The sequence below is a fragment of the Pseudomonas sp. genome, from assembly GCF_030150285.1.
Lineage (GTDB): Bacteria > Pseudomonadota > Gammaproteobacteria > Pseudomonadales > Pseudomonadaceae > Aquipseudomonas.
In genome coordinates this window covers 1-53,011 of the sequence record NZ_JASLGE010000090.1, presented here as the reverse complement: position 1 = coordinate 53,011, position 53,011 = coordinate 1, and the positions used below count along the sequence as shown (strand labels likewise).

Annotated in this window: 51 protein-coding genes and 1 pseudogene; 25 read left to right on the top strand and 27 right to left on the bottom strand. The window is 56.8% G+C overall.

The annotated features are described in order from the left end of the window. The 3 genes from Q1W15_RS24575 to rpsU form a co-directional block, all read right to left on the bottom strand. A partial coding sequence (locus tag Q1W15_RS24575) for an RNA polymerase sigma factor region1.1 domain-containing protein (protein WP_367280647.1) occupies positions 1-80 on the bottom strand: 80 nt, incomplete at its 3' end. A 67-nt stretch (positions 81-147) separates the two neighbouring features. Then, positions 148-2,103, bottom strand: a complete 1,956-nt coding sequence (dnaG, locus tag Q1W15_RS21300; protein WP_300732022.1) for a DNA primase — start codon at positions 2,101-2,103, stop codon at positions 148-150. Positions 2,104-2,575: 472 nt separating this feature from the next. Further along, positions 2,576-2,791: a 30S ribosomal protein S21 gene (gene rpsU / locus Q1W15_RS21295; RefSeq protein ID WP_002551877.1), complete on the bottom strand. Its 216-nt coding sequence runs from the start codon at positions 2,789-2,791 to the stop codon at positions 2,576-2,578. A 198-nt stretch (positions 2,792-2,989) separates the two neighbouring features. Here rpsU and tsaD point away from each other — a divergent pair, with 198 nt between their 5' ends. Next, positions 2,990-4,015, top strand: coding sequence for a tRNA (adenosine(37)-N6)-threonylcarbamoyltransferase complex transferase subunit TsaD (gene tsaD / locus Q1W15_RS21290; protein ID WP_300732020.1), 1,026 nt, complete (start codon positions 2,990-2,992; stop codon positions 4,013-4,015). 53 nt (positions 4,016-4,068) lie between these two features. Here the strand turns inward: tsaD and plsY are convergent, their stop codons facing one another. Then, positions 4,069-4,638, bottom strand: coding sequence for a glycerol-3-phosphate 1-O-acyltransferase PlsY (gene plsY, locus Q1W15_RS21285; RefSeq protein ID WP_300732018.1), 570 nt, complete (start codon positions 4,636-4,638; stop codon positions 4,069-4,071). Positions 4,639-4,712: 74 nt separating this feature from the next. Between plsY and folB the strand changes: the two genes are divergently transcribed. Both folB and folK read left to right on the top strand, forming a co-directional pair. After that, a complete protein-coding gene (gene folB, locus Q1W15_RS21280) occupies positions 4,713-5,066 on the top strand; it encodes a dihydroneopterin aldolase (RefSeq protein ID WP_300732016.1) in 354 nt (117 codons plus the stop codon). Then, positions 5,057-5,575, top strand: coding sequence for a 2-amino-4-hydroxy-6-hydroxymethyldihydropteridine diphosphokinase (folK, locus tag Q1W15_RS21275; protein ID WP_300732013.1), 519 nt, complete (start codon positions 5,057-5,059; stop codon positions 5,573-5,575). The genes folB and folK overlap by 10 nt, the downstream gene beginning before the upstream one ends. Positions 5,576-5,734: 159 nt before the next feature. Here the strand turns inward: folK and Q1W15_RS21270 are convergent, their stop codons facing one another. From Q1W15_RS21270 to Q1W15_RS21255, 4 genes are all read right to left on the bottom strand, one after another. Next, complete coding sequence (locus Q1W15_RS21270; protein ID WP_300732010.1) at positions 5,735-6,964, bottom strand: multifunctional CCA addition/repair protein; 1,230 nt, start codon at positions 6,962-6,964, stop codon at positions 5,735-5,737. 61 nt (positions 6,965-7,025) lie between these two features. Next, the gene (locus tag Q1W15_RS21265) at positions 7,026-8,588 is read right to left on the bottom strand and encodes a SpoVR family protein (RefSeq protein ID WP_300732007.1); all 1,563 of its coding nucleotides are present in this window, start codon (positions 8,586-8,588) and stop codon (positions 7,026-7,028) included. Further along, complete coding sequence (locus Q1W15_RS21260) at positions 8,585-9,859, bottom strand: YeaH/YhbH family protein (protein WP_300732004.1); 1,275 nt, start codon at positions 9,857-9,859, stop codon at positions 8,585-8,587. The genes Q1W15_RS21265 and Q1W15_RS21260 overlap by 4 nt, the downstream gene beginning before the upstream one ends. A 103-nt stretch (positions 9,860-9,962) precedes the next feature. Beyond that, a complete protein-coding gene (locus Q1W15_RS21255; protein ID WP_300732001.1) occupies positions 9,963-11,885 on the bottom strand; it encodes a PrkA family serine protein kinase in 1,923 nt (640 codons plus the stop codon). On the opposite strand from Q1W15_RS21255, the gene Q1W15_RS21250 reads away from it, so the two are divergent. Further along, positions 11,868-12,071 carry a hypothetical protein gene (locus tag Q1W15_RS21250; RefSeq protein ID WP_300731998.1) on the top strand — a complete coding sequence of 68 codons (204 nt, stop codon included), beginning with the start codon at positions 11,868-11,870 and terminating at the stop codon, positions 12,069-12,071. The two genes, Q1W15_RS21255 and Q1W15_RS21250, sit on opposite strands and share 18 nt — an antisense overlap. Positions 12,072-12,189: 118 nt before the next feature. Here the strand turns inward: Q1W15_RS21250 and glpE are convergent, their stop codons facing one another. The 7 genes from glpE to Q1W15_RS21215 form a co-directional block, all read right to left on the bottom strand. Continuing rightward, positions 12,190-12,516 (bottom strand): thiosulfate sulfurtransferase GlpE, encoded by a 327-nt coding sequence (gene glpE, locus Q1W15_RS21245; protein ID WP_300731996.1) that lies wholly within the window; start codon positions 12,514-12,516, stop codon positions 12,190-12,192. After that, positions 12,513-13,430, bottom strand: coding sequence for a symmetrical bis(5'-nucleosyl)-tetraphosphatase (locus Q1W15_RS21240; RefSeq protein ID WP_300731993.1), 918 nt, complete (start codon positions 13,428-13,430; stop codon positions 12,513-12,515). Before Q1W15_RS21240 ends, glpE begins: the two co-directional genes overlap by 4 nt. After that, positions 13,430-13,810, bottom strand: coding sequence for a Co2+/Mg2+ efflux protein ApaG (gene apaG, locus Q1W15_RS21235; protein ID WP_300731990.1), 381 nt, complete (start codon positions 13,808-13,810; stop codon positions 13,430-13,432). Before apaG ends, Q1W15_RS21240 begins: the two co-directional genes overlap by 1 nt. Before the next feature lie 114 nt (positions 13,811-13,924). Continuing rightward, entirely contained in the window at positions 13,925-14,737 is an 813-nt protein-coding gene (rsmA, locus tag Q1W15_RS21230; protein ID WP_300731987.1) for a 16S rRNA (adenine(1518)-N(6)/adenine(1519)-N(6))-dimethyltransferase RsmA, read from the bottom strand. Next, positions 14,734-15,723 (bottom strand): 4-hydroxythreonine-4-phosphate dehydrogenase PdxA, encoded by a 990-nt coding sequence (pdxA, locus tag Q1W15_RS21225; protein WP_300731983.1) that lies wholly within the window; start codon positions 15,721-15,723, stop codon positions 14,734-14,736. The genes rsmA and pdxA overlap by 4 nt, the downstream gene beginning before the upstream one ends. Next, positions 15,720-17,060: a peptidylprolyl isomerase SurA gene (gene surA, locus Q1W15_RS21220; RefSeq protein ID WP_300731981.1), complete on the bottom strand. Its 1,341-nt coding sequence runs from the start codon at positions 17,058-17,060 to the stop codon at positions 15,720-15,722. The genes pdxA and surA overlap by 4 nt, the downstream gene beginning before the upstream one ends. Next, positions 17,035-19,782 (bottom strand): LPS-assembly protein LptD, encoded by a 2,748-nt coding sequence (locus tag Q1W15_RS21215; RefSeq protein WP_300731978.1) that lies wholly within the window; start codon positions 19,780-19,782, stop codon positions 17,035-17,037. Before Q1W15_RS21215 ends, surA begins: the two co-directional genes overlap by 26 nt. A gap of 132 nt (positions 19,783-19,914) precedes the next feature. Between Q1W15_RS21215 and Q1W15_RS21210 the strand changes: the two genes are divergently transcribed. From Q1W15_RS21210 to Q1W15_RS21200, 3 genes are read left to right on the top strand one after another with little or no spacing between them, the layout of a single operon-like run. Next, positions 19,915-20,940: a phosphotransferase gene (locus tag Q1W15_RS21210; RefSeq protein ID WP_300731975.1), complete on the top strand. Its 1,026-nt coding sequence runs from the start codon at positions 19,915-19,917 to the stop codon at positions 20,938-20,940. Continuing rightward, a complete protein-coding gene (gene murU, locus Q1W15_RS21205; protein ID WP_300731972.1) occupies positions 20,937-21,608 on the top strand; it encodes an N-acetylmuramate alpha-1-phosphate uridylyltransferase MurU in 672 nt (223 codons plus the stop codon). The genes Q1W15_RS21210 and murU overlap by 4 nt, the downstream gene beginning before the upstream one ends. 1 nt (position 21,609) lies before the next feature. After that, a complete protein-coding gene (locus Q1W15_RS21200; RefSeq protein WP_300731970.1) occupies positions 21,610-22,374 on the top strand; it encodes a TerB family tellurite resistance protein in 765 nt (254 codons plus the stop codon). Between the two features lie 3 nt (positions 22,375-22,377). Here the strand turns inward: Q1W15_RS21200 and Q1W15_RS21195 are convergent, their stop codons facing one another. After that, positions 22,378-23,382, bottom strand: coding sequence for an alpha/beta hydrolase family protein (locus Q1W15_RS21195; protein WP_300731967.1), 1,005 nt, complete (start codon positions 23,380-23,382; stop codon positions 22,378-22,380). Between the two features lie 74 nt (positions 23,383-23,456). Between Q1W15_RS21195 and Q1W15_RS21190 the strand changes: the two genes are divergently transcribed. The 6 genes from Q1W15_RS21190 to Q1W15_RS21165 all read left to right on the top strand — a co-directional run bounded on the left by Q1W15_RS21190 (position 23,457) and on the right by Q1W15_RS21165 (position 31,137). Further along, the gene (locus Q1W15_RS21190) at positions 23,457-25,862 is read left to right on the top strand and encodes a transporter substrate-binding domain-containing protein (protein WP_300732027.1); all 2,406 of its coding nucleotides are present in this window, start codon (positions 23,457-23,459) and stop codon (positions 25,860-25,862) included. 13 nt (positions 25,863-25,875) lie between these two features. Continuing rightward, positions 25,876-26,505 (top strand): response regulator transcription factor, encoded by a 630-nt coding sequence (locus tag Q1W15_RS21185; RefSeq protein WP_300731964.1) that lies wholly within the window; start codon positions 25,876-25,878, stop codon positions 26,503-26,505. A gap of 271 nt (positions 26,506-26,776) precedes the next feature. Then, complete coding sequence (locus Q1W15_RS21180; protein ID WP_300731961.1) at positions 26,777-27,901, top strand: ABC transporter ATP-binding protein; 1,125 nt, start codon at positions 26,777-26,779, stop codon at positions 27,899-27,901. 44 nt (positions 27,902-27,945) lie between these two features. Next, positions 27,946-28,986 (top strand): ABC transporter substrate-binding protein, encoded by a 1,041-nt coding sequence (locus Q1W15_RS21175; RefSeq protein ID WP_300731958.1) that lies wholly within the window; start codon positions 27,946-27,948, stop codon positions 28,984-28,986. A gap of 68 nt (positions 28,987-29,054) precedes the next feature. Further along, positions 29,055-30,302 (top strand): ABC transporter permease, encoded by a 1,248-nt coding sequence (locus Q1W15_RS21170; protein WP_300731955.1) that lies wholly within the window; start codon positions 29,055-29,057, stop codon positions 30,300-30,302. Between the two features lie 10 nt (positions 30,303-30,312). After that, complete coding sequence (locus Q1W15_RS21165; protein WP_300731952.1) at positions 30,313-31,137, top strand: ABC transporter permease; 825 nt, start codon at positions 30,313-30,315, stop codon at positions 31,135-31,137. A gap of 8 nt (positions 31,138-31,145) precedes the next feature. Here the strand turns inward: Q1W15_RS21165 and Q1W15_RS21160 are convergent. After that, a pseudogene (locus tag Q1W15_RS21160) lies at positions 31,146-31,604 on the bottom strand (transposase). Between the two features lie 340 nt (positions 31,605-31,944). Here Q1W15_RS21160 and rpe point away from each other — a divergent pair. The 3 genes from rpe to trpE all read left to right on the top strand — a co-directional run bounded on the left by rpe (position 31,945) and on the right by trpE (position 34,986). Continuing rightward, complete coding sequence (gene rpe, locus Q1W15_RS21155) at positions 31,945-32,619, top strand: ribulose-phosphate 3-epimerase (protein WP_300731949.1); 675 nt, start codon at positions 31,945-31,947, stop codon at positions 32,617-32,619. Further along, complete coding sequence (locus Q1W15_RS21150) at positions 32,616-33,434, top strand: phosphoglycolate phosphatase (protein ID WP_300731947.1); 819 nt, start codon at positions 32,616-32,618, stop codon at positions 33,432-33,434. The genes rpe and Q1W15_RS21150 overlap by 4 nt, the downstream gene beginning before the upstream one ends. A gap of 70 nt (positions 33,435-33,504) precedes the next feature. Then, the gene (trpE, locus tag Q1W15_RS21145) at positions 33,505-34,986 is read left to right on the top strand and encodes an anthranilate synthase component I (protein WP_300731944.1); all 1,482 of its coding nucleotides are present in this window, start codon (positions 33,505-33,507) and stop codon (positions 34,984-34,986) included. A 74-nt stretch (positions 34,987-35,060) separates the two neighbouring features. Here trpE and estP read toward each other — a convergent pair whose 3' ends face one another. After that, on the bottom strand, positions 35,061-36,995 hold the full coding sequence (gene estP, locus Q1W15_RS21140) for an esterase EstP (protein ID WP_300731941.1): 1,935 nt from the start codon (positions 36,993-36,995) through the stop codon (positions 35,061-35,063). A gap of 401 nt (positions 36,996-37,396) precedes the next feature. On the opposite strand from estP, the gene Q1W15_RS21135 reads away from it, so the two are divergent. From Q1W15_RS21135 to Q1W15_RS21120, 4 genes are read left to right on the top strand one after another with little or no spacing between them, the layout of a single operon-like run. After that, positions 37,397-37,990: an aminodeoxychorismate/anthranilate synthase component II gene (locus Q1W15_RS21135; protein ID WP_300731939.1), complete on the top strand. Its 594-nt coding sequence runs from the start codon at positions 37,397-37,399 to the stop codon at positions 37,988-37,990. Positions 37,991-37,999: 9 nt separating this feature from the next. Beyond that, positions 38,000-39,049: an anthranilate phosphoribosyltransferase gene (trpD, locus tag Q1W15_RS21130; protein ID WP_300731936.1), complete on the top strand. Its 1,050-nt coding sequence runs from the start codon at positions 38,000-38,002 to the stop codon at positions 39,047-39,049. Further along, positions 39,046-39,882: an indole-3-glycerol phosphate synthase TrpC gene (trpC, locus tag Q1W15_RS21125; protein WP_300731933.1), complete on the top strand. Its 837-nt coding sequence runs from the start codon at positions 39,046-39,048 to the stop codon at positions 39,880-39,882. The genes trpD and trpC overlap by 4 nt, the downstream gene beginning before the upstream one ends. A gap of 31 nt (positions 39,883-39,913) precedes the next feature. Further along, positions 39,914-40,615, top strand: a complete 702-nt coding sequence (locus tag Q1W15_RS21120) for a lipoate--protein ligase family protein (RefSeq protein WP_300731930.1) — start codon at positions 39,914-39,916, stop codon at positions 40,613-40,615. Here the strand turns inward: Q1W15_RS21120 and crp are convergent. Beyond that, complete coding sequence (gene crp, locus Q1W15_RS21115) at positions 40,612-41,256, bottom strand: cAMP-activated global transcriptional regulator CRP (protein WP_300731927.1); 645 nt, start codon at positions 41,254-41,256, stop codon at positions 40,612-40,614. The two genes, Q1W15_RS21120 and crp, sit on opposite strands and share 4 nt — an antisense overlap. Before the next feature lie 221 nt (positions 41,257-41,477). Here crp and Q1W15_RS21110 point away from each other — a divergent pair, with 221 nt between their 5' ends. Continuing rightward, entirely contained in the window at positions 41,478-41,900 is a 423-nt protein-coding gene (locus Q1W15_RS21110; RefSeq protein ID WP_100940504.1) for an OsmC family protein, read from the top strand. Positions 41,901-42,139: 239 nt separating this feature from the next. Then, a complete protein-coding gene (gene speD, locus Q1W15_RS21105) occupies positions 42,140-42,931 on the top strand; it encodes an adenosylmethionine decarboxylase (protein ID WP_300731915.1) in 792 nt (263 codons plus the stop codon). Positions 42,932-43,008: 77 nt separating this feature from the next. On the opposite strand, the gene coq7 is transcribed toward speD, so the two are convergent. The 6 genes from coq7 to hemJ all read right to left on the bottom strand — a co-directional run bounded on the left by coq7 (position 43,009) and on the right by hemJ (position 47,059). Beyond that, on the bottom strand, positions 43,009-43,656 hold the full coding sequence (gene coq7, locus Q1W15_RS21100; RefSeq protein WP_300731912.1) for a 2-polyprenyl-3-methyl-6-methoxy-1,4-benzoquinone monooxygenase: 648 nt from the start codon (positions 43,654-43,656) through the stop codon (positions 43,009-43,011). A 128-nt stretch (positions 43,657-43,784) separates the two neighbouring features. Beyond that, entirely contained in the window at positions 43,785-44,123 is a 339-nt protein-coding gene (locus Q1W15_RS21095) for a histidine triad nucleotide-binding protein (RefSeq protein WP_300732026.1), read from the bottom strand. A gap of 66 nt (positions 44,124-44,189) precedes the next feature. After that, positions 44,190-44,978, bottom strand: coding sequence for an SDR family oxidoreductase (locus Q1W15_RS21090; RefSeq protein WP_300731909.1), 789 nt, complete (start codon positions 44,976-44,978; stop codon positions 44,190-44,192). A 77-nt stretch (positions 44,979-45,055) separates the two neighbouring features. Further along, positions 45,056-45,571, bottom strand: a complete 516-nt coding sequence (locus tag Q1W15_RS21085) for a DUF805 domain-containing protein (protein WP_300731858.1) — start codon at positions 45,569-45,571, stop codon at positions 45,056-45,058. 58 nt (positions 45,572-45,629) lie between these two features. Continuing rightward, positions 45,630-46,601: a nitronate monooxygenase family protein gene (locus Q1W15_RS21080; RefSeq protein WP_300731855.1), complete on the bottom strand. Its 972-nt coding sequence runs from the start codon at positions 46,599-46,601 to the stop codon at positions 45,630-45,632. Positions 46,602-46,630: 29 nt separating this feature from the next. After that, complete coding sequence (gene hemJ / locus Q1W15_RS21075; protein WP_300731852.1) at positions 46,631-47,059, bottom strand: protoporphyrinogen oxidase HemJ; 429 nt, start codon at positions 47,057-47,059, stop codon at positions 46,631-46,633. A gap of 134 nt (positions 47,060-47,193) precedes the next feature. Between hemJ and argC the strand changes: the two genes are divergently transcribed. Both argC and erpA read left to right on the top strand, forming a co-directional pair. Beyond that, positions 47,194-48,228: an N-acetyl-gamma-glutamyl-phosphate reductase gene (gene argC / locus Q1W15_RS21070; protein ID WP_300731849.1), complete on the top strand. Its 1,035-nt coding sequence runs from the start codon at positions 47,194-47,196 to the stop codon at positions 48,226-48,228. A 140-nt stretch (positions 48,229-48,368) separates the two neighbouring features. Next, the gene (gene erpA, locus Q1W15_RS21065; protein ID WP_300731846.1) at positions 48,369-48,719 is read left to right on the top strand and encodes an iron-sulfur cluster insertion protein ErpA; all 351 of its coding nucleotides are present in this window, start codon (positions 48,369-48,371) and stop codon (positions 48,717-48,719) included. A 61-nt stretch (positions 48,720-48,780) separates the two neighbouring features. Here erpA and Q1W15_RS21060 read toward each other — a convergent pair whose 3' ends face one another. Next, on the bottom strand, positions 48,781-49,872 hold the full coding sequence (locus Q1W15_RS21060) for an anhydro-N-acetylmuramic acid kinase (RefSeq protein ID WP_300731843.1): 1,092 nt from the start codon (positions 49,870-49,872) through the stop codon (positions 48,781-48,783). Positions 49,873-49,875: 3 nt separating this feature from the next. After that, positions 49,876-51,276, bottom strand: a complete 1,401-nt coding sequence (locus Q1W15_RS21055; protein WP_300732024.1) for a peptidoglycan DD-metalloendopeptidase family protein — start codon at positions 51,274-51,276, stop codon at positions 49,876-49,878. A 212-nt stretch (positions 51,277-51,488) separates the two neighbouring features. On the opposite strand from Q1W15_RS21055, the gene tyrS reads away from it, so the two are divergent. Then, positions 51,489-52,688, top strand: coding sequence for a tyrosine--tRNA ligase (gene tyrS / locus Q1W15_RS21050; protein ID WP_300731840.1), 1,200 nt, complete (start codon positions 51,489-51,491; stop codon positions 52,686-52,688). Positions 52,689-53,011 lie beyond the last annotated feature (323 nt).

The window sequence follows — 53,011 nt, the reverse complement described above, 5'->3', positions numbered from 1 at the left end:
GCGTAAGTCAGATACTTCTGCTCACGGCCGAGGGTGATCAACTCTTTGATACGAGACTGCTGTTGCGCTTTTCCGGACATAACACCCTATCCACTGAAGGTCTTGGCGGGCAAAAAACAAGCCGAGGATTATACCTTAGCTATGACCTCACGCGCCAGTTGAGGTCGGGTTTGATGCGGGATTATTGCGACTTAGAAGGTCGCGTAACTGATTTTTTTCTTCGCTACTGAGCTCGCTCTGGCGCGCTTTGCGAAGAAGTAGTTCCAGATTTCGCTCGCGTTGGCGGGCTGACAGGCTAGTTATAGTGTCGAAAAACTGTTGTTCAAGGTTATCGGCATCAATTAGCCACTCCTTTTCCAGTAGCCTTTGTAGTAATCGGCCCTGTTCAGTGCCGTGCCAGCGTGACAACAACTGAATAGAGCTTAGCTTAGGATTTTTCTGTACGGCTTCGACCAGTGCAATCAATAACTGGTTATTGGTCTGATCTTCAGCGGCAAAGTGCCCGGCATCTTCAACTTTTTTTGCCAGTTGAGGGTGATGCAGCAGGGTGCGCAAGGCAGTGAGCGTAGGCGGCTCAACACCGACCGGTACCCAGGCCTGCTCTCGTTCGCCGCCTCGTTTGCCTTTTTTATCCCAGGGCTTGTTTTCCCACTTCTTGGTGCCAGCGCCTGACTTTTTCGGTGCCCACGCCTGTTGGGGCGTGTACATCTCCGGTTGTTGGAAGTCGCTGTAATCGGGCATTGCATCGTAATCAATGCCGGGGTCGTAAACGGGTTGAGCCTGAGGCTTTGCAGGTGCGCTTTGTGCCAGCTGGCTGACCATCTCGCTGCTTAGGCCGGTAATTTCGGTCAGGCGTTGGCGCATCAACGTGCGCAGGTTGGCCCCCGGCACTTTGTCGACCAACGGCGCTGCCAGCGTAACCATGTGGGCCTTGCCCTCAAGTGAGCGGGGGTCTGCCTCTTCCGTCAGTTGTTGGAAAAAATAATCGGCCAAGGGTTGGGCATGCTGATTGATGCGCGCCTTGAAAGCGTCAGTGCCTTCGGAACGCACAAGTGTGTCCGGGTCTTCACCTTCGGGTAAAAACAGGAAGCGTGCGCGACGGCCGTCTTGCAGGCAGGGCAGCGTGGCTTCCAGTGCGCGCCAGGCAGCATTGCGACCGGCCTGGTCGCCGTCAAAACAGAACAGCACGCTGGGCACTACACGAAACAGGCGCTTCATGTGCTCTTCGCTGGTAGCGGTACCCAGTGTTGCCACGGCATTGCGCAAGCCTTGCTGGGCGAGCGCGATGACATCCATGTAGCCTTCAACGACGATGATTTCATCCAGGCTACGGTTGAACTTGCGGGCTTCGTACAGCCCGTACAGTTCCTGCCCCTTGTGAAACACCGGGGTTTCCGGGGAATTCAGGTATTTGGGTTTGTCGTCGCCCAGTACCCGGCCGCCAAAGGCGATGATGCGGCCCCGGCTGTCACGAATCGGAAACATGACGCGATCGCGAAAGCGATCATAGCGTTTGCCTGTTTCCGCATTTTCAACCAGCAAGCCCGCATCGATCATTGCTTTTTGCTGCAGGGTATCGCTGCTCAAATGCTTGTACAGGTTGTCCCAACCGGGAGGCGCAAAGCCGAGACCGAAATCGCGGGCGATTTCGCCGGTCAGGCCTCGGCCTTTCAGGTAGTCCACGGCGGCTTTACGGGCCGGGTGGCCTTTAAGGGCTTGGCGATAAAAATCGGCAGCGGCTGTGAGCAGTGGGTACAGCGGGGAGTCTGTGGGTTGTCGCGGTTTGTGTGGGCGACCGCTTTCCTCCCGGGGGATTTCCATGCCGGCAGCTTTGGCCAGCTCTTCGACGGCCTGGGGAAAGTCCAGGTTGTCGTGGTCCATCAGAAAGCCGAGCGCGTTCCCGCCAGCGCCGCACCCAAAGCAGTAATAAAATTGCTTGTCGGGGCTTACGCTGAAAGAGGGTGTTTTTTCTTTGTGGAACGGGCAGCAGGCCGTGTAGTTTTTGCCTGCTTTCTTCATTTGCACGCGAGAGCTGACGACGTCGACGATATCGGTACGGTTCAGAAGGTCGTCAATAAAGCTCTGGGGGATTAACCCGGCCATGGCGTTCTCGTCATCTCAGTGCAGCAATAACCGCATCAATGGGCTTGGTCGGCGGCCGTGCAGGTGAAATCACTGCGCGATCACTGGGACGTCTGCTGGGGCATATAAGGGAAGTGTATCTGTCGAAACTCTGCTGATTTGATTTTAATCAGGCCAAAAGGGTTCGATAGGCGTTACGCCCCTGAGTCCGGCATCGACCAGTGGCTGGTCTCGGATAGCTCAAAAGCAGGCACTGAGAGAGGTGCCTTGGGCTGATCGTCTTTGTGAAAATCAGAGGTGTGCTCGTCGGTAGCCTTGGTAGGCTCGTCAGTGAAGACGTGCACCGCTGGCTATTAGGCCAGGTCTGACGTGGTGTAGCGCTTTGTCGCGGTCGCATCTGCGGCCTTGACGGTGGTACCTGTAACTTGCTGCAACTGCCTACGGCCCGGCTTTAGGCCGGGCTTGGCAGAAGCGTGCAACGATCGTCTGTGTATTAGTACAGACGAACGGCGCGGCGCTGCTCGCGCTGAACTTTCTTCGCGTGACGCTTGACAGCTGCTGCTGCTTTGCGCTTACGCTCAGAAGTCGGCTTCTCGTAAAATTCGCGGCTGCGAACTTCAGCCAGAACACCGGCTTTTTCGCAGGAGCGCTTGAAACGACGCAGAGCTACGTCGAAGGGTTCGTTCTCTTTTACTTTGACGGCTGGCATCCAGAGCTACCTTCATTCATTACCGGGGTCAACGTCTCAAGGCAAAATCGCGTTGAAAGACGTCGGTTTTTAAGGGTTGCGGATGTTAACCCCTCATGACCCGGAATGCAAAGCCTCTGATCGAAAACCGCTGGCCGGGGGCGGGAGTGGCGACTATTATGCGCCGCTTCGAATTTAGCCTCTACAAGGCGTAGACCCATGCTAGTACTGGGATTGGAAACCTCCTGCGACGAAACCGGAGTCGCGCTGTATGACAGTGAGCGCGGGCTTTTGGCCGATGCGCTGTTCAGTCAGATTGACCTGCATCGTGCCTATGGCGGTGTCGTTCCCGAGCTGGCGTCACGGGATCACGTCAAGCGCATGCTGCCGTTGATTCGTCAGGTGTTGGCTGAAGCAGATTGTGTGGCCACAGAAATTGATGCGGTTGCCTACACGGCAGGCCCTGGCCTGGTGGGAGCCCTTCTGGTTGGGGCATCCTGCGCTCAGGCGTTGGCGTTTGCCTGGGGCATTCCGGCCTTGGGTGTACACCACATGGAAGGCCATTTACTGGCCCCCATGCTGGAAGCGCAACCTCCGCAGTTCCCGTTCGTCGCTTTGTTGGTGTCGGGCGGTCATACGCAGTTGGTGCGGGTCGATGGGATCGGTCAATACGAGTTGTTGGGCGAGACCCTCGACGATGCGGCCGGGGAAGCGTTCGACAAGACCGCCAAGATGATGGGGCTCAACTATCCGGGCGGCCCGGAGATCGCACGTTTGGCCGCCAAGGGTGTTGCGGGGCGGTTCGTGTTTCCGCGCCCGATGACCGACCGTCCCGGGCTTGAGTTTAGCTTCAGCGGCCTTAAAACCTTCGCGCTCAACACCTGGCAGCGCTGCGTAGCAGCAGGCGATGACAGCGAGCAAACGCGTAGCGATATTGCCTTGGCGTTTCAGCAGGCGGTGGTCGATACCTTGACCATTAAGTGCAAGCGGGCACTCAAGCAGGCGGGCATGAATCGCTTGGTCATCGCGGGCGGAGTCAGCGCTAACAAGGCGTTAAGGCTTTCGCTTGAAAAAATGCTCGGCGACATGAAGGGCGATGTGTACTACGCGCGCCCTGAGTTTTGCACCGACAACGGCGCGATGATTGCTTTTGCGGGGTGTCAGCGCTTGCAGGCGGGGCAGCATGAAAGCCTGGCTATCAGTGTGCAGGCGCGCTGGCCAATGGAGCAGTTGCCACCGTTGTAAACGCCGGACTGCAGGGCGTATGGCTGAGCCTGGTGTGCCTTCACTGACGCGATTCAGAAATGGCGTTCGCGCCCGGCCATCAGGTCGCGTAAATTACGGCGATGTCGCCATACGATCAGTGCCGTCAAAGCACTCATGGGCAGTAAGGCGGCAGGTGCCTGCCAGGCCAGCAGTGGCAGGGTCAAGGGGGTGGCAATCAATGCGGCCAGTGAGCTGGTGCGGGTCAACTGGAATGTCAGTAGCCAAGCGGCCATGGCCAGTAGTGCGGCGAGGGGGTAAAGCCCCAGTAGCATGCCGGCGGCTGTGGCAACACCTTTGCCGCCCTTGAAGTGAAAGTACACCGGGTACATGTGCCCGAGCACCACGCAGAGCCCGACCCAGGCTTGCTCTTGAAGAGTGAACCCCAGGCGGTCGGCCAAGAGCACAAGCAATAAGCCTTTGCACAGGTCACCGAGCAGGGTCAGTACGGCCAGCTTTTTGCCGGCCAGGCGTAACATGTTGGTTGCGCCCGCATTGCCTGATCCACTCATTCGCGGGTCGGGGGTTCCCGTCAGGCGGCTGAGCAAAATGGCGAAGGACAGAGAGCCGAGCAGGTAGGCGATGATCGCCAGTAACCAAAACATGCTAACTATTCCGGGCGAGGACGCCCTGATTCTAACGGCGCCATGCGCCCTTGTCGTGCTGCGGAGAAAAGTGCTTGGACAGAGTGTTTATCGAAGGCCTGGAAGTTGACACCGTGATCGGTGCTTATGACTGGGAACGTGGTATCCGGCAATGTTTACGCCTGGATCTGAGTTTCGCGTGGGACAACCGCCCGGCTGCTGCAGGCGATGATCTGACCCTGGCGCTGGATTATGCGAGCGTTTCGTCGCGCATTCAGGCATTTGCCGAGCATGCTCAATTCCAGTTGGTAGAGACCTTTGCCGAACGTCTGGCTGAAGTGCTCATGAGTGAGTTCGGTATTCCCTGGCTGCACCTCAAACTGACCAAACCCGGTGCCGTTGCGGCGGCGACAGGGGTGGGCGTGGAGATCGAGCGCGGATGTCGCTAACTCAGATTTACCTCGGCCTGGGAAGCAACATTGAACGTGAAGCGCACTTGTGTGCCGGGCTGGATGCGCTTGCCGAATTTCTGCAAGGCATGACGTGTTCGGCCGTGTTTGAAAGCCAGCCGGTCGGTATCAAAAGCGGGCCTTTTTTCAACCTGGTCGTGAAGGCAGAAACAGACTTGCCGCTCGTTGAGTTAAGCCGACGTTTAAAGCTGATTGAAGCGGATAACGGGCGTTATGCACCTGATCGCAAAGGATTGCCGCTGGATATCGACGTGTTGTTCTACGGCGATTTGGTGGGCGACTTCAAGCACGTGACCTTGCCACGAGCGGAGATTCTCAAGAATGCGTTTGTGCTTTGGCCGTTATCTTTGATTGCGCCGGACAAGCTGCATCAGGGGGTGGGCAAAACCCTTGCGCAGTTGTGGGGCGATGCGCAGATCGATCAAGTGCTGGCACCTGTGGCGTTTGAATGGCGGGGCGTGCCATTGACGCCAGCAGAGCTGCTTTGATTGACCCCCTGTTGACTTCGCAGGCGGGGCCGCCCCGTCTTACGCTGCGTTGTCGCGCAAAGAACGGGGCGCACTTCATTCACCTGTAGGAGCCAACGTGTTCGCGATCTTTTAACGATCAAAAGATCGCGAGCAAGTTGGCTCCTACGAAGGGTAGAGTCAGTGTTTGGCGGCGTCCTTGTAGGCTTGAAGGGCCTTGAGCCGTTCGTGCTTGAGGGCTTCGCCCAGCTCTGGGCCTTTGAAGCCTTGTTCCAGTAGGGGTTGAACGGCCACGGCCTGGGCTGCCAGTGCGGCTGCGCGCAGGTAGTCAGCTTGTGGATAAGGCCTGTTCTCCAGCCCCAGCCGCCCTCTGGCGTCCATCTCACAAGCCGCCACGAACTCTTCAAAGCGCTGCGGGCGACGATACACATCAAACCGTTGCAGCAACTCCAGCAGTGTTGATGCTCTGAGTTCAAGGGCGCGATGGCCGTGGGTGTGGTACTCGCCCACCAGCAGCGCTAACTCCTGGCAGTCTCGAGGCACCTTGAAGCGTTCATTGACAGCTTTGATCAGGCGCAACCCTTTGTGCTCGTGGGCAATATGTCTTGGCCATTGGTCTTCGGGCGTCAGGCCTTTGCCCAAGTCATGCAGCAGGCAGGCCCAGCGCACAGTTAAAGGCTGGTGATGCAGTGCGCACTGCTCAAGCACGCTTAGGGTGTGGAGGCCGCTATCGATTTCCGGGTGATGGAGCGCCGGCTGAGGAACCCCAAACAAAGCGTTCACTTCGGGCAGTAATACCTCGAGCGCTCCGCAGTTGCGCAGCACTTCAATAAATACTTGTGGGCAATCCTCCATCAATGCGCGGGACATTTCTTTCCAGCAGCGTTCTGGCGTCAGCGCTTGCAATTCGCCGGAGCCAGAGAGTTGGCGCATCAGTTCAAGTGTGTCAGGGGCGACGGTAAAACCGAGCCCTGCAAAGCGCGCCGCAAAGCGGGCCACGCGCAGGACGCGTAATGGATCTTCGGCGAACGCGGGGGAAACATGACGTAATAAGCGTGCTTCCAGGTCTTGTTGCCCATGATAGGGGTCGATGATATTGCCCGCGTCGTCTTCAGCCATCGCGTTGATGGTCAGGTCGCGGCGCATCAGGTCTTCTTCGAGGGTCACGTCGGGGCTGGCATGAAAGACGAAGCCGCCATACCCATGGCCGCTTTTGCGCTCGGTGCGGGCGAGTGCGTACTCTTCGCCGGTTATAGGGTGAAGAAAGACCGGGAAATCAGAGCCCACGGGGCGATAGCCATTGGCGAGCATTTGCTCTGCGCTTGCGCCTACCACGACCCGGTCAATGTCAGTGAAGGGTTTGCCCAATAGGCGATCGCGCACTGCGCCGCCCACTTTATAGATCTTCATAAAAACCTCCGTTAGCCCGACAGGATAGCGCTTGCGCTGTGCTAACGGAGGCTCGCGTGCATCACAGGTGGATGGCCCCCATGTCCAGGCGCCCGTAATCAGTGTCGCCATGCTCGCCTTTTGGGGGTACATGATGGGTTTTCATGATCTGCTCGCCTTGCAGGGTTTCGAGGTGGATATCGAAGCCCCACAAACGATGCAAGTGCTTGAGCACTTCGTCCGTTGAGTCTCCCAAGGGCTTACGGTCGTGTTGTTGATGGCGCAAGGTCAATGAGCGATCGCCGCGGCGGTCGATGCTCCAGATCTGTACGTTGGGTTCGCGGTTGCCCAGGTTGTACTGAGCAGCCAAGGTTTCTCGAATGATGCGGTAACCGTTCTCATCGTGAATGGCGGGTACCAGCAAGTCGTCTTTCAGGTCGTCGTCCATGATGCTGAACAGCTTAAGGTCGCGAATGACCTTGGGAGACAGGTACTGCAGAATAAAACTCTCGTCCTTGAAACTGCTCATGGCGAATTTGATACTGGACAGCCAATCGCTGCCCGCCAGGTCCGGGAACCAGCGGTGGTCTTCCTCGGTGGGCGCTTCGCAGATACGCCGGATGTCCCGGTACATCGCAAAACCCAGCGCGTAGGGGTTTATTCCACTGTAGTAGGGGCTGTCGAAGCCCGGTTGGAAAATCACGCTGGTGTGCGAAGTCAGGAACTCCATCATAAAGCCTTCTGTGACCAGGCCTTCGTCATAGAGGTCGTTCATCAAGGTGTAATGCCAGAACGTCGCCCAACCTTCGTTCATTACCTGTGTTTGCCGCTGCGGGTAAAAATACTGGGCAATTTTGCGCACGATTCGCACGATCTCGCGCTGCCAGGGTTCCAGTAGCGGGGCATGTTTTTCTATGAAGTACAGAATGTTTTCCTGTGGTTCTTCAGGAAAGCGGGCGTTGTCCTTTTCGCTGTGTTTGTCTGCGCTTTTTGGAATGGTGCGCCACAGATCGTTGATCTGTTTTTGCAGGTGCTCTTCGCGGTCTTTTTGCCGGCGACGTTCCTCTTCGGCCGAAATCGGGTATGGCCGTTTGTAACGGTCTACGCCGTAATTCATGAGTGCATGGCAGGAGTCGAGCAAGTCTTCGACGGCGTCGATGCCGTGGCGCTCTTCGCATTGCATGATGTACTGCTTGGCGAACACGAGGTAGTCGATGATCGAGCTGGCGTCTGTCCAGGTGCGGAACAGGTAATTGCCTTTGAAGAAACTGTTATGACCATAGCAGGCGTGCGCAACCACCAGCGCTTGCATGCAGATGGTGTTTTCTTCCATCAGATAAGCAATGCACGGATCAGAATTGATGACGATTTCATAGGCCAGCCCCATTTGGCCTCGGCTGTAGGATTTCTCGGTACTCAAAAAATGTTTGCCGTAGGACCAATGGTGATAACCCAACGGCATGCCCACGGAGGCGTAGGCATCCATCATTTGTTCGGCCGTGATGACTTCAATCTGGTTGGGGTAAGTGTCCAGCGCATAACGTTCGGCCAAGCGGCCGATTTCCCGGTCATAGGCCTGGATCAGTTCAAAGGTCCACTCTGAGCCAGTGGAGATGGGATGGCGATTATTCTCTTTGGCGGTCATGTCACTAACCTGCGCTGGAAGAGTTCACGGAAGACCGGATAGATATCACCGGCCGAGACCAGTTGCTGCTGAGCGAAGGTGTCTGCAAATGCCGCACCGATGCGCTCGTACTCGTACCAGAGTGCCTGGTGCTCACGCGGGGTGATTTCGACATACGTGTAGTACTGCACAAATGGCATGATCTGGTTGATCAGGATGTCGCGGCAAATGGGAGAGTCATCGTTCCAGTTGTCGCCATCCGAAGCCTGCGCTGCGTAAATGTTCCACTCGTTGGTGGGGTAGCGTTCGGCCATGATCTCCTGCATCAGTTTGAGTGCACTGGAAACAATGGTGCCGCCGGTTTCCCTCGAGTAAAAAAACTCCTCTTCATCCACTTCGCGGGCGCTGGTGTGGTGCCGAATGAAAACCACATCAATCTTGTCGTAGTTTCGCTTCAGGAACAGGTACAGCAGGATGAAAAAGCGCTTGGCAATGTCCTTGGTGGCCTGGGTCATCGATCCAGAAACGTCCATGAGACAAAACATCACCGCTTTGGAACTGGGGTTGGGCTGTTTGACCAGCAGGTTGTATTTGAGGTCAAAGGTGTCGAGGAAGGGCACGCGATGAATTCGCGCACTGAGTTTCTCAATTTCAGCCTCAATGTCTTTGATATCGCCGAAGTTGTCAGGCTCTTCACGTTTTAGCCGCTCAAGTTCGGCCTTGGCCTCCTTGAGCTTGGCGCGACTGCTGCCGGACAGTGCAATGCGCCGCGCATGGGCTGAGCGCAGCGTGCGGATGATGTTGATGCGGGACGGGTTACCCTCGTTGCTGATGCCTGCGCGAACGGATTTGTATGTGTCGGTGCCGGTCAGGTTGCGTTTGACCAGGTTAGGTAATTCGAGGTCTTCGAACATGAATTCGAGGAACTCTTCCTGGGTGATTTGAAACACGAACTCGTCCATGCCTTCGCCGGAATTACCCGCTTTGCCCGGCCCGCCACCCCCGCCAGAGCCCCCCTGCGGGCGCTGAATATGCTCGCCACTGGTGAATTCTTTATTGCCGGGGTGAACCACGGTTTGCTTGCCCCCGCGGCCGTGATGCAGCACAGGCTCGTCAATGTCGCGGCCCGGGATGCTGATTTGCTCGCCATGCTCCATGTCGGTGATGGAGCGGCGGCCTACGGCCTCTTCAACGGCCTTCTTGATATGGTCGCGGTAACGCCGCAGGAAACGCTGGCGGTTTACCGTGCTCTTGTTCTTGCCATTGAGGCGTCGGTCGATCACATAGCTCATAAGGCCCTCCGGGCAGCTTCAAGGTATAAGCTGCAAGCTGCAAGGCGAAGCACACACTGCGCATGTTCTTCTTGCAGCTTGAGGCTTGAGGCTTATCGCGGGTTCACTGCGACTTTCTGACCCGCAGGTACCACTCGGAGAGCAGCCGTACTTGTTTGTCGGTGTAACCGCGCTCGACCATTCGTGTAACGAAGTCGTTGTGTTTCTGTTGATCTTCCTTGCTCGCCTTGGCGTTGAAGCTGATAACCGGCAGCAGGTCTTCAGTGTTGGAGAACATTTTCTTCTCGATTACCACGCGAAGCTTTTCGTAGCTGAGCCAGGTCGGGTTTTTGCCGTTGTTGTTGGCACGAGCGCGCAACACGAAATTGACGATCTCGTTGCGGAAATCTTTCGGGTTGCTGATGCCGGCCGGTTTCTCGATTTTCTCCAGTTCCTCGTTGAGGGCCACGCGGTTGAGTATTTCGCCGGTTTCGGGGTCGCGGTATTCCTGGTCCTGGATCCAGAAGTCTGCATAGAGCACGTACCGATCGAAGATGTTTTGCCCGTATTCGCTGTAAGACTCCAGGTAGGCGGTCTGGATTTCCTTGCCAATGAACTCGATGTAACGCGGTGCCAGGTACTCTTTGAGGAAGCGCAAATAGCGTTCGCGGGTTTCTGCCTGAAACTGCTCTTGCTCAATCTGCTGCTCCAGCACGTAAAGCAAATGCACGGGGTTGGCTGCGATCTCATGGGGGTCAAAGTTGAACACCTTCGAGAGGATCTTGAAGGCAAACCGGGTTGAAAGGCCGTTCATGCCTTCGTCAACGCCTGCGCTATCGCGGTATTCCTGGATTGATTTGGCTTTTGGGTCGGTGTCTTTCAGGTTTTCGCCGTCATAGACCCGCATTTTCGAGTAAATATTTGAGTTTTCGGGTTCTTTGAGGCGCGACAGCACAGTGAACTGAGCGAGCATTTTCAAGGTGTCAGGCGCGCAATGGGCTTTGGCCAGCGAACTGTTGAACAGCAGCTTGTCGTAGATTTTCACTTCGTCACTGACGCGCAGGCAATACGGTACTTTGACGATGTAAATGCGGTCGATAAAGGCTTCGTTGTTCTTGTTGTTGCGGAAGGTGTGCCACTCGGATTCGTTGGAGTGGGCCAACAAGATGCCATTAAACGGAATCGCGCCCAGGCCTTCAGTGCTGTTGTAGTTGCCTTCTTGGGTGGCGGTCAGCAGAGGGTGCAAGACTTTGATGGGGGCCTTGAACATTTCTACAAATTCCATCAGGCCTTGGTTGGCCCGGCACAACGCGCCCGAGTAGCTGTATGCGTCGGCGTCGTTCTGTGGGAATTCTTCTAGTTTTCGAATATCGACTTTACCCACCAGTGCGGAAATATCCTGGTTGTTCTCATCGCCGGGCTCGGTTTTGGCAACCCCGATCTGATTAAGAATGGAAGGGTAGAGTTTCACTACGCGGAACTGGCTGATGTCACCGCCGAACTCGGCCAGGCGTTTGGTGGCCCAGGGCGACATGATGGTGCTCAGGTAACGCTTGGGGATGCCGAAGTCTTCTTCGAGGATGGCACCGTCCTCTGTGGCATTGAACAGCCCTAGTGGCGATTCGAAGACAGGGGAGCCCTTGATGGCATAGAACGGTACTTTTTCGATCAGTTGTTTCAGTTTTTCGGCGAGCGATGACTTGCCGCCGCCGACTGGCCCCAACAGGTAGAGAATTTGTTTCTTCTCTTCGAGCCCTTGGGCCGCATGACGGAAATAAGAAACGATCTGGTCGATGCATTCTTCCATCCCATGGAAGTCCTCAAAGGCCGGATAGCGTCGAATCACTTTGTTAGAGAAGATTCGTGACAGGCGGGAGTTGTTGGAGGTGTCCAGGAGTTCCGGTTCACCAATGGCCAGCAGCAGCCTTTCGGCAGCCGAGGCGTAAGCGCTTTTATCTTGTTTGCACAGCTCAAGGTATTCCTGGAGCGTCAGCTCTTCTTGGCGTGTGGATTCAAAGCGTTGTTGGAAGTGGCTAAAAATACTCATGACGTCACCTCGCTCGATACGTGGAGCCGGCGATTGATCGGTCAGTTCGAGTGCTGGCATGCAGCAACATTGCAGATGCTGTGTACCCCCCAGGACACCATCAACGGTTATAACCCGTTGAAGTTACTACTGATGATCCCTGCGCCGGTGTACCGGCTCTCCCCAGATTCGGATGGCCTGAGCTAAAGGATAGTTGGTAATCGCAGAGGTCAAGGCGGGATGCGTGAATTGTTGGCGTGGACCGTTGGTCTGGCGGGGCGCTAGCCCACTGAAAACGTGGGCTTGGCGGCTTTAAAAAAAATATTCAGAGGGCGCTTGCAGATGTTTCTGACGGATAAGTCGTACGCCATAGCTCGAAGCCACCGTCCAGGCTGTAAACATCACTGAATCCTTGGCTGACCAGATAGGCCGCCGCGCTTTGGCTAGAGTTGCCGTGATAGCAGGACACGATCAGTGGCTTGTCCAGGTCGGCTTTGGCAATAAAGTCGGCGATCGAGTGGTTATCCAGGTGTGTGGCACCTTTGATATGCAGCGCGGCGTAGGCCTGCGGGTCGCGTATATCGACCACGACGGCACCTTGTTCGCGCAAGGCCTGGGCTTGTTCGGGCGAGATTCGTTTGAATTCGGTCATGGGATGGTCCTGGTACCTGACGGTGGACGCTGTGAGGTGACGTCCAAGGGTTGGGAAGGTGAGGGGGCGAGCGGGTTGCTCGCAGGCGTTACAACATGAAGATCGTCACAATCGCAGCTCAAGCGCTGGCCCGTATCGACATTGAGCAGGGTCATGGCCCCTCCCCAGACGCAACCGGTGTCGAGCGCGAAAATCCCCGGCTCTTTGCAGTTGCCCTCCAGTGCGGCCCAGTGGCCAAAGATGATTTTGAGGTCCTGGGTTTTGCGATCTTTATAGCTGAACCACGGCGCGTAGCCGGGTGGAGCGCTGCCGACGCCTTCTTTGCTCTTGAGGTCGAGTTTGCCCTCGCGGGTGCAAAAGCGCATGCGCGTAAAATAGTTGGTAATGACTCGCAGGCGAGCAATGCCCGTAAGGCTGTTATCCCACTTGGCAGGGTCGTTGCCGTACATGCCGTCGAGGAAAGGACCTATCAAACTATCGTCCCTCAGTGCCTGTTCGACTTCGCTGGCATACTTGAGGGCTTTTTTCAGCGTCCATTGTGGGGGGATTCCAGCATGCACCAGGGCGGTATCACGCTTGGCATCATAGTGCAGCAGAGGTAAGCCCCGCAGCCAGTACAGCAGTTCATCGCAATCGGGGGCCTGGAGAATCTCACGCAGAGTGTCGCCTTTTTTCAGGCGTTCAACATTGTGAGCAACGGCCAGCAGGTGCAGGTCATGGTTGCCCAGCACACACACCAGCGAGTTACGCATGGAGTAGAGGAACTGCAGGGTTTCCAGTGATTGCGGCCCGCGGTTTACCAGGTCACCTACCAGCCATAGGGTGTCTTTGGCGGGATCGAAGCTGACACGTTCGAGCAGGCATTTAAGAGGCTGCAGGCAGCCCTGGAGGTCACCAACGGCATAGACCGCCATTAATGAAGGGCTCCGGGGACGGCCAGGCGAAAGGGCGCGATGTTGGCCTTGAAGTCGTGGCCGTCGCTGGCATGCATCAAAAAGGAACCATGCATGGTGCCAACCGTTGTCGTAATGACCGAGCCGCTGCTGTACGTGTATTGGTCACCCGGCAGTATCTCAGGCTGTTGGCCCACGACACCGGCACCTCTTACTTCTTCTGTATGCCCGTCGCCATCGGTAATGATCCAGTGCCGTGACAGGAGCTTTGCACGCACAGAGCCTTTGTTGTTCACCGTGATGGTGTAAGCAAAGGCGTAGCGTTGTTGTTCCGGTTGGGATTGTTCTGGTAAGTAGCGTGTGACGACGCTGACGTCGACCTGATAGCGGGGTTCGGACATGCGGAATGCCTTGCGTGAAAGCGGATACACAGTTCGGGATAAAACTGATGCCTGAGTCTAGGCCAAGACACGGGTACTAGGCCAGACATGGCAAGTACCCGTTTGGTGAGACGATCAGTCGGCGATGGGGGCAGCTTGTTCGCTGAGCGTGTCAGCCAAGCGGACGAAGGCCGCGAGGTCGAGTTGCTCCGGGCGCAGGCTGCCATCAACGCCAGCCGCTTCGATTTCAGCGTTGCTGAGCAAGGCTTTCAGCGTGTTGCGCAGGGTTTTGCGGCGCTGGTTGAACGCTTCGCGCACCACACGCTCCAGCAGGCGATGGTCTTTGGCCGGGTGCGGCAGCACGTCGTGCGGCACGAGGCGGACAATGGCCGAATCGACTTTGGGCGGTGGGTTGAACGCACCAGGCCCGACATTGAACAGGTGTTCTACGCGGCAATGGTACTGAACCATGATCGACAAGCGGCCCCAATCGCCGCCGCCAGGCCCTGCTGCCATGCGCTCAACCACTTCCTTTTGCAGCATGAAGTGCATGTCGCGGATAAGGTCGGCGTTTTTCAGCAGGTGAAAAATCAGCGGTGTCGAGATGTTATAGGGCAGGTTGCCGACGACGCGCAGGGTGCGCGGTGCAGCATCGAGGCTCTTGAAATCGAACTTCAGCGCATCGCCCTGGTGCAGGTTGAAGTTGCTCATGCCGGCAAATTGCTGATTCAGGATCGGGATCAGGTCTTTGTCTAGCTCGACCACATCCAGCTGCCCACCGCTGCTGAGAATGCCTTGGGTCAGAGCGCCTTGGCCCGGGCCGATTTCAAGCAACCGATCGCTTGCCTTGGCGTTAATGGCACGCAGAATGCGGTCGATTACGCCAGCATCGTGCAGGAAGTTTTGGCCAAAACGCTTGCGCGCCTTGTGTTGGTATTGCTCAGTCATATACGGGTCTCGGCCATCTGATAGGCGGTTTCCAAGGCGACTTTCAGGCTGCCGGTATCGATCTTGCCACTGCCCGCCAAATCCAGGGCGGTGCCGTGGTCGACAGAGGTACGGATAATCGGCAAGCCCAGCGTGATGTTGACTGCAGCACCGAACCCTTTGTATTTGAGTACGGGCAGGCCTTGGTCGTGGTACATCGCCAGCACTGCATCGCAGTGCTCCAGATATTTTGGGGTAAACAGAGTGTCGGCAGGCAGCGGGCCACGCAGGTCCATGCCCTCGCTGCGCAGACGCTCCAGAGTCGGTTCAATGATGTCGATTTCTTCATGGCCCAAATGACCGCCTTCACCGGCGTGCGGGTTGAGCCCGCACACCAGGATTCGCGGTTGGGCGATGCCGAACTTTTGTTGCAGGTCGGCGTGCAGGATGCGAGTCACGCGCATCAGGCGCTCAGGGGTGATTGCATCCGCGACCTGGCGCAACGGCAAGTGCGTCGTGACCAGCGCGACCCGTAGCCCGTGCGTGGCAAGCATCATCACGACTTGCTCGGTACGGGTCAGGTCGGCAAGGAATTCGGTGTGGCCAGAAAACGGGATGCCAGCTTCGTTGATCACGCCTTTGTGCACGGGCGCGGTGATCATGCCCGCGAAATCGCCGTTGAGGCAGCCTTCGGCGGCCCGAGTAAGGGTCTGCAGCACGAATGCGGCATTGGCCTTGTCCAGGGTGCCGGGGTGTACGGTTGCCTTTAGCGGGGTATCCCACACATACAGGCTGCCTGCGGGGGCGGGCGTGTCAGGCCAATGGCCGGGGCTGACCGCCAGCAGGTTAACGGCCACACCGAGCTGCACGGCCCGCTCAAGGAGCAGGTCGTGGCTGGTGATGGCAATCAGGGGGTGGGGCTGGTGCTGCGAGGCGAGCAGCAGGCACAGGTCGGGACCAATGCCTGCCGGTTCACCGGGTGTCAGTGCAAAGCGCTTTGCTTTCACTGTGTGGCCTGGTCAGCGCTTTCTGTCGAGTTGGCGCCAGGCAGTTTGATTTCTACATAGGCTTCGTCACGGATCTGACGCAGCCAGCTTTGCAGTTCGTCGTCGTATTTACGGTTGCGCAAGGCATTCATTGCCTGTTGCTCACGGGCTTGAGTGGTGCTGTCGGTGGCGCGACGGCCAAGGACTTCCAGTACATGCCAGCCGTATTGGGTTTTGAAGGGTTTGGACAGAGCACCTTGTGGGGTCGAGGCCATGACTTCGCGGAATTCGGGTACCAGCGAGTTAGGGTCGATCCAGTCCAGATCGCCGCCGTGAAGCGCGGAGCCTGGGTCTTCGGAGTAGTTTTTCGCCAGTTCGGCGAAGTTCTCGCCGTTAGAAATACGCTCGTAAAGCTTCTCGGCCAGTGCCTTGGTGGCGGCCTCGCTGCGAATTTCGCTTGGCTTGATCAAGATGTGACGAACATGGACCTCGTCCACCATGACTGTTTCGCCACCACGCTCGGCGTTCAGCTTGAGAATGATAAAGCCGGTCTGGATACGGACGGGTTCAGTCACGTCGCCAGGTTTCATTTCTCTGAGCATGCTATCGAAAGGCGGTGGCATTTGAACGGCTTTACGCCAGCCCATGTCGCCGCCATCCAGAGCGTTATCACTGCCCGAGTAGTTGATGGCCATTTGAGCGAAGTTCGCACCCTGCTTGAGCTGGTTGTAAACATTCTGGGCTTTCTGGGCCGCTGCCTGGACCGCTTCGGAACTCGCGTTCTCGGGAATCGGAATCAGAATATTGGCCAGGTTCAACTCTTTGGACATTTGCATTTTGCCCAGGTCCGAAGCGAGGAAGTTCTTCACTTCCTGCTCACTCACCTGAATACGCTCTGCCACTCGGCGTTGACGGACACGGCTGATGGTCATTTCACGGCGCACTTGCTCACGTGCATCGTCATAGGACAGGCCGTCACGGGCCAGGGCCTGACGGAACTGATCCAGGCTCATGCCATTGCGTTGGGCAATGGTTTCGAGGGCCTGGTTGAGCTCTTCATCGGCGATGCGGATGCCCGAACGTTCGCCGATCTGCAATTGCAGGTTTTCGACGATCAGACGTTCAAGTACCTGCTGGTCCAGGACGCTGGTAGGCGGGACGCCTTGGCCACGCTTGGCAATGGTCTGTTGAACCTCCCGGACACGCTGGTCCAGTTGGCTTTCCATAATCACGTCGTTGTCGACGATGGCCACTACTTTGTCCAGGGGCTGAACCGCACCGTGAGCGGTGGTACCCAGGAACAACGCGCCCAGCACTAGCGGGCGCAGACACTCAGAAAGCTTGATCTTCACGTTCACGATAACCTTGGATGCCTTTGTCGAGGAAGCTCTCTACTTTGGTGCCAACTACGCCACCGAGACCTTTCAGCACAATTTGAAGGAAGATCCCATGATCGCCTTTCTCGTTTTCCGGGGCGGCCTGGGTGTACTCGTCGTTGGAAACCCAATAACGACTGATCAGACGAAGTTTCCAGCAGCAGTTGTCGTACTCAAAGCCACCAAAGGCTTCCAGGGTACGGTTGCGGTTGTAATCGTACTGCCAGCGGCTGATGGCATTCCACTGTGGCACGATCGGCCAGATGACCGAGAAATCGTGCTGTTGAATCTTGTAGTAATCCTTGATGTAGCCTGCTTCACCTTTTTTCAGGTAATCGCCACCCACAAGCCATTGGCCGGTGTATTGATCGTAATGGATCTGGTCATTGCGATAGCGATAGCCGACATTGACCACCTTGTTCGGGTTGTCTTCAGGCTGGTAGTGGAACATTGCACTGCCCGAACGCGGGCTGTGGCTGTCCGGGTCCCAGTTGTAGTCAGCAGTGGCACGCCAGTCGCGGTTGAAGCGGTAGGCGTATTCCAATGCGTAAGGGGACACGTTGGCCGTTGAGTACTGGCGGTCGGCATCGATGCCCGGCAATTGAACCTTGCGGTCTTGGAAGTAATAAGCCTGGCCGATGCTGACGCGTTGACGCTCAAAGCCGTTTTCTTCGATCCAGCGGCTGGTGAGGCCCAGCGACAGTTTGTTTTCGTCACCCACACGGTCGGTGCCGGTGAAACGGTTGTCGCGCCATAGCGAGGAGTAGTTGAAAGTGCTTTCGCTGGTGTCGAAAACCGGGATGTCGTCCTGGTTGCGATCAGGGACATACAGGTAGAACGCACGCGGCTCAAGGGTCTGGCGGTAGTCGGTGCCGAACCAGTTGGTGTTGCGGTCGAAGTACAAACCGCTGTCGACGCTGGCGATGGGCACGCTGCGGTTGACCGAACTGTCGAAGCGCTCTCCGTTTTGCAGGGAGTTTTTGCCACGACCGTCCAGATCAAGGTCGTACTGGGTGTACATGTACTTGAGGGACGGTGTCAGGTAGCCATAGCTCCAGTTGAGCGGCAGGCTGACAGCGGGTGCCAGGTTCATGCGCGTGCCGTTGGCACGGGCCAGGCCTTTCACGTTGTTATCCAGACGAGGCGATATAAGGCCGTTTTCGTCAGTGAAGTTGCCGTTTTTCAGGTCACGTTCGAAACGCACCATTTCGGTGTCATAGCTGATTTCCAGGCCGCCGGGGTGAGTTGGCACCACACCGTTGAGCGTGAGCTGTGGCAACCTGTCGTACGGTGTGATCTGGGTCACTGTCGCCAACTGATAGGACTGCACGTTCAACCGGGCGGTAAAGTCATCGCCCCGGTAGCTGGCGGCCGCTTGCTGGTTAACGTAGTCCTGGCTTTCAACGCCGATCTGATCACTTTCCAGGTCCTGGAAGTAATACGGGTCGCTGATTTTGGTGTAGTCGACTTCTGTCAGCAGGCGCGAGTTCAAGCCGCCCTTGTGCTGCCAGTTAAGCATGTAGCGCTTGTCGTTGTAGTCGGTCTGGAGCTTGCGATCGTTGTTGTCGTCATTCAGGTAAGCAGCACCGAACTGACCTTCGGAAGACTCGGTCAGGTAACGGACCTCACCTTCCATCAACAGGCCGCGCTTGGTCATGAGGCGCGGGTACAACGTGGCATCGTAGTTCGGTGCCAGGTTGAAGTAGTACGGGGCCACCAGCGTGAAACCGGTGTCGGAACTGCTGCTGAATGACGGCGGCAGGAAGCCGGACTGGCGACGGTCATCGATCGGGAAGTAGATGTACGGTGTGTAGAAGACCGGGATGTCCTTGACCCGCAGCGTCACGTTGGTGGCCGTACCGAAACCGGTGGCCGGGTTCAACGTGATGTTGTTGCCCTTGAGTTGCCAGGCATTGCTGTTCGGTTCGCACGTGGTGTACGTGCCATCCTTGAGGCGAATGATCGAGTCTTCGGCACGTTTGGCGTACAGCGCGTTGCCGCGGATACGCGACTTGTGCAGCACGTACTCGGCGTTGTCGACCTTGGCCGCACCGGTGTCCAGTTGCACATCGGCGTGATCGCCAACGATCAGTGCGCCGTTGTCGCGCAGGCGCACATTGCCATTGAGCTCGCCGCGACTTTCAGCCTGATACAGGCTGGCTTCATCGGATTCAACCTGCATGCTGCCCTGACGCAACACGACATCGCCGGCCAGGGTTGCCACCTGCTCATCCTGCTGATAGCGGGAGGCTTTGGCACCTACGAAGGTCGGGGCATCGCTTTTGTTGGTCTGGTCGTTCATGCCCGGACGAGTGGGCTCAACGTAGGCACCTGCGCAATACGGGCCGGTTTCAGCCAGTTGTGCGGGCGTCAACTTGTCACGCGGAACCCAGTCGAGGTGGCTGTAATCGGCACTGCGGGACCTGAGTCCACGGCCCTTGGTTTCAGTGACCAGCGTGGTCTTGGCGGCCTGCTCGCCTGCTTCGCTGTTAGCCACGGCCACAGCGCCTGCGGCGGCCGGGCGTGGTGGCAACGGGGCAACAGCCGTTTTTGGTGCACACTCCCAGCCTCCCGAAGCCGACGCGGAACAGTCATACTGCTCCTCGGCAACCGCGAACGGTGTGGCGAGAGGTTGCATGGCCAGCAAACTGCCGGTTACCAGCAACGGAAATTTTTTACGAAACGCGGGGGATTTCAATGCCATCTTATTAGTCCGGGCTTCCTGCGTGCCATCAGCCCGCGGCGGGTGGACCGCACGCCTCTCGATGGTCTGAAAAAGATGCTGGATAATAAAGCATGACCCGCTTGACGGCTAGCGCCGTCGGAGACCCTAGTAATGCCTGACCAAGATGTACGCTTGCAACAACTGAAAGTTTGGCTCGATGAGCAGTTGGAGACCTTGTTTGCAAAACTGGGTTGTGGGCCTGTGCCCCCGGCCACGTTGACTGCTGCCAGCAGCGATGCAAGTTTCAGGCGCTATTTTCGATGGAAGAGCGCGGACCGCAGTTTTATCGTGATGGACGCGCCCCCTCCTCAGGAAAACTGCCGACCTTTCGTCGAGATTGCTGAATTGTTGCGCTCCACCAGCATAAATGTGCCCAAAATTTACGCTCAAGATCTGGAGCGCGGTTTTTTGTTGCTCAACGATTTGGGCGACAAAACGTTCCTCGATGAGATCAACGAGCAAAACGCCGACAAGTTTTTCAGTGACGCGATTGAAGCGCTGCTGGCTTTTCAGCTCTTGCCGACAACAGGTGCCTTGCCCCGCTATGACACCGCCTTGCTGCGCCGTGAGCTTGAGTTGTTCCCGGAGTGGTATGTACGTCGCCATTTGGGTGTCGAGTTTGATCAGCACCAGCAAGCGCTGTGGCAACGGATGAGTACCTTGTTGATCAACAGCGCCCTCGGCCAACACCAAGTAGTGGTGCACCGCGACTTTATGCCGCGCAACCTGATGGTCAGCACGCCCAACCCTGGCGTGCTGGACTTCCAGGACGCGGTGTACGGCCCGGTGACGTATGACATCACGAGCCTGTTCAAGGACGCCTTTCTCAGTTGGCCTGAAGAGCGCGTCAACGGTTGGTTGCGCAACTACTGGAAGCTGGCCTTGCCGCTGGGCATCCCCGTAGGCCCTAGTTTTGAGCAGTTCTTGCGCGACAGTGACCTCATGGGGGTTCAGCGCCATTTGAAAGTGATCGGGATTTTCGCCCGTATCTGCCACCGTGATGGCAAACCGCGCTATTTGGCCGATGTGCCGCGTTTCTTCACTTATATAGAAACCGTGGTGTCCCGCCGTCCAGAGCTGGCAGAACTGGGTGAGCTGTTTACCAGCCTTCGCCAGACAGCCCGGGTGCCTTCATGAAGGCAATGATTCTGGCGGCGGGCAAGGGCGAACGCCTGCGCCCGCTAACGCTGCACACGCCCAAACCGTTGGTTCGCGTGGGCGGCGTGCCGTTGATCGAGTACCACCTGCGAGCGCTCGCGGCAGCGGGCTTTACCGAGATCGTGATCAACCATGCCTGGCTGGGCCAGCAAATTGAAGAGCACCTGGGTGATGGCGCTGGCTTTGGTGTCAGCATTCAGTACTCGGCCGAGAGCGAGCCACTGGAAACCGGTGGTGGGATCTTCAAGGCCTTGGCGCTGCTGGGCGATCAGCCCTTTGCGGTGGTGAATGGTGATATCTGGACCGATTACGACTTCTCAGCCCTACGCCAACCCTTGACCGGCCTGGCTCACCTGGTATTGGTGGACAACCCGGCGCATCACCGTGCCGGTGATTTTTGCCTGACGGATAACCGGGTCAGCGACGCGCAGCCGCAGGTGAACACACTGACCTACAGCGGTATTGCTGTGCTCAGCCCGGCTTTGTTTGCAGGCGCTGAGGCGGGGGCTTTCAAATTGGCACCCTTGCTGCGTGCGGCGATGGCAGCGGGTCAGGTCAGCGGCGAGCGGTTGCAAGGGCACTGGGTGGATGTCGGAACCTATGAGCGTTTGGCTGAGGCCGAGTCGCTGATCAAGGACGCTCGCTAAGATGCTGTGGCCAGGGACTCTGATCGGAGCCGGAGCCGGCTTTTTCATTGCCAGCATTCCGGGGGCCATGCTCGGCGCTTTATTGGGGCACACGCTGGACCGCCGCCTGCAACTGCACAGTTGGGCCCATCTGCGTGAGCGCTTGGGCGGGCGGGCGGTGCTGCGCAATGACGAACTGTTATTTGTATTGCTGGGCCGTTTAGCCAAAAGTGATGGGCGGGTGGTGCGTCAACATATCGAGCAGGCGCGCGAGGAAATGCGCCAGCTCGACATGAGCGGTTTTGCACAGCAGCGCGCGGTTGCAGCATTTAACCGTGGCAAGTCGGGTAGTGATTCGCTGCGTGGTTATTTGCGGCGACTCAAAGCTCAGCCCCATGCGGCAGAAGGTGTGTTGCGTGCCTGTTGGCGAATGATCCTGGCAGATGGCCGGGTCGACCCCAAAGAACGGGCGCTTATTGTGCTGTGGGGGCATTGGTTGGGCTGGTCTTCGCAGCAGGTCTTGGCGCTGGGAGGCGAGCATGGCTCGGCTAAAAGGCCGCCCATGACTCGTGCCGGGACGTATCAAGCGTCGATGGCCCTGCTCGGGGTGTCGGCCAGCAGCAACCCCGAACAGATCAAACGGGCTTATCGGCGTCTGCTCAGCCGTCATCACCCGGATAAAGTGGCAGGCACTGGCGCATCACCTGCGCAGGTACGCGAGGCCACAGAGAAAACCCGCGAGCTTCACCAGGCTTACGCGATGGTTCGTGAATACCACGGATTTTGAGTGCTATTTCTCGGTAGGCGGCGGGCTGAGCCAGCCGCGCACTCTGCGCAACAACTGCTCTTGTTCAGCGTCTCGGTTTCCCGTATTGGCCATGAGGCCAAGCTGGTTAAACAGTGACCGGCTGGACCGCTTTACAGCTTGCGACCGCTGCAAGGCGGCTTCACGGGCCAGCGGTTTGTCTGTGTAGAAAATATCCAGCACGGGCACCGATAGGTTAGGCACCAGCAGGCTTAAGTCCGGCTGCGCATGAGCGGGAGTTTGCGCCGCTACCATCAACAACTTCTGAATGTGCGGCGGTTGTTTTTCACTCACGTACCGTGCTGCCCAATAGGCTCCGGTGCCGTGCCCGAGTAACACAAGGCTGCGCATGTTTTGCTGGCGGGCAAAAGCAATGGCGGCATCAATGCGGGCGAAAACCCGTACTGCATCGGCTTTGCTCATCGCCTCGATCGTTTCCGCCGGCTGTGCATCGGTTTCAGCCTCTGCGCTTTCAGCCTCGGCGCTGGCGGCTTGCTCGATGGGTTTGGCTGTGGTGCTGGCCTCTTTGCTGCTACTGTTCGGCTCCGGCGCTGTAGGAACATTCTCTGTTTCGGTGGTGCGAGGCTGATTGGCATCGGTCTGCCTGTCTGGCAGCGTCAGGCTCAGGCTGGCCCAATGCACATCCGGCAATTTGCGGCGCAGTGGGCCGATGGCTTGTGGCCAGTCGGCGGTTTCACCGGCCCCCGGAATGATAATGACCGCGCCTTGAGGGGCGTTGCTGTTGGCAGGTTTCCACAGTGCCAAAAAGCTCTCGTCACCGGCTTGCAGTGTTTGTTGCTCACTTGCCGGGAGTTGACGCTCAAGTGCTGCCGCGTCTTCCTGGCTGCGTTCGGGCAGCGAGGGACGTGCCTGAAGAGGGCGTTGTTCGGGCTCGGCCGCGGGGGCGGGTTGATCTGCCAGTGCGGGCCAGGCCCCCGGTAGTATGAGCAGCAGGCACAACCCCTGCAGTGTCAGACGGTAAGAAGGCATCGATGATTCCAGGCCAGAATAAGTTCTGGCAGCCTAATGTGTTGGTCGAAATTTGTCAGGGTGTGAGTGTTCAGATGATGCGTGTGTACTACCTGTTGATTATCGGCTGGTTCTGTCTGCCCTTGATGGCGCATGCGGCACCTGTACCTGTGCCTGCGGCGCAGTTGAGCGGTACCCAACAGCAGTGGTTGGCGCACCATAAAGAACTGCGCGTGGGTGTGGTGTTGCAGGCCCCGTATGCCAAGTTTGATCAACGCTTGCAGCAGCTGTCTGGGGCCAATGTTGAGCTGATGAAGTGGTTGGCCCAGTCCCTGAACGTTGAACTCACCTGGCGTAATTACACGGACATGGCCGCACTGGAAAAGGCTGCCCGTGCCGGCGAGATCGACCTAGTGCCGGGCCTGACCCAGACCCCGGCGGGGTTGCGACTGTGGTTGTTTTCAGACCCTTACATGCGGGTGCCGCAATTGGTGGTCGGGGCGCGTAACGGTATCGGCGCGGTTGACCTGGAGCGACTTGACGGCCAGACCCGCGTCGCGGTGCGTATGCCGAGTGCGGCTGCGGATTTTTTGCACAGCAGTTACCCGGGTCTCAACCTGCAGGGCGTGCCTCTGGAGCGACAAGCCTTGCAACTGTTGCTCAGTCAGCAGGCGACCTATGCGGTGATCGATGAGGCCCAACTCAGCCGCTTGTCGATTGAACCGGAGTTCGCCGGATTGGCAGTGGTGGGTGATATTGGCTTACCGCAATTGCTGCGAGTGGCGATCCGCCGCGACTGGCCGGAGCTTGCCGGTATTGTCGAGCGCGGGCTGCATGCGATTCCTGCCCGGGATATGGAGCAACTGCACGCGCGTTGGTTACAGCCCAAGTATCCTCATTTAGGGCCATCACCTGGCTTTTGGCAGAACGTGAGCCTGCTGATAGGTGCGTTGCTGTTGGCCTGTATGGCCATTGTGTTTTGGCAACGTCGTCAACAAAGCGCTTTGGAGCGGGCGCTGTTGAGCGCACGTGAGGATATCGCCCAGCGTACGGCCGGTGCGCAAGCCTTGGGTTTGACGAAGTTTTCAATCGACCAAAGCCCGGTGGGCATCCTATGGGTCAATTGGGACAGCCACGTGCGCTACGCCAATCAGGCCGCTGAAGAAATGCTGGGGTGCGAGCCCGGTGCTGTGCTGGAACGGCCTTTGAAAGATTTCGAGCCGGGGCTGAACATGGATCGCTGGCTGGTGCTGTGGCGTCGTGCCCGGGCTGATGACGAGGGTGCGCAACGCTTCGAGACCCAGTGCGTTCGAGCTGACGGTAGTGTTTTCCCGGCCGACGTGACCTTGAGCTTTTTGCGTTTTGGCATGGCCGAGTACCTGGTTGTGTATCTCAATGACATTACTGAGCGGCGTCAGGTGCAGGCAGCGCTGCAGGAAAGTGATGCGCGTCTGCAAGGGATCGCCTCGAACGTGCCGGGGCTGGTATTTCGGTTGGAACGTTCACTGCTGAACGGCGAACTGGATTTTCCCTACATCAGTGAAGGCAGCGAGAGCCTGGTGGGCTTTTCTCCCGCGTATTTGCGCCGGCGCGAGGTGGGCTTGCGCAGCCTGGTCCATCAGGAGGACAAGGCGGATTACCACCGCGTGCAGGACTGGGCAGTAGACCATGACAGTGACTGGTCGTGGCAGGGCCGTATCGTGACCCGCCAGGGCCAGCAGCGCTGGGCCGAAATCAAAGCCATCACCCGCCGCCTCGAAGACGGTACGGTGGTGTGGGACGGTATTGTTTGGGACATCAGTGAAAGTAAGCGCATTGAGTTGGAACTCGACAGTTCGCGCGGGCAATTGCGTGATTTGGCAGCACACCTTGAAAGTGTGCGAGAGGAAGAAAAGGCGCGTATCGCCCGGGAAGTGCATGACGAAGTGGGTCAGATGTTGACCGTACTCAAACTTGAAATTTCCATGTGTGAGCTGGCGTTTGGGGATCTGGACCCCGGATTGCGTGAACGTCTCAACAGCATGAAAAAGCTGATTGCCCAACTTTTTCAGGTGGTGCGCGATGTTGCCACCGCGTTGCGCCCGCCGATTCTGGATGCCGGGATCAGCTCTGCCATCGAATGGCAGGCCCGGCGTTTTGAGGCTCGCACGCACATCCCTTGCCTGGTGCAGGTGCCCGAGCATTTGCCGCCACTCAGCGAGGCCAAGGAAGTCGGCCTGTTCAGGATTTTGCAGGAGGCACTGACCAACGTGATCCGCCATGCCGAGGCCCAGACGGTAGAGTTGACGCTGAGCATTGAAGGGGAATCGTTATGCTTGACCATCATTGATGATGGCCGAGGATTTGTGCCCGGCACAGGTAAGCCTACTTCCTTTGGGTTGGTGGGCATGCGTGAGCGAGTATTGATGTTGGGTGGTACCTTGTCGTTAGTCAGTGTGCCGGGCGAAGGCACGACGCTGAAAGTACACGTGCCATTGGTGACCTATCTGCAGTGGCCTTGATGAGGAAAGAGTCTTGATTCGTGTATTCGTAGCTGAAGACCACACCATTGTGCGTGAAGGCATCAAGCAATTGATCGGCCTGGCCAAAGACCTGCTGGTGGTGGGCGAGGCGAGCAATGGCGAGCAATTGCTGGAGACCTTGCGCCAGGTGCCGTGTGAAGTGGTGCTGCTGGATATTTCCATGCCAAAGGTCAATGGGCTGGAAGCGATTCCGCGGATCCGGGCTTTGAACAATCCACCTGCCATTCTGGTGCTGTCGATGCACGACGAAGCGCAAATGGCGGCGCGGGCGTTGAAGTTTGGCGCGGCGGGGTATGCGACCAAGGACAGCGATCCGGCGTTGTTGCTCACCGCCATTCGCAAGGTCGCTGCCGGGGGGCGCTACATTGACCCCGAACTGGCGGACCGTATGGTCTTTGAGGTGGGGCTGACGGATGAACGGCCGTTGCACACCTTATTGTCCGAGCGTGAGTTTTCGGTGTTCGAACGCTTGGCTCAAGGGGCCAACGTGAACGATATCGCCCAGCAACTGGCTTTGAGCAGTAAAACCATCAGCACTCACAAGGCCCGTTTGATGCAGAAACTCAACATCACCACCTTGGCCGAACTGGTGAAATACGCCATGGAACACAAAGTGGTGTAGTCGCTGGCGATCATCCTGCACCCTCTTTTTCGCCGGATTTCCGGTGCCCGCCCACCGTGGTCATGCCTATTTACGACAGTTTTATGTCACACCCCTGCTGGGTTACGGGGTGTCTCTGTGCCTACCATCCTAATCGCGCCACTTCTGTAGGGCATGCCCTACAAGAACCCTTCCAACCGCCTGATGGCAATCTCTCCTGTGGCCCGATTTCTGCGGGCTGGCCGCACCTTTAGTCTTGGGTTACAGCAGTCCAAAACAAAAAGGTGTGGCTATGAGTGAGGTCGGTGCAAGCGCTGGGTCGAATGATATTTTGGTCAGCTTCCGTGGTGTGCAAAAAAGCTACGACGGTGAGAACCTGATCGTTAAAGACCTCAATCTGGACATTCGCAAAGGCGAGTTCCTGACCTTGCTCGGGCCGTCCGGTTCGGGCAAAACCACCAGCCTGATGATGCTGGCCGGTTTCGAAACCCCCACCGCCGGGGAGATTTTGCTGGCGGGTCGCTCGATCAATAACGTGCCGCCGCACAAGCGTGACATTGGCATGGTGTTCCAGAACTACGCACTGTTCCCGCACATGACCGTGGCCGAAAACCTCGGTTTCCCGCTGTCTGTACGCGGCCTTAACCGCACAGACATCAGCGAGCGGGTCAAGCGCGTGCTGAGCATGGTTCAGCTGGACGCTTTCGCTCAGCGTTACCCGGCCCAACTCTCCGGTGGCCAGCAGCAGCGGGTCGCACTGGCGCGGGCGCTGGTGTTCGAGCCGCAACTGGTGTTGATGGATGAACCCCTTGGTGCGCTGGATAAACAGCTGCGTGAACACATGCAGATGGAAATCAAGCACCTGCACCAGAGCCTGGGCGTGACCGTGGTGTATGTCACCCACGACCAAGGCGAAGCCTTGACCATGTCTGATCGCGTTGCGGTCTTTCACCAGGGCGAGATCCAGCAAATTGCGCCGCCGCGCACCCTTTATGAAGAGCCGAAGAACACGTTTGTGGCCAACTTCATTGGTGAAAACAACCGCCTGAGTGGCCGCCTGCACAGCCAGGACGGCGAGCGCTGCGTGGTTGAGCTCAGCCGTGGTGAGAAAGTTCAGGCGTTGGCGGTGAACGTGGGTCGCCCAGGCGAGCCAGTGACCCTGTCGATTCGCCCAGAGCGCATCAGTCTCAACGGCTCCAGTGAGTCGTGTGCGAACCGCTTCTCGGGGCGTGTCGAAGAATTTATCTATTTGGGCGACCACGTCCGCGTGCGGATGGAAGTCTGCGGTAAAAACGATTTCTTTGTGAAACAGCCGATTGCCGAGCTGGACCCCACCCTTGCGGTCGGCGACGTCGTTCCGTTGGGCTGGCAGGTCGAACATGTCCGTGCGTTAGACCCCCTATTAGAGGCGAATTAATCGCCCCCTTGGTGTCACCAACCCAGCACAGTGGAGAATAAAAAATGCATGCATCCTTAAAGTTTACGACGTTGACCCTGGGCCTGATGTTCGCGGCCAGCGCGATGGCAGGCCCCGATCTGACGGTCATTTCGTTTGGTGGTGCCAACAAGGCCGCTCAGACCAAAGCTTTTTATGCGCCTTGGGAAGCGGACAAACAAGGCAAAATCATCGGGGGTGAGTACAACGGTGAGATGGCCAAAATCAAGGCCATGGTCGACACCAAAAGCATTTCCTGGGACCTGGTAGAAGTCGAGTCGCCAGAACTCTCCCGGGGCTGCGATGAAGACATGTTCGAACCGCTGGACCCTGCGTTGTTTGGCAATATTGACCAGTACATTCCGGGTGCCATTCAGTCCTGTGGGGCTGGCTTCTTTGTGTGGTCGACCATCATGGCCTACAACGCAGACAAGCTGAAAACTGCACCCACCAGTTGGGCCGATTTCTGGGACACCAAAACCTTCCCGGGCAAGCGTGGCCTGCGCAAAGGGGCCAAGTACACCCTCGAATTCGCCTTGATGGCTGACGGCGTGGCACCGAAAGATGTGTACACCGTGCTGGCGAGCAAAGACGGCCAGAACCGCGCGTTCAAAAAGCTGGACGAGCTCAAGCCAAGTATCCAGTGGTGGGAAGCGGGTGCTCAGCCGCCGCAATACCTGGTTTCGGGTGACGTTGTGATGAGCTCTGCGTACAACGGCCGCATCGCTGCCGTGCAGAAAGAAAGCAACCTGAAGATTGTATGGAACGGCGGGATCTATGACTTCGATGCCTGGGCCATCCCTAAAGGCCTGAGTAAAGAAAAAGCGGACGCGGCGAAGAAGTTCATGGCCTTCACCCTGCAGCCAAAGCAGCAGAGCGCGTTCTCGGAGAATATCGCTTACGGCCCGGCCAACAAAAATGCGATGCCGTTGCTACCTGAAGCCATTCAGGCCGAAATGCCAACCGCCCCGCAAAACATTGCTAACCAAGTGCAGATCGACGTCAGCTTCTGGGCTGACAACGGCGAGCAACTGGAGCAACGCTTCAACGCCTGGGCTGCCAAGTAAGCAGCACTGATACGCGGTGCGGCCAAACAGGCCGCACCGACATCGTTTAAAGTTTTTCGGAGTTTGCCATGGCCATCGCCGTTCCCGTGAACGAGGTCTCCAGCCCTACGTTGAAGAAGCGTCTTGCGCGTGCTGAGCGGGTTAACCGCTGGAAAGCCCAAGCCCTGATAGCACCGTTGGTGATTTTCCTGCTGCTGGTGTTCCTGGTGCCGATTGCGGCGCTGCTCTATAAAAGTGTCGGTAACCCTGAGGTGGTGGACGGTTTGCCGCGCACAGTGGTGGCGGTGTCCGAATGGGATGGCAAGGGGTTGCCCGCAGAGCCTGTGTATAAGGCGCTGAGCGAGGACCTGGCCGAGGCCCGCAAAAATCAAGTCTTGGGTGATTTGTCCAAGCGACTGAACATGGAATTGGCCGGCTATCGTAGCCTGCTGATGAAAACGGCCAAGGCGCTGCCGTTCAAAGTGGCCCCGGAGTCTTATAAAGAAGCCATGGAAGGGCTGGACGAGCGCTGGGGCGACCCTGCGTACTGGCAGGCAATCAAGCGCAATACTTCCAGCATTACCCCGTTTTACCTGTTGGCGTCGGTCGATCACCGCATCGACGACCTTGGTGAAATTGCGCAAGCCACACCGGATCAAGCGATCTACCTGGACATTTTTGCGCGCACGTTCTGGATGGGCTTTGTCATCACTGCCATCTGCCTGGTGCTGGCGTACCCGTTGGCATACTTGCTGGCCAACCTGCCGGCCCGACAAAGCAACCTGTTGATGATCCTGGTGCTGCTGCCGTTCTGGACGTCGGTGCTGGTTCGGGTAGCGGCCTGGATTGTGTTGCTGCAATCGGGCGGTTTGATCAATAGCGCGCTGGTCAGCATGGGTGTGATCGATAAACCGCTGGAACTGGTGTTCAACCGCACCGGTGTGTACATCTCGATGGTGCACATTCTGTTGCCGTTTATGATCTTGCCGATTTACAGCGTGATGAAGGGTATTTCTCCGACCTATATGCGAGCTGCGATCTCGCTGGGCTGCCACCCATTTGCAAGCTTCTGGCGCGTGTACTTCCCACAGACCTATGCCGGTGTCGGCGCTGGCTGCCTGTTGGTGTTCATTATTGCCATTGGTTACTACATCACCCCGGCCTTGCTGGGCAGCCCGAACGATCAGATGGTCAGCTACTTCGTGGCTTTCTATACCAACACCAGCATCAACTGGGGCATGGCAACAGCATTGGGCGGCCTGCTACTGCTGGCGACCGTGGTGTTGTACCTGATTTACAACTGGTTGGTGGGCGCTACCCGCCTGCGTTTGAGCTGAGGAGATCGCCATGTTGAGCCCTTACATGTCACCTATTGAGCGGATCTGGTTCTACAGTTTGCGTATCCTCTGCGGGCTGATCCTGTTGTTTTTGATCCTGCCGGTACTGGTGATCATTCCGTTGTCGTTCAACTCGGGCAGTTTTCTGGTGTACCCGCTGCAAGGTTTCTCGCTGCACTGGTACCAGGACTTCTTCTCTTCGGCCGAGTGGATGCGGGCGCTTAAAAACAGCGTGATCGTAGCCCCGGCAGCGACAGTGCTGGCGATGGTGTTCGGCACGTTGGCGGCGATTGGCTTGACCCGTGGGCACTTCCCCGGCAAAGCGCTGGTCATGGCGCTGGTGATCTCGCCGATGGTGGTGCCTGTGGTCATCATTGGTGTGGCCAGTTACCTGTTCTTTGCGCCGCTGGGCCTGGGTAACAGCTACATCTCGTTGATCGTGGTGCACGCCGTACTCGGTGTGCCGTTTGTGATCATCACCGTGTCCGCCACCTTGCAGGGTTTCAACCAAAACCTGGTGAGAGCGGCCGCAAGCCTTGGGGCTTCACCGCTGACAGCCTTCCGTCGGGTAACCTTGCCGCTGATCGCCCCCGGGGTGATTTCCGGTGCGCTGTTCGCCTTTGCAACATCGTTTGATGAAGTGGTAGTGACGCTGTTCCTGGCGGGCCCGGAACAAGCGACCCTGCCGCGGCAAATGTTTAGCGGTATTCGCGAAAACCTCAGCCCTACCATTGCCGCTGCGGCGACGATGCTGATCCTGTTCTCAGTGGTGCTCTTGCTGACACTGGAGTGGTTGCGCGGCCGTAGTGAGAAAATGCGCACGGCACAAGAGTAAGGCGCGCGCTACATCCAGCAGGCATCCCACAAGGGATAGTCCCCGATTCGTGTGGTCAAACCCGCACGGATCGGGTTTTGTACGATATAGCGGGCGGTGGCTTTGAGGTCTTCTTCATGTCTGAGGCCTCTATCGTGGTAACCCTTCTACCAGACCCTGTCGTTGGATTGAACGAATTTATTGATGTTCATGCTGCTCCGTGATTTTACGCGGTACATCAACTCACCGAGAGTCTTGTTGCGCAGCTCTACCAGCCAGTGGAAATGGTCCGGCATGACCACCCACGCTTTTGACGTCACGATACCTTCGTCATGGGCTTGTCTGAACTGATCAACAACCAAACGTCCAAGGTGGAAGTCATGAAAGAGGGGGCGTCGTCTCTGAGTGATGGTGGTCAGCAGATAAAGGCGTCCTGGTTCTGAGTCGCGGCCGATAGGCAGGCGATAAGCATTCTTTGAGGTTGGCAATCCATTGCCCTCTGAAGTGGGTGGTTAGCTAACGCTAGATCACTTGCGGCTGAATCATTGAGGCAACGAATGAGAGAATGTTGCGACGATCCGTAGCAGCTGCCGAGCTCCGCGAGGCTGCGTCCGATTGCGAAGCGATCGTAAAGGAGAAGAACATGATCGGGCAGGAAGGTCGCGGTCGCAGGCCTTGCGACGACTGCGTCGCCGGACGTAGCCTCGCGGAGCTCGGCAACTGCTACGGGTAACGGGAGCTGCGTCCAATCATCACGGTGCGGTGGCGCTTCTCGGCAGGGCGTATACAATGCCCGCCACCGTGATTTGCTCATTTAAAAGGTGCGTTATGCAGCCCTTCGCTATTGCTCCATCCATTCTCTCTGCCGATTTCGCCCGTCTGGGCGAAGAAGTCGATAATGTGCTCGCCGCTGGCGCTGATATCGTGCATTTCGATGTCATGGACAACCACTACGTGCCCAACCTGACCATCGGCCCAATGGTGTGTACGGCGTTGCGCAAGTACGGTGTCACGGCTCCCATCGATGTTCATTTGATGGTCAGCCCGGTCGACCGGATCATTGGCGACTTTATCGAAGCCGGGGCGACTTACATTACCTTTCACCCGGAAGCCACGCAGCACATCGACCGTTCCCTACAATTGATCCGTGAAGGCGGCTGCAAGGCGGGCCTGGTGTTCAACCCGGCGACACCGCTGGACGTGCTCAAGTACGTAATGGATAAGGTCGACATGGTGTTGTTGATGAGCGTGAACCCGGGTTTCGGCGGGCAGAAGTTCATTCCCGGCACGCTGAATAAACTGCGTGAAGCGCGTGCACTGATCGACACCTCGGGTCGCGACATTCGCCTGGAGATCGACGGCGGTGTGAACGTCAACAATATCCGTGAGATTGCAACGGCAGGTGCTGACACCTTCGTGGCCGGCTCCGCTATTTTCAACACGCCGAACTACCAAGACGTCATTCAAAAAATGCGCGCTGAGCTTGCGTTGGCTCGCCCATGACTTCGGCCAAGCAGTTGCTTGGCGGTCAACTGCCGAAGTTGGTGATGTTTGATCTGGACGGCACCCTGATTGATTCTGTGCCGGATTTGGCCGCTTCAGTGAACACGATGTTGCGCAAGCTAGGGCGTGCACCTGCTAGCCTTGACGACGTCAAGATGTGGGTCGGCAACGGCGTGCAAGTGCTGGTGCAACGTGCCCTGGCTGGCAATATCGATGCCTCGGGTGTCGACGAGGCTGAAGCCGCGCAGGCGTTGGAGCTGTTCATGGAGGCCTACGAGGGCGGTCATGCGCTGACGGCGGTTTACCCAGGCGTACGTGAAAGCCTCAAGTGGCTGCAGAAACACGGCGTTGAAATGGCTCTGATCACCAACAAGCCCGAGCGTTTCGTTGCGCCCTTGTTGGACGAACTGAAGTTGGGTCGGTTTTTTCGCTGGAGCATAGGGGGTGATACGTTGCCCCAGAAAAAGCCTGACCCGGCGGCCTTGTTGTTTGTCATGAAAATGGCCGGTGTCACCCCTGAGCAAGCGCTGTTTGTCGGTGACTCGCGCAGTGATGTACTGGCTGCCAGAGCGGCGGGTGTACGGTGTGTGGCGCTGAGCTATGGCTACAATCACGGCCGTCCGATCCAGGAAGAATCGCCGGATTGGGTGATCGATAATCTGCAAGAGCTGATAGCCGGTTGCTTAGATTCAACGGCTGGGCTAGTGTTGGACGCTTCTGTTAACCCCTCTCGTAGAGATTCCATCGTGGTGGTCACTCGCAAACTCTGGATGAAAGTTATCAAGGCACTGGCCCGTTGGCGTTGGCGCGCCTGACTTGAATCTGGCCGGAGCTCCGGCACGTTTGCATACCTGACTGTTTGACCCTCAGACCACGAGGCACCTCATGATCCGCGAAGAATTCCTGCGTTTGGCCGCTGCTGGCTATAACCGTATCCCGCTTGCCCGCGAAACCCTTGCTGACTTCGACACGCCGCTGTCGATCTACCTCAAACTGGCCGATCAGCCCAACTCCTACTTGCTGGAGTCGGTACAGGGCGGCGAGAAATGGGGGCGTTACTCGATCATTGGCTTGCCATGCTGCACCGTGTTGCGTGTGCACGAGCAACACGTTCGCGTGACCCACGACGGCGTTGAAGTTGAATCGCTCGAAACTGATGATCCGCTGACGTTTGTCGAAGCGTTCAAGGGCCGTTACAACGTGCCGACCATCGCCGGGCTACCGCGTTTCAACGGTGGGCTGGTAGGGTACTTCGGCTATGACTGCGTGCGTTATGTCGAGAAGCGTTTGGGCAAGTGCCCGAATCCGGATCCGCTGGGAGTGCCGGACATTCTGCTGATGGTGTCCGACGCCGTGGTGGTGTTCGATAACCTGGCTGGCAAGATGCACGCGATCGTGTTGGTCGACCCGGCGCAACCGCAGGCTTACGAAGAGGGCCAGGCGCGTCTCGAAACCTTGCTGGAGCAACTGCGCCAGCCGATCACGCCGCGACGTGGTCTGGACTTCACCCGCCAGCAAGCCGCTGACCCCGTTTTCCGTTCCAGCTTCACTCAGGACGATTACGAAAAAGCGGTCGACACGATCAAGGACTACATCCTCGCGGGCGACTGCATGCAAGTGGTGCCGTCGCAGCGTATGTCCATCGACTTCAACGCCGCGCCGATTGACCTTTACCGCGGGTTGCGCTGTTTCAACCCAACACCGTACATGTACTTTTTCAACTTTGGTGATTTCCACGTTGTGGGCAGTTCGCCGGAAGTGCTGGTGCGGGTTGAAGACAACCTGATTACCGTACGCCCGATCGCCGGTACGCGTCCGCGCGGAGCCACTGAAGAGGCTGACTTGGCACTGGAAGAAGACCTGCTCAGTGACGACAAGGAAATTGCGGAGCATTTGATGCTCATCGACCTTGGCCGTAACGACACGGGGCGTGTGTCTGAGATCGGCTCGGTCAAACTCACCGAAAAAATGGTGATCGAGCGTTACTCCAACGTGATGCACATTGTGTCCAACGTCACAGGCGAGCTTAAAAGCGGGCTGACGGCGATGGATGCACTGCGGGCCATCTTGCCTGCTGGCACGTTGTCCGGTGCGCCGAAAATCCGCGCGATGGAAATCATCGACGAGCTGGAGCCGGTCAAGCGCGGTGTGTATGGCGGTGCGGTCGGCTACTTCGCCTGGAATGGCAATATGGACACGGCCATCGCCATTCGTACGGCCGTCATCAAAGACGGTGAGCTGCATGTGCAAGCGGGCGGTGGCATTGTGGCGGATTCGGTGCCGGCGCTGGAGTGGGAAGAAACGCTGAACAAGCGCCGCGCGATGTTCCGGGCGGTGGCTCTGGCCGAGCAAACACCGCAGGATTGAATTTAGCCGGCAGACCTTCAACGGCTCGCGATCTTTTGACCTGTTGAAAAGATCGCGAGCAGGGGTTGGCCTTCTTAGAAGTTCAGGCTTACCCCGACATTCACGCCTTGTTGAGTAAGGTCATCACTCTTTCTCATGGTATAAGCCGCCTGTAGCGTAAGGTCGGCCGTTAACGCGTGGCTGACCCCCAGGCTTAAGCGGTCAAGGTTGCTTTGCGGTGTGTAACCTTCAAGCTTGAATCGGTTCTCGGGCAAGCTGTTAAGTGCGATGCTCAAACGCTGGGTCTCATCCATGAACTCATGCTCATGGGCGGCCTCTCCAAACAGGCGGGTTTGCGGGGTAACCCGGTAAGTCCCCTGCAAGCCCACGCCAAGGCGCTTCGAAGAGAGCGTTTGGCGTTCGTAATTCAATGACGTTGAATGCTGCGCCCTTTCCGCATAACCGTTTACTTCGACCCGAGCATAGTCAGCGCTAATAAACGGGGACAGGTGCCACGCCGAAGTGGGTTGTGCGATGTCATAACCCAGGCGCGCGTTCACAGCCCACAAACGCCCGTCGGTACTGCCTTTCTCGGCACCCTCGCTAACGCCCAGCGCGAATTTGCGCTTGAGGTTGTCATAGTCCAGCCTCCCTGCCGTTAATGTGGTATCTGCCCACCAATGAGTGTGTTGATACTGAGCGAATGCGCTGCCCAGGTAGCTATTGAGCGCATAGGTCGAATCGCTGTTACCGGCTTCCAGGTGTTGGCGATGCAGCCCTGCCGCTACACCCAGCCGCCAGTTTGGATTCAGACGATAGCTGGCACCGAGAGTGAGGTGTGAGCCTTTGCCATCAGCGCTGACCGAGGTGTGCTGCTCGTCGATGTTTTGACGTTGCCCGCCACCCGCGATGATTGCGCTCCAGTGGCCGACGCCTTGCCATTGACCGTTGTCGCCCTTCCATTGATTGCGCAGTTCATCGTGATGGGCGTTTAGCGCGCCTTGCGCCATCACGGGCAGTAAGGTCAGCTCCCATGGGGCAGCGAGCAATGAATGCGCGTAATCGGCGATTAACCGCTGCCCTGCTTCAGTCGGGTGCACCGAGTCATTGAACAGCAACCGCCTAGGGTCAGGCGTTGAGCTGTTGATGCCGTACTGCGGGTTTTCCGTGCATTCGCTGCCATCGAAGCAGGTGCCGATAAGATTTTGCCCGGTGGCCAGGCCATAACGTGCGGGGTCCTGGAAGGTTTCACTCAGTAAAAGCGGAATGTTGAGGGGAATCACTTGCGCATCGATCTGACCCAGTTCACGCACCAGGTTTTGATTGAATACGGCGCTGAGCTGACTGCTGGCGGCTTGGGCGGGAGTGCCGTAAAGGGCTGGGGTCAGGCCCAGGTCAGGCAGCAACCAGACCATGATGTAGCGCGCCCCGGCCTGTTGCAGGGCGAAGGCGCTGTCGCTCAAGTACCGCGCAGCCATACCTGCATCGGCGGGGGTTCTCACGCGGCCTTGCAGAAAGTCATTACCGCCACCGGAAATGAAGTACAGCGCTTTGGGATCCGCCTGAAAGCCGTTATCAACCAGAAAACCGCGCCGGGACCTTAACGTGAACCCTGCGAAGGGCCAGCCGTCGGGGATGGATACCTTTGATGTTGAGGTGATCGATTTGAAAATCTGATCCGTGCGGTAGCCCCCAACGGCCCAATTATTGCCATCGGGTAACCCGTTGCTGGCGTTGGTCATGGAGGTTGAAGGGGCAAGATCACCGGGGGCAATGCCTAATTTTGCTGCCAGATGCATCGGCGCTACAAGTGCGTAATGTTCCTTGTGATCGTAGGTTGGGCCGTTGCGGTTAGTGAAACGCATGCCGCTGCCGGAGGGGCCGCTGAAATCAGGAAACTGCCCTGAGTCGCTGAGGCTATCGCCAAAGACAAACATCGTGGAATAAGGTGTGGGTGCCGCTAATGTACCTGAGCAAACCAATGACAAAACACAGCCCGCCAGGGGGGTGATACGCGAAAGCCTGGGCATGCGATGACCTTTTATTATTATGTGGAGCGCAAACAGTATCAAAACGATTCGTATTCTTATTGGTTTGATAAATCAAGACACAAAGTACTTAAACAGTGTTTTTCCCCGTATTTGCTGCCCCATGTTGCACCTGTCGCGAGGCTACGTTACTGTGCCCGGACGTAGAAATGAGACCCTTCCTGTGTTGATCATCAGCAAACTCTTTATGCGAGTTGTCAAGGCACACGCCCGTTGGCGTTGGCGCGCCTAATATTTCTCTGCCGGCTTCGCCGGACCTGCCCCCTGCGTTTTCTTGAATAGCTGCTCCTGTCGATTGATGTGCTGAAACCAGCAACTGAAACTGCGGGCAGTGAATTTTTGAAACAGTTTTGAATGTCAGTGAATTCCAAAGGTTTAACGACATGTTGCTGATGATCGACAATTACGACTCTTTTACTTACAACGTTGTGCAATACCTCGGCGAGTTGGGTGCAGAGGTTAAGGTCGTGCGCAACGATGAATTGACCGTGGCTCAGATCGAAGCGCTCAACCCAGAGCGCATCGTGGTGTCGCCCGGGCCCTGCACGCCGAATGAGGCGGGTATTTCCCTTGAAGCCATCAAGCACTTTGCGGGCAAATTGCCCATTCTGGGTGTTTGCCTGGGCCATCAGTCCATCGGCCAGGCCTTTGGCGGCGATGTGGTGCGTGCACGGCAAGTGATGCACGGCAAAACCAGCCCTGTGTATCACCTGGATACGGGTGTGTTTCAGGGGCTGAATAACCCACTGACGGTGACGCGTTATCACTCGCTGGTGGTCAAGCGTGAAACCCTGCCCGAGTGTCTGGAACTCACTGCCTGGACGCAGCACGACGATGGTTCGGTAGACGAAATCATGGGCTTGCGGCACAAAACGCTGAACATCGAGGGGGTGCAATTTCACCCTGAGTCGATCCTGACCGAGCAAGGTCATGAACTGTTTGCCAATTTTCTTAAACAAACCGGCGGCACGCGCTAAGGACTTTTTATGGATATCAAGACAGCCCTGAACCGTATCGTCGGTCAACTCGACCTGAGCACCGATGAAATGCGCGCGGTCATGCGCGACATCATGACGGGCAAATGCACTGAGGCGCAGATTGGCGCATTCATGATGGGCATGCGCATGAAGAGCGAAAGCATCGACGAAATCGTCGGTGCCGTGACGGTCATGCGTGAGCTGGCAGACAAGGTCGAGCTGAACACCCTTGACGGCGTGGTCGATATCGTTGGCACCGGCGGCGACGGTGCCAATATTTTCAACGTGTCCACTGCATCGGCACTGGTGATTGCGGCGGCGGGCTGCACGGTGGCCAAGCATGGCAATCGTGCGGTTTCCGGTAAAAGCGGTAGCGCCGATTTGCTGGAAGCGGCCGGCGTGTACCTGAACCTCACCCCGGTTCAAGTGGCGCGCTGTATCGACAGTGTGGGTATCGGCTTCATGTTTGCCCAGTCTCACCACGGTGCGATGAAGCATGCCGCTATCCCGCGCCGAGATTTGGGCCTGCGTACCTTGTTCAACATGCTTGGCCCGCTTACGAATCCGGCCGGTGTATTGCATCAGGTCGTCGGTGTGTTCAACCATGAGCTGTGCCGCCCGCTCGCTGAAGTGTTGCAGCGTTTGGGCAGCAAGCATGTGTTGGTGGTGCATTCGCAAGACGGTCTGGACGAATTCAGCCTGGCCGCGCCGACCTTTGTTGCCGAGTTGCGCAACGGTGAAATCACTGAATACTGGGTGCAGCCGGAAGATTTGGGTATCAAGAGCCAAAGCCTCTTTGGTCTGGTCGTCGATAGCCCGGAGCAATCGCTGGAGCTGATCCGCGATGCCTTGGGGCGGCGCAAAACCGAAGCGGGTCAGAAAGCGGCCGAAATGATCGTGCTCAATGCAGGGGCCGCGCTGTATGCCGCCGACCTCGCCTACACGCTCAAGCAAGGTGTGGAATTGGCCCATGATGCTTTGCACACAGGGTTGGCGCGCGAGAAGCTCGAAGAGTTGGGTGCGTTTACCGCTATTTTCAAGCAGGAGAATGAAGCATGAGTGTGCCGACAGTTCTGGAAAATATTCTGGCGCGTAAAGTTCAGGAAGTGGCTGAGCGTAGCGCCCGCGTCAGCCTGGCTGAACTTGAAGCGTTGGCCCGCACTGCGGATGCTCCTCGTGGTTTTGCCAATGCGCTGCTGGCCCAGGCCAAACTCAAGCAACCCGCGGTGATTGCCGAAATCAAGAAGGCATCGCCCAGTAAAGGTGTTATCCGTGAGCACTTCGTGCCGGCCGACATTGCCAGGAGCTATGAGACGGGCGGCGCAACCTGCCTCTCGGTGTTGACCGACATCGATTACTTTCAGGGTGCCGACCTTTATCTGCAGCAGGCTCGCGAGGCCTGCAAACTGCCGGTGATCCGCAAAGATTTCATGATCGATCCTTATCAGATTGTGGAAGCCCGTGCGCTGGGTGCCGACTGCGTGTTGTTGATCGTCTCCGCGCTGGATGATGTGAAGATGGCCGAGCTGGCTTCTGTTGCCAAGGACGTTGGCCTGGATGTGCTGGTGGAAGTTCACGACGGCGATGAGCTGGAGCGCGCACTGAAAACCCTCGACACGCCGTTGGTAGGTATCAACAACCGTAACTTGCACACCTTCAGCGTCAGCTTGGAAACCACGCTGGACTTGCTGCCGCGTGTGCCGCGTGATCGGCTGGTCATTACCGAGAGCGGGATTCTCAACCGGGCCGATGTTGAGCTGATGGAAATCAGCAACGTCTATGCCTTCTTGGTGGGCGAAGCGTTTATGCGCGCCGAGAGCCCGGGCCATGAGTTGCAGCGGTTGTTCTTTCCGGAGCGCGGTTTGCCCGTCACCGGCTCGACGCTGGATTGATACTCGCGGTTTTTATTTGCCAAGGAATGCCATGACACTCATTCAGCAGCTCACCGTCGAAGCGGGCCTCAAGGCCGAACAGGCTTTATTGGCCTCGGTCTGTATGGGTGAGTTGCAAGCGGGCGTGTTGTTTTGGCAGCCCACGGATCGTGCGCTGGTCATGCCAAGGCGCATGAGCCGGCTGGCAGGCTTCGAACAGGCCAGTGCCGAACTGGCCGACAGCGGGTGGCCAATTTTGTTGCGTGAAACGGGCGGTGAGCCCGTGCCGCAATCAGCGTCCACGGTCAACATTGCGCTGGTCTATGCGGCACCGCGCAGCGAAGGCGATCAGGGGCGAATCGAAACGGCTTACCGCCGCCTGTGCGAGCCTTTGTGCCAATTGCTGATCGAGTCAGGCGGCGAGGCCTCTTTAGGCGAGGTAGAAGGCGCGTTCTGTGATGGTCGTTTCAACGTCAACCTCAATGGACGCAAGCTGGTAGGCACGGCTCAGCGCTGGCGCCAGAGTCAGGGTGGGCAGCGGCCGGTAGGCCTGGTTCATGGCGCGCTATTGGTTGAAAACGAACGGGAGTCAATGGTGGCTGCGGTCAATCGCTTCAATCACCTCTGTGACTTACAACAGCGTTGTCGCGCCGACAGCCATATTGCATTGCATGAAGCCTTCGAGGTTTCAGATTTTTTCGAGCGCTTGAGCGTTCGTTACCATCAGGAATTGGCGTTCTTGCTCAACCCTTAGCGTGTGCCGTAAACCACCATCGTCTTGCCTTTGACGCTGACCAGGTTCTGTTCTTCCAGATCCTTGAGCACTCGCCCTACCATCTCACGTGAACAACCGACAATTCTGCCGATCTCTTGGCGGGTAATCTTGATTTGCATGCCGTCCGGGTGCGTCATGGCGTCGGGCTGTTTACACAGTTCAAGCAAGCAGCGTGCGACACGCCCTGTCACATCAAAAAAGGCCAGGTCACCGACCTTACGGGTGGTGTTGCGTAAGCGCTGAGCGATCTGGCCGCTGAGGGCGTAGAGAATTTCTGGCTCCTGCTGTGTGTACTCTCTGAATTTTGCGTAGCTGATCTCAGCAACCTCGCATTCGGTTTTGGCGCGGACCCAGGCACTGCGAGTCTGCTCTTGCCCTGGCTGTTCAAACAAGCCCAACTCGCCGATAAAGTCGCCAGAGTTGAGATAGGCAATGATCATTTCGCGCCCGTCATCATCTTCAATCACGATGGTGACTGAGCCTTTGATAATGAAGAAGATGCTGCGCGAGTGTTCGCCTGCGCAAATGATATTGCTCTTGGCCTGATAGCGCCTGCGTTGGCACTGAGTCAAAAACTTGTCGAGGTTTTTGATCTTGTGTATGGGAGAAAGAGCAAGCATGGTTGTATTCCGAAAGCATGCACAGTATGGGCTGGATCTATTTTTTATATAGAACACTTGTGGCGGGTGCCAGTGATTTGACGCCAGCTTAACAGACAGATTCTGTGCGGTTGGCAGATTTTTCGCCCGCTCTCTTTGTACCAGAGCTTGTGCTTGGCAAGTCATCTGTTTCGGGGCCTATGCTAAGCTTGCTCCCCTTTTAAAGCAGTGGAGTCTGGGTGATGAAGGCACGCATTCAATGGGCTGGCGAAGCCATGTTTCTGGGCGAGTCAGGCAGTGGCCACGTGGTTGTGATGGATGGCCCGCCGGAAAGTGGCGGTCGTAATCTGGGCGTGCGGCCGATGGAAATGCTTCTGCTAGGGCTCGGTGGTTGCAGTAATTTCGACGTGGTGAGCATCCTCAAGAAGTCGCGTCAGCCTGTGGAAAGCTGCGAGGCGTTTCTTGAGGCCGAGCGCGCCACAGAAGACCCAAAGGTGTTCACCAAAATTCATCTGCACTTTGTGGTCAAGGGGCGCGGCCTGAAAGAGGCACAGGTCAAGCGAGCCATCGAGTTGTCCGCTGAGAAATATTGCTCGGCGTCGATCATGCTCGGCGCGGCGGGTGTTGCCATCACCCATGATTACGAAATCATCGAACTGGGTTGAGCGAGCATCCAATTTTCATAAATGCATTGCAGACTCTGGCGATCAGTCGCTGACGTCTGCATAATGCGCCACTTTTTTCAGGGTCGTGGCGGGGAATATTTCCGGTCACGCGTCCGAACAGATAACCAAAATCGCCATCGCGAAGAGGTGTTAACCGTCCTACGCAGGTGCGTCCACGCACTTGACGGGCATGCTGGATCACGCGGCCAAGCCGCATCGACATAGAGAGTTTTATAACGGTGAAAAGCAAACTCAAGCTCCACGGGTTCAACAACCTGACAAAGACCTTGAGCTTCAACATCTATGACATCTGCTACGCGGAAACCCCGCAAGACCAGCAGGCATACGTTGAGTACATCAATCAAGAGTACGACGCAGAACGCCTGACGCAGATCCTCACAGATGTGGTTGATATCATTGGTGCCAATATCCTGAACATTGCACGTCAGGATTACGACCCGCAAGGTGCCAGCGTGACCATTCTGATTTCCGAGCAGCCAGTGATTCCTACTGAAAGCCAGATCGAAGAATCTCCAGGTCCGTTGCCCGAGACCATTCTGGCCCACCTCGACAAGAGTCATATCACGGTTCATACCTACCCGGAGATTCATCCGGTAGACGGTATCGCGACTTTCCGCGTGGATATTGATGTGTCGACGTGCGGCGTTATTTCACCGCTTAAAGCTCTCAACTATCTGATCCATCAGTTTGACTCGGATATCGTGACTGTCGACTATCGCGTGCGTGGTTTCACCCGTGATGTGGAAGGTAAAAAACACTTTATCGATCACGAAATCAACTCGATCCAGAACTACCTCTCCGAGGACACCCGCGACGGTTACCAGATGACCGACGTGAATGTTTACCAAGAGAACCTGTTTCATACCAAGATGCTGCTCAAAGAGTTCGAACTGGATAACTACCTGTTCGGTGATGCGACCAGCAACTTGTCGGCTGAGCAACGCGCACAGGTGACTGAGCGTGTTAAGCACGAGATGCTGGAGATTTTCTACGCGCGTAACATGGGCTAAGCAATCACCGGTTATTAAAAAGGCGGCAACCGAAGGGTTGCCGCCTTTTTAATGAGTGCTGTTTTATACCCAGGCCGCTAAATCCTGTAAGTGCTCTTGGTCATGACTTTAGCCATCAAGCTCATACCGAACTTCACGGGTGCCGGGAAACGGAAGCCACCGGCACTCAGTGCAGATTCTGCATGGTGCTCTTCGTCGATACGCATTTGCTCGAGAATGGCCCGAGACTTCTCATCTTCAAGCGGCAGTTGCTCAAGGTGTTCGTTGAGGTGTTTACACACTTGATCTTCAGTGGCCGCGACAAATCCCAGGCTGACCTTGTCGCTGATCAAGCCGGCGGCCGCACCGATGCCGAAGGACATGGCGTAAAACAGCGGGTTCAACACGCTGGGATGGCTGCCCAATTGACGGATGCGCTGCTCGCACCAGGCCAGGTGGTCGATTTCCTCGTCGGCAGCATGCTCCATCGCTGCGCGTACATGCGCGAGCTTGGCGGTCAGGGCCTGCCCTTGATACAAGGCCTGGGCGCAGACTTCGCCAGTATGGTTGATGCGCATCAGCCCGGCGACATGGCGCGTTGCCTTTTCGTCCAGCGTGTTATCAGGCTTGACGATGGCGGGAGATGGGCGATGAGGCTGGCCGCTAAATGGCAATAAGGTGCGCATCGCGGTGTCGGCTTGTAACAGGAGACGGTCAATCGGCGAGTAGTGACGTTGGGTAGTCATGCTTACCTCCGGAAAAAATCACGGCGGTCAGTTTACCCCAATAGGCCCGGCACGGTCTGCGCTGGATCATTCATCAGCGCGGGAGCAGCGAGGCCCCCGCAGCCGGATGCAAGGTTTGCTCAAGCCAATCAGCCCGGTGGCCAATTCATCTGGCGTTGACCCAATACGTGCATATGAATGTGGTAGACCGTTTGGCCACCGTTTTCATTGCAGTTCATCACCACGCGGAAGCCGTCCTCGCACCCCAACTCTTTGGCAAGACGCTGCGCGGTGAACAGAATATGGCCTGCCAGAGGTTTGTCTTCTTCAGTCAGGTCATTGAGGGTGCGGATCGGCTTTTTCGGGATGACCAGAAAATGGATCGGCGCTTGCGGGGCAATGTCGTGAAAAGCCAGCACCTGGTCATCTTCATAGATGATCTTGGCAGGTATTTCACGGTTGATGATCTTGGTGAACAAGGTATCCAAAGCAATGTCTCCGTGAGTGAAGTCCGGTCTGAGTGTACTCATAGGCACTGATTAGGCACAGTCTCGTTAACGCGGGCAGTAGGATTTATTAATAGAAGCGGCAATTTTTCGGGTCATCCACCGCGAAAGCACGCGAGGCATACGGGTTAACCAGCGATTTCCCCGCCCAGGAATAATAATGGCCTTGTTCTTTTCAAGCGCGCGCACGGTGTAAAGCGCGACTTCTTCGGGGCTCAGAGCGCTTCGATTGTGCTTGGCTTTTTCGGTATTCATGTTGGCGGCATCGAAGAAGGCCGTCCGGGTGACACCGGGGCACAGCACCGACACCTTGATTCCGGTTTTCTTTACTTCTTCGCGCAAACCCTCAGAAAAATGCAGCACATAAGCCTTGCTAGCGAAGTAGGTGCTGAGCCAAGGACCGGGCTGAAAGGCGGCAATGGAGGCAACATTGAGGATTTGGCCACCCCCCTGAACGGCCATCATATTGCCGATGGCATGGCACAAACGGGTCAAGGCCAGTACGTTAAGTTCGATGAGGTCTTGTTCGGCGCTCCAGTCGTGAGCGAGGAAGGGGCCGCACGTACCGATGCCGGCGCAGTTCACTAACAAATCGATTTGGCGATCGCCTTCTTCAAGTTCAAGCAAAAAACCTGAAAGGCGCAGGGGTTCGCCCAGGTCGCAGGCGCGGAACAACACTTCCACCCCGAAACGCTGGGTCAACTCAAGGGCAATCGTTTCCAGCGCATCCCGCTGGCGGGCCACTAAAATCAAGCTGCGCCCACGTCGGGCAAGGGCTTCAGCCAAAGCCAGACCAATGCCACTGGACGCGCCGGTGATTAAAGCGTAACGGGTCATGCTGTTCTCCATCGCAACGGTACAGTCCGGTGACAATGATGTCCCTGGCGTTAACGCGTTCATTTAAGGTGCGCAGTCTACAGGCTGTTGCTGTTGGCTGCGTTGATCAACGATGCCAGCAGGCCCAAAGCGAAGAGGGCGATCATGGCAACCATGCCCAGCGCGATCAAAAAGATGGCCGTGCAGGCGAGTACGTTGACCGCTCGGCTGTTGGGGGGCGGCGGCAAACCGTATTTGTTGGGGCCCGGCGTACCGGGCATCAAGAGCATCATCAGGAGCAGGACCAGGTTCGCCAAGGGTATGACATGCAGTAGCAGCATCCAGGCTGACCAGTTGATGTCATGCAGGCGCTGTGCACTTATTCGTACGCTAATAAAACAATAGGCAACCAACAGTGTCGCACCGCAAGTGATGCCCAGCGTGGGCGATAGTTTGAGGGTGAGCAGCACCACGATCGACGCTGCGCAAGCGATAGCGGTCAGGACCATGTGCCAGGCCAACAGCCGCAGACGTCCGATTCGGCCGCTGAACCCCAGGGTATCCAGTGTTGCGTAGCGTTCTTGGGGTGGGGTGTAGAGGCTCAGCTCTGGCATGTCGGCATCCTTGTCGAGGGGTAAACAAAAAGCCCGCCGGAGGGCGGGCTCTGGTCAGTCAGGGTTGAAGCCATTGCTGGGACAGTCGAGCGGTGAGCCCTAACGCTTGGCGGTATTCCTCGTCCATGCGGGCGATCAACTGGTCTGTAGACGGTAGGTCATGAATGTCGCCTACACCTTGACCGGCAGACCAGACGGTCTTCCACGCTTTGGCTTCCTCAGTCAGCGGCTTGAGTTTACTGCCAGCGCCGGCTTCGGCTTTTCCTTGCAGAGCTGCCAGGTCGAAGCCTGCGTTTTCAAGGCTTTGGCGCATGAAGCTGGCCGGGACACCCGATACGGCGGGGGTGTGGATGATATCGGCCGCGCGGGATACCAGCAGCATGTCTTTATAAGCGTCAGGCGCTTGGCTCTCCTGTGTGCCGATGAAGCGTGTGCCGAGGTACGCAAGGTCGGCACCGATAACTTGGGCAGCGAGAATCTCGTGGCCGTGATTCAGGCAGCCGGCCAGCAATATGGTTTTATCGAAAAACTGTCTAATTTCAGCAACCAGCGCAAATGGGCTCCAGGTACCCGCATGACCCCCTGCGCCCGCCGCGACGGCGATTAGGCCGTCGACACCGGCTTGCGCCGCTTTTTCAGCATGACGCCGAGTGGTGACATCGTGAAAAACCAGCCCGCCGTAGCTGTGCACGGCATCCACAACTTCTTTCACGGCCCCTAGGCTAGTGATTACGATAGGTACTTTGTGTTCAATGCAGATCGCCAGGTCGGCCTGCAGCCGCGGATTGCTGCCATGCACAATCAGATTCACCGCATAGGGTGCGGGGTTGTCCAATGTCGCGAGCCCAGCCTCGATCTCTTCCAGCCAGGTTTTGAATCCACTGCTCTCGCGTTGGTTAAGGGCAGGGAAGCTTCCCACAACGCCGTTGCGACAGCAGGCCAGCACCAGTTGAGGGTTGGAAATCAGAAACATCGGGGCTGCGACCACCGGCAGGCGCAAACTGTTTACAAGCAGTGCGGGCAGTGACATTGGAAAACCTCGCTAAGGGAATTGGCTGATTAGAATGGCTTGACCACGGCCAGAATCACGATCGCCAGCAAAAACACGACCGGCACCTCGTTGAACCAACGGTAGAACACATGAGAGCGTTTGTTTTCGCCACGGGCGAAGCGTTTTACCTGCGCGCCACACATGTGGTGGTAGCCGATTAGCAGGAAGACGAGTGTCAATTTGGCGTGCATCCAGCCTTGGCTGAAGTAGCCGCTGGGGTTGAGGCTGATCAGCCAACCGCCAAAAATCAGGGTGGCAATCATTGCCGGGCCCATGATGCCGCGATAGAGCTTGCGCTCCATGATGCTGAATCGTTCTTTGCTGACGGCATCTTCACTTTGCGCGTGGTAAACAAAGAGTCGGGGCAGATAGAAAAGGCCTGCAAACCAGCAGACGATGCTGATGAGATGGAAGGCTTTGAGCCATAGATAAAGCATTTTTAGTTATTCCCAGGTTCACGGTAGACCAAATAGTAGTTGTAGAGGGCTCCTGAGTCACCTTGGCGGTTGTCGCAGGGGCGCGCTGACCCTATTATCGAGGGCTTTCCAGTGGGTTCGTTGAGGGGCAGGTTATGGTCAAGGTCGGTATTGTCGGCGGCACGGGTTACACCGGGGTCGAATTGCTGCGTTTGCTGGCACAGCACCCGCAGGCTGAGGTGGTGGTCATCACTTCGCGATCCGAGGCAGGCCTGCCGGTTGCTGATTTATATCCGAACCTGCGCGGTCACTATGATGGCCTAGCGTTCAGCGTGCCGGACACTCAGACATTGGCGGCCTGTGATGTGGTGTTCTTCGCCACGCCTCACGGCGTTGCTCATGCACTGGCAGGCGAGTTGCTGGCGGCTGGCACCAAGGTGATTGACCTGTCTGCAGACTTCCGTTTGCAGGACGCGGATGAATGGGCCAAGTGGTACGGTCAGCCACACGGAGCACCGGAGTTGTTGGCGGAGGCTGTTTATGGCTTACCAGAGGTTAACCGCGAGCAAATTAAACAGGCCCGCCTGATTGCTGTGCCGGGCTGCTACCCGACAGCGACCCAATTGGGCTTTCTTCCTTTGCTGGAAGCAGGCCTGGCAGAGACTGCATCCCTGATTGCGGACTGCAAGTCTGGTGTGAGCGGCGCGGGACGTGGTGCCAGTGTTGGCTCGTTGTATGCCGAAACGTCCGAAAGCATGAAGGCTTACGCCGTAAAAGGTCACCGTCACTTGCCTGAAATTCGCCAGGGGCTGCGTCGTGCGGCTGGCAAGGATGTAGGTCTGACCTTCGTACCTCATTTGACGCCTATGATCCGTGGTATTCACTCCACGCTTTACGCAAACGTGCCTGACCGTACTGTCGACTTGCAGGCGTTGTTTGAAAAGCGTTACGCAAACGAACCTTTTGTCGATGTAATGCCTGCCGGTAGCCACCCGGAAACCCGTAGTGTGCGGGGCGCCAATGTGTGTCGTATCGCCGTGCATCGCCCGCAAGGTGGCGATTTGGTAGTGGTGTTGTCGGTGATCGATAACCTGGTCAAAGGGGCTTCTGGCCAAGCGGTTCAGAATATGAACATCCTGTTCGGTCTGGATGAGCGCCTGGGCTTGTCGCACGCAGGGATGTTGCCGTAAGAGCAGCTGTAAGCGTCAAGTTGTGAGCGGCAAGCTTGAAGCTTGCCGTTGCTCCCTTAATAGTTGACCGCTTTTCTAGGAGAAGCGGATAATGCGCTCCATTACGCATTATGGCGGCACATCGCCGGGAGATAGTCAGCATGAGCGTCGAATCCTTCACCCCTATCGCTTTGCAATTCACCGAAGGTGCTGCGCACAAGGTGAAGAGCCTGGTCGATGAAGAGGGCAATGATCGTTTGAAGCTGCGCGTTTTTGTTACGGGCGGCGGTTGTTCCGGGTTTCAGTACGGCTTTACGTTCGATGAAGACGTAGCCGACGACGACACCATTGTTGAGCGCGAAGGCGTCAGCCTTGTGGTTGACCCGATGAGCTTCCAGTACTTGGCGGGTGCTGAAGTGGATTATCAGGAAGGTCTGGAAGGCTCGCGCTTTGTCATCAAGAACCCTAACGCCACCACGACATGTGGTTGCGGGTCGTCGTTCTCGATTTAACTGCGCAGTACCGGTTACACCCTTAGCGCCGCGTCGAATCGCGGCGTTTTGCTGTCTGCAATCAGGCAGGGTATATAGCACCCAGAACACGCAGGCCACGCGCACCGGTAACGCTTGGGCGGTTGGTGGGGATGTTTTCAAGGCAGCAGTGTGCAAGCCATGCAAACGCCATTGCTTCAACCCAGTCTGGATCAACGCCTTTGGCCTGGGTGCTGTTGACCTGTGTTTGCTCCAGCAACTCAGTGAGGCGAGCCATCAATGCGCCGTTATGCGCGCCGCCACCGCATACCAGCAGTTCGTTGGTGCGCGCTTGGGCCGATTGCAGTGACTGCACGATCGTCTGCGCGGTAAGTTCCAGCAGGGTGGCTTGTACATCTTCTGCGGCAAAGGCCGGAAGCGCATCCAGATGACTCAGTAGCCATGGGAGGTTAAACACCTCACGGCCTGTGCTTTTTGGGCCCTTTGTTTGAAAGAAAGGGTCACTCAGCAAGGTGCTGAGCAGAAGAGGCGCGACCTTACCGCTGGCAGCCCACTGGCCATTTCGGTCATAGAGTTCATTGCGTTGGATCTGGATCCAGGCATCCAGCAGAACATTCCCCGGGCCGCAGTCGAACCCAGCGACAGGGTTTCCAGGAGTCATCAGGCTTAAATTGCTGAAGCCTCCTACGTTCAGCACGGCTCGGTAACCGACATCATCGGTAAACAAGGCCTCATGGAAGGCTGGAACCAGTGGTGCGCCTTGACCGCCAGCAGCAACGTCGCGACGGCGGAAATCACTCACCACACAGATTTGGGTCAGCTCAGCCAGCAAGGCAGGGTTGCCGATCTGAACGGTGAAGCCTTGTGCGGGCTCGTGTCGGATTGTCTGGCCATGGCTACCAATGGCGCGGATGGCATTGGGCGACAGTTGCTGTTGTTTGAGCAGGTTGTTGATAGCTTGAGCAGCCAGTTCGACCCAATGTTTTTCGGCAATTGCGCCGCGGGCTATTTCGTCGGGTCCGCTGCTGCACAGGCCCAGTAACTCACTGCGCAGTGCATCTGGCATAGGCGTGTAGTAGGTGGCGAGCAGTTTGATGCTCGCCCCCAGCTCTATAAGTGCAATGTCCAGACCGTCAAGGCTGGTACCGGACATCACGCCTATATAGAGGGCCATGGCTTAACGCTTGCTCGAAGCCAGGAGAGTAGCTTTCTCTTGGTTCATGCGGGCCATCAACGGCTGGCTTTGCTGCAGGAAACGCGTGCGCTCAGCTTTTGCGATGGGGTCGGCCATTGGAAGCTTTTGGCCCAGCGGGTCGACATGAACACCGTTCACCTGAAACTCATAATGCAGGTGGGGGCCTGTGGAAAGGCCGGTCGTACCGATGTAGCCAATAACTTGCCCTTGTTTGACTGAACTGCCGGTTCTCACGCCTTTGGCGAAGCCCTGCATGTGACCATAGAGGGTACGGTAAGTATTACCGTGCTGAATAATCACGGTATTGCCATAGCCACCGTTACGTCCGGCCAGGAAAACTTTGCCGTCACCCGTTGCTTTGATGGGCGTGCCGCGTGGTGCTGCATAGTCCACGCCTTTGTGGGCGCGGATCTTGTTCAGAATCGGGTGCTTGCGACCAGCGGAGAACCGGGAACTGATGCGGGCAAAATCAACCGGAGTACGGATAAATGCTTTACGCATGCTGCTGCCATCGGCTGTGTAGTAATTGCTCACACCTTGTTTATTGGTGTAGCGCACAGCCGTGTAAGTTTTCCCGCGGTTTGTGAAGCGCGCGGAGAGGATGTTGCCTGTGCCAACGGTCTTTCCGTTGACGACTTTTTGCTCGTAGATGACTTCGAACTGGTCGCCTGGGCGAATGTCCTGTGCAAAGTCGATGTCGTAACCAAAGACTTTGGCCATGTCCATCGTCAAGCTGTGGGGTAAGCCCGCGCGTTGGCCAGAGGCAGACAGCGAGCTGTTGATCACGCCGTGTACATAGGCTGAGCGTACTGTGGGCAGTGTAGTTACACGACGAAACGTGTAGCCCTTGGCGGTTTTACTCAGGGTAATTGTTTCAAGGTCGCTCACCTGGCTGTGCAGGCTGTTCAATTGGCCATCAGCCGTCATTTCAAACTCAAGTTTTTGGCCGTGCTTGAGTTGGCTGAATTGCTTGGCTTGTTTATCGCTCGCCAGAATTTCATGTACGGAAGTGGAGGGCAGGCCGACCTTCTCAAACAGGGTTGAAAGCGTATCCCCTTTGGCGACTACGACTTCTCGGTGGCTTGGGGTGTTCGGTTCTTCGGCCTTGGCGACCGTTTCAGTTGCGCTTTCCTGCTGCTCGATTTGGACAAATGGCGGAGGTGTTACTTCATTTGTGGCTTGAACGAGTTCGGAAGCGTCTTGTTCTTGTGTCAGTTGTTCGGCGGGGCTCTCCAGTTCCAAATTCAGCGTGGTTCGTTTGGCTTCCACTTCGCTGGAGGGGAACACCAGTAAAGCGAGGCTCAAGAGGGCGGCGATACCACTTGCTGCGAGCAGGTGGGTCTTCGGATAAAGCGGTGGCGCTTTAGGCGGTTGACTGGTCATAGATGATTTTGACTTTGAATAAAGGATGAATTGGAAAAGATGACTGACACGGTGAACATGAAATAACTGTATAAAATATAACCAAATCACCCATGAAGCAAGTCTGCGGGTCTTTCTCGCGCGGATAGCCCCCGTATGCCGGCCGGAACTTGTAATTAGTCCCTGATCTTGTATCGTTGGTTCCCTTTGAATTTGAGCCTTACGGGTCTGATATGAAGTCGGTTGAAGAGCAGCTAGCGCTAATTAAGCGGGGTGCCGAAGAGGTACTGGTCGAGTCAGAATTGGTTGAGAAACTAAAGCGCGGGCAACCCTTGCGTATCAAGGCCGGATTCGACCCGACGGCACCAGACCTGCACTTGGGGCATACCGTCCTTATTAATAAGCTGCGTCAGTTCCAGGAGTTGGGGCATCAGGTCATCTTCCTGATCGGCGACTTCACCGGGATGATTGGCGACCCGAGTGGCAAAAGTGCCACGCGTCCGCCCTTGACGCGTGAACAAGTGCTCGACAATGCCGAGACATACAAGACCCAAGTGTTCAAAATTCTTGACCCGGCTAAAACCGAGGTTGCCTTTAATTCCACCTGGATGGATCAGATGGGGCCGGCTGATTTCATACGCCTGACCTCTCAATACACCGTGGCCCGGATGCTCGAGCGCGATGACTTCGATAAGCGCTATACCACCAACCAGCCCATTGCTATCCATGAGTTTCTTTATCCGCTGGTACAGGGGTACGACTCTGTTGCATTGAAGGCGGATGTTGAGCTGGGCGGCACTGACCAAAAATTCAACTTGCTGATGGGGCGTGAGCTTCAGCGTGGCTATGGTCAGGAGGCGCAGTGCATTGTGACTATGCCGTTGCTCGAAGGGTTGGATGGCGTCAAGAAGATGTCCAAGTCGCTGGGTAACTATGTCGGTATCCAGGAAGCTCCGGGTGTGATGTACAGCAAGCTTGTGTCCATCCCGGATGCCCTGATGTGGCGGTACTTTGAGTTGCTGAGCTTTCGTTCGATGGATGAAATCAATGCGTTCAAAGCTGAGGTTGAGGCTGGCGCTAACCCTCGCGATATCAAAATCAAACTGGCTGAAGAGATTGTGGCTCGTTTTCATGGCGAAGAAGCTGCCGCGAATGCTCACCGCGGTGCAGGCAACCGAATGAAAGACGGTGAGTTGCCGGATGACCTGCCGGAGATTGAGATTGCTGCTGCCGAGGCTATGCCGATTGCAGCTGTCCTTAATAAGGCGGGTCTGGTCAAGAACTCGGCGGTTGCCCGTGATCTGTTGAGTTCGGGTGGCGTGCGTATCGATGGTGAGGTTGTTGATCGCAGCTATATATATGCATTGGGCTCAACGCACGTCTGCCAGGCCGGAAAGAAGGCTTTTGCACGAATTACCCTGAAAGCCGAATAATCTTGAAATAAGTGCTGGACGGCGCATTTTATTAGCCTATAATGCGCCCACTTCCGGCGCAGTCGAAACGGAAAACTCCTTGATTATCAACGAGTTGGATTGGTTTTCGGCGGTTCAAGCTTCAAGTCATCGAAGCAGGAAATGAGGTGTTGACAGCAGCGTGTAACGCTGTAGAATTCGCATCCCGCTAACGAGAGATCGAAAGCGCAAGTGGTTGATGTTGCAGAGGAAACTTTGAAAACATCTTAAAATAACCGCTTGACAGCAACAGAGGCTGCTGTAGAATGCGCGCCTCGGTTGAGCGAAAGCTTAACCAACCGCTC

Excerpts from the sequence above, each read along its gene's own strand:
- dnaG (WP_300732022.1), bottom strand. The coding sequence starts at position 2,103 with ATGGCCGGGTTAATCCCCCAGAGCTTTATTGACGACCTTCTGAACCGT.
- rpsU (WP_002551877.1), bottom strand. The coding sequence starts at position 2,791 with ATGCCAGCCGTCAAAGTAAAAGAGAACGAACCCTTCGACGTAGCTCTG.
- tsaD (WP_300732020.1), top strand. The coding sequence starts at position 2,990 with ATGCTAGTACTGGGATTGGAAACCTCCTGCGACGAAACCGGAGTCGCG.
- plsY (WP_300732018.1), bottom strand. The coding sequence starts at position 4,638 with ATGTTTTGGTTACTGGCGATCATCGCCTACCTGCTCGGCTCTCTGTCC.
- folK (WP_300732013.1), top strand. The coding sequence starts at position 5,057 with ATGTCGCTAACTCAGATTTACCTCGGCCTGGGAAGCAACATTGAACGT.
- Q1W15_RS21270 (WP_300732010.1), bottom strand. The coding sequence starts at position 6,964 with ATGAAGATCTATAAAGTGGGCGGCGCAGTGCGCGATCGCCTATTGGGC.
- Q1W15_RS21265 (WP_300732007.1), bottom strand. The coding sequence starts at position 8,588 with ATGACCGCCAAAGAGAATAATCGCCATCCCATCTCCACTGGCTCAGAG.
- Q1W15_RS21260 (WP_300732004.1), bottom strand. The coding sequence starts at position 9,859 with ATGAGCTATGTGATCGACCGACGCCTCAATGGCAAGAACAAGAGCACG.
- Q1W15_RS21255 (WP_300732001.1), bottom strand. The coding sequence starts at position 11,885 with ATGAGTATTTTTAGCCACTTCCAACAACGCTTTGAATCCACACGCCAA.
- glpE (WP_300731996.1), bottom strand. The coding sequence starts at position 12,516 with ATGACCGAATTCAAACGAATCTCGCCCGAACAAGCCCAGGCCTTGCGC.
- Q1W15_RS21240 (WP_300731993.1), bottom strand. The coding sequence starts at position 13,430 with ATGGCGGTCTATGCCGTTGGTGACCTCCAGGGCTGCCTGCAGCCTCTT.
- apaG (WP_300731990.1), bottom strand. The coding sequence starts at position 13,810 with ATGTCCGAACCCCGCTATCAGGTCGACGTCAGCGTCGTCACACGCTAC.
- rsmA (WP_300731987.1), bottom strand. The coding sequence starts at position 14,737 with ATGACTGAGCAATACCAACACAAGGCGCGCAAGCGTTTTGGCCAAAAC.
- Q1W15_RS21215 (WP_300731978.1), bottom strand. The coding sequence starts at position 19,782 with ATGGCATTGAAATCCCCCGCGTTTCGTAAAAAATTTCCGTTGCTGGTA.
- Q1W15_RS21210 (WP_300731975.1), top strand. The coding sequence starts at position 19,915 with ATGCCTGACCAAGATGTACGCTTGCAACAACTGAAAGTTTGGCTCGAT.
- murU (WP_300731972.1), top strand. The coding sequence starts at position 20,937 with ATGAAGGCAATGATTCTGGCGGCGGGCAAGGGCGAACGCCTGCGCCCG.
- Q1W15_RS21200 (WP_300731970.1), top strand. The coding sequence starts at position 21,610 with ATGCTGTGGCCAGGGACTCTGATCGGAGCCGGAGCCGGCTTTTTCATT.
- Q1W15_RS21195 (WP_300731967.1), bottom strand. The coding sequence starts at position 23,382 with ATGCCTTCTTACCGTCTGACACTGCAGGGGTTGTGCCTGCTGCTCATA.
- Q1W15_RS21190 (WP_300732027.1), top strand. The coding sequence starts at position 23,457 with ATGATGCGTGTGTACTACCTGTTGATTATCGGCTGGTTCTGTCTGCCC.
- Q1W15_RS21180 (WP_300731961.1), top strand. The coding sequence starts at position 26,777 with ATGAGTGAGGTCGGTGCAAGCGCTGGGTCGAATGATATTTTGGTCAGC.
- Q1W15_RS21175 (WP_300731958.1), top strand. The coding sequence starts at position 27,946 with ATGCATGCATCCTTAAAGTTTACGACGTTGACCCTGGGCCTGATGTTC.
- Q1W15_RS21170 (WP_300731955.1), top strand. The coding sequence starts at position 29,055 with ATGGCCATCGCCGTTCCCGTGAACGAGGTCTCCAGCCCTACGTTGAAG.
- Q1W15_RS21165 (WP_300731952.1), top strand. The coding sequence starts at position 30,313 with ATGTTGAGCCCTTACATGTCACCTATTGAGCGGATCTGGTTCTACAGT.
- rpe (WP_300731949.1), top strand. The coding sequence starts at position 31,945 with ATGCAGCCCTTCGCTATTGCTCCATCCATTCTCTCTGCCGATTTCGCC.
- Q1W15_RS21150 (WP_300731947.1), top strand. The coding sequence starts at position 32,616 with ATGACTTCGGCCAAGCAGTTGCTTGGCGGTCAACTGCCGAAGTTGGTG.
- trpE (WP_300731944.1), top strand. The coding sequence starts at position 33,505 with ATGATCCGCGAAGAATTCCTGCGTTTGGCCGCTGCTGGCTATAACCGT.
- estP (WP_300731941.1), bottom strand. The coding sequence starts at position 36,995 with ATGCCCAGGCTTTCGCGTATCACCCCCCTGGCGGGCTGTGTTTTGTCA.
- Q1W15_RS21135 (WP_300731939.1), top strand. The coding sequence starts at position 37,397 with ATGTTGCTGATGATCGACAATTACGACTCTTTTACTTACAACGTTGTG.
- trpD (WP_300731936.1), top strand. The coding sequence starts at position 38,000 with ATGGATATCAAGACAGCCCTGAACCGTATCGTCGGTCAACTCGACCTG.
- trpC (WP_300731933.1), top strand. The coding sequence starts at position 39,046 with ATGAGTGTGCCGACAGTTCTGGAAAATATTCTGGCGCGTAAAGTTCAG.
- Q1W15_RS21120 (WP_300731930.1), top strand. The coding sequence starts at position 39,914 with ATGACACTCATTCAGCAGCTCACCGTCGAAGCGGGCCTCAAGGCCGAA.
- crp (WP_300731927.1), bottom strand. The coding sequence starts at position 41,256 with ATGCTTGCTCTTTCTCCCATACACAAGATCAAAAACCTCGACAAGTTT.
- Q1W15_RS21110 (WP_100940504.1), top strand. The coding sequence starts at position 41,478 with ATGAAGGCACGCATTCAATGGGCTGGCGAAGCCATGTTTCTGGGCGAG.
- coq7 (WP_300731912.1), bottom strand. The coding sequence starts at position 43,656 with ATGACTACCCAACGTCACTACTCGCCGATTGACCGTCTCCTGTTACAA.
- Q1W15_RS21090 (WP_300731909.1), bottom strand. The coding sequence starts at position 44,978 with ATGACCCGTTACGCTTTAATCACCGGCGCGTCCAGTGGCATTGGTCTG.
- Q1W15_RS21085 (WP_300731858.1), bottom strand. The coding sequence starts at position 45,571 with ATGCCAGAGCTGAGCCTCTACACCCCACCCCAAGAACGCTACGCAACA.
- Q1W15_RS21080 (WP_300731855.1), bottom strand. The coding sequence starts at position 46,601 with ATGTCACTGCCCGCACTGCTTGTAAACAGTTTGCGCCTGCCGGTGGTC.
- hemJ (WP_300731852.1), bottom strand. The coding sequence starts at position 47,059 with ATGCTTTATCTATGGCTCAAAGCCTTCCATCTCATCAGCATCGTCTGC.
- argC (WP_300731849.1), top strand. The coding sequence starts at position 47,194 with ATGGTCAAGGTCGGTATTGTCGGCGGCACGGGTTACACCGGGGTCGAA.
- erpA (WP_300731846.1), top strand. The coding sequence starts at position 48,369 with ATGAGCGTCGAATCCTTCACCCCTATCGCTTTGCAATTCACCGAAGGT.
- Q1W15_RS21060 (WP_300731843.1), bottom strand. The coding sequence starts at position 49,872 with ATGGCCCTCTATATAGGCGTGATGTCCGGTACCAGCCTTGACGGTCTG.
- Q1W15_RS21055 (WP_300732024.1), bottom strand. The coding sequence starts at position 51,276 with ATGACCAGTCAACCGCCTAAAGCGCCACCGCTTTATCCGAAGACCCAC.
- tyrS (WP_300731840.1), top strand. The coding sequence starts at position 51,489 with ATGAAGTCGGTTGAAGAGCAGCTAGCGCTAATTAAGCGGGGTGCCGAA.